We start from the raw sequence: 53,580 nt of genomic DNA on the forward strand, positions 1-53,580 counted from the left end.
CCGAGCAACGGCTGATCGCCATCGAGGACCTGGGTGAAGCCCGCCTGTCGGCGGGGCTCCACGAGGAACTCGTGGCGGACATGCGGGCGCTCGTGACCGTCCACCCGCTGCGGGAGCGGCTGCACGGGCAGCTCATGGTGGCGCTGTACCGGTCCGGGCGGCAGGGCGACGCGGTCGACGCCTACCACCAGGCGCGGACCGTCCTGGCGAACGAACTCGGCGTCGAGCCGCATCCGGAGTTACGCCGACTGCACGCGGCCATGCTGCGCGGTGAGGTCTAGGGCCGTGACGGGGACCTCGGCGATGCCGGTTTCGCGGGCCGCCCGCCGGGCCGCTCCCGGCGAGTCGCCGCGGCCGACGACCTCGCCCTCGTGCAGGGCGATCCAGGTCCCCTCGCCCTCGCCGTGCGCTGCCCGCAGTGCCGCCTCGAGCGGGGCGCGCACGGGAACGACGACGGGGGCGCGCCGGCGCCAGTACAGGTGCTGGGCGACGATGAGCAGCCCGAGCGGCGTGAGCAGCGGTATCCAGGTGATCGCGCCGGAGGCGAATCCGGCGAACACCGCCGCCATCAGGAGCACGTCGACCACGACCGCGCAGATCCCGGCGACCCGCCCGTACGACTTGAGCGCGACGAGGGGCCAGAGCGTCAGCATGAGCGTGTCGCCCAGCCCGATCATGATCGGCCCGGGGGCGTACCGGGCCGCCAGCATCGGGGCGAACGGGATGCCGTCGACCAGGTGCATGAAGTGCGCGGTCACCGAGGTGAGGCCGGTCGCCACCGTGTCGTACACCACCAGCGCGGCGGCCAGCCCGGCGACGAGGGACGGCTTCATCGCGGCCTGTACCCACATGTTGGTCACCCCGGCGGCCACGATGACGAGCGCGCCGTCGTTCACCACCATCAGTGCGGTGGACCAGCCGGCGAAGTACGCGACGACCTCGAAGGCGCATACCAGTGTCGCCGCGGCCGTCGCGGTCTGGCCGCCGATGACGGGGGCGAGTGTGACCTGCAACCCGACGAACACGATCAGCCCGAACACCGTGCAGACGACCGCGGCCGGCATGTTGAGGTACGCGAACGGCATGACGACGAGCAGCACCACCATGATCACGATGTCGGATCGCACGAACAGTCCCGCGGGCGGCCGTGGCATTCGCACCTTGGCCAGGTAGCCGACGGCCAGGCCGATGGTGACCAGCACGGTGGCGTCCAGGGCGAGGGCGCCCCACAGCTCGTGGTTCACACGCGTCTCCCGGCGGTGTGGAAGGTGTGCTCGCGCAGGTCGGCGCGGACGCGGCAGGGTGTGGGAAGGTCGGCCGGGTCCTCGACCAGGACCACCCCGGACAGCGGAAGCGCCAGGTCGGCCACCCGCCCCTCCAGCCGGGCCAGCAGCGTACGGGAGGCCCGCTCGGCGACCACGTGCAGCACGGTCCCGCCGGAGTCCTCCTTCAGCGCGTACCGCGTCGGCAGTGGCAGTGTGCGCTCCGCCTGCAGGAGTTCGAGCACGTCCCTGGTGGTCAGGTCCGAACCGGTCACGCGCCCGAGGGGCCGCGAGGTCGCGGGCACGGCCGCCATCTCACAGTCCAGCTTCTCCGCCTCGGGCAGCACGCGGACCAGGTCGCCGGTCACGTACCGCAGCAGCGTCGTGGTGTCCCGGTACGACAGGTACGGCGTGACGGTCAGGGAGCCGACGGCTCCGGGCGCGGCCGGTTCGAGGGTCGCCGGGTCCAGCACCTCGACGTATCCCAGGTCGACCGGCAGGTGCAGGTGGTCGTGCGCGCAGACCTGGCCGGCCACCGGGATGATCTCGGTCATCGAGTAGCCGTCGACGACGGGCGCGTCGAACAGCTCGCGTACCCGGTCCCGCAGCGCGTCAGTGAGGATCTCCCCGCCTACGTGGATCTCCTGGAGCCCGAAGTCGGCGGCGGTCCAGCCGTCCCGTTCGGCCTCCTGGACGAGCGCCGCCAGGTACGAGGGCGTCGTGTTGAGGTGAGTGATCTGCGGACGCTTGCCGGGCAGGTGCATGGGGGTGGCGAGCCGGTCGAGCGCGATCCGTGGGTCGACCGGCCCGATCGGCACATAGCCGGCGCCCGTCATCGGGACGGAGCGTTCCGCCACGTACTGGGCGATGGAGCGCGTCGTGATGCAGTTGGCCAAGACGTGTTCGGTACGCAGGCCCGTGACGAGCATGAACGCCAGCGCGCCGGTCGCCGCCGTGAGCTCCAGCTCGTACTGCGAGAACCACACCGTGGTGGGGATGCCCGTGGTGCCCGTCGTCTGCGCCGCCACGGCCGGCCGTGCCGCGTCCGACACGAACGCCGACGGCATGCTCCGCAGCGCGTTCTTCGGCGTCGGCGGGATGCTCGCGATCGTGTCCGGCGTCACGGACGCCGGGTCGACGCCGGTCCGCTCGAACAGGTCCCGGTAGTACGGCGTGTGCCGGGCGGCGTTGCGTACCGTGCGGCGCAGCCGCCGTAGGGTGAGGTTCGCCTGGACCTGCGGATCGGGCGCGGTGAGCATGTCACTGGCCCCGTCGCCGGCGGAGCCGAACTCCTGCAGCGTCGCGCGCATGTCATCGGCGAGGGCCAGGACGTCACCGACCCGGAACCGGCGGCCCGACAGCATCGACCAGGCGAAACCCAACTGCCGTATACCCGTGGTGAACACCGCTGCTCCAGGTCATGGCCGGGGGAGAATGGAGCCCTCTCCGAGAGCGGGCGAACGCTCCCGGAGAGAGCGACACACCAGGTCAGCCGGCGACGCTCGTGAACAGCACTGCCGACAGGGCACTGACCGTGTACTTCGCGTACGCACGCACCGTCTTGATCATGGGAACCCTCCTCTGCCCCGAGGTGGCCGGGGCGGCCGCCCTCGAGATCGACTGTGCGGTCAGGGGGCACATTAGGCCGTACATTTCACCTACATCCGGCGCACATCGGCAGGCGGCACCGGTGGCCTCCCGCGTTGACCGCGAGCCTGGACATCCGGGCCGCGATCGCCCCCGTACGGTCGCCCGGCCCGGCGCCGAAAAAACCGGCGGCGGGCCGCCAACCCTTTTCCCGGCCTGCCGCGTTTGATGGGCGTGAGTGACACGACGAAGGACCTCACCTACGCCGCCTTCGTGGAGGCGGCCTGGAGCCGTCACCTCGGGGTCGCCACGCTGCTGACCGGAAACCCGCACCAGGCCGAGGAACTCCTGCAGGACTGCCTGGTCAAGCTCTACGTCCGGTGGCGGCGCGTGGCCGCCGGAGACCCGGACGCGTACCTGCGGCGCATGCTGGTCAACGGGAACGTCAGCTGGTGGAGGCGGCGAAGGCGGGAGCTGCTCACCGCGCAGACACCGGACCGGATCGACCCGGCCTCCGCGCCGCGCGAACCGAACGAGGAACTGCGGCGCGCGCTCCTCGCCCTCTCACATCAGCAGCGGACGATCGTCGTCCTTCGCTACTTCGAGGACCTGACGGAGAAGTCGGTCGCGGCGGCCCTGGGCTGCACCGTCGGCACCGTCAAGAACCAGCACCACCGCGCCATCAGACGGCTGCGCGAACTGCTGCGCCACCTGGACCCCCGACAGAACACGGAGATCACACGATGACCATGGAACGAGAAGAACTCTCGACGGCCCTGCGCTCGCTGGCAGGACAGGACGGCGACTCGGCCGCGCCGGTCGCCGAACTGATCGAGCGCGGCCGCCGGGAGGAGCGAAAGCGCCGGGCGAGGATCGTCACCGCCGCGTCCGGTGTCGCGGCGGTAACGGCGATCACGGTCGGGATGGGCCTGTTGTCGAACGGCTCCTCTCCCGGCGACGGTTCGCACGGCACCGCCTCGTCCCAGCCGACCCTGCAGCTGGCAGCGGCCGCGGAGTCCACCTCGCGCACCAGTTACCAGGTGGCCATCACGTACACGGTCTCCCAGGCGAAGCGGAAGGACCGCCCCGAGCACTATCAGGGTGCCTTCGACCCGGTGGCCCACCGCGGATACCTGCGGATGAAGATCGCCCCGGCGCGCTCCATGGAATTCCGCTTCATCGGCGACGAGGCGTACGTGCAGCGCGGCGCCAAGTGGACGCGTCTGGACGCCGCCGGCGCCATCGTTGGCCCGCGCGGCGCTCTCCCCCTGACGGAGATCCTGACGTCAGGCCCGAAATCGCTGCTCAAGGCGCTGGACGCCGCCGGGAGCGTCACCCGGGCGGGCAACGGCCGGTACATGTTCGCGTACGTGGGCAAGAAGTCCGCCGGCGGTGAACCCGGCGGCAACAAGGTCACCGGCACCGTGGTGGTGGCCGGCCAGAAGGTCAAGCAGATCACGACGCAGACGACCCTGGTCGGCCCCGACCCGAAGATCGCCGACCGAGACCCGGTCACGCGCACCATGGTGATCGACTTCTCCGGCTACGGCAGCCCGGTGAACGTTCGGCATCCCTGACGCCGACCGCCAGGCCGCACCGGCCGATGCCGGTGCGGCCTCCCATTCGTCCAAGCCTGGTGTCTGGCCGTCCTGGCACGGTCCGGGGATGACGAAGAATGCACTTTCCGGCGTACGACCCCAGCCGATGGTCGCGGTCGCGGACGTCGAGCAGGCCGGTCGCTGGTACCAGGACGTCCTCGGCGCCACCAGCGGTCACGGTGGCCCGGAGTACGAGCAACTGCTGGTCGACGGGACGATGATCATGCAGCTGCACCGGCTCGAGGTCGGGCACCACCACGGGGCCATCGCGGACCCCGACCGGCCGCTCGGCAACGGTGTCGCCCTGTGGTTCGAGATCCCCGCCTTCGACGCCGCCGTGGAGCGCATCCGGCGGATGGACGCGCGCGTCGTCACCGACGTGCACCTCAACCCGAACGCCGGTCACCGCGAGATCTGGCTCCGCGACCTCGACGGCTACCTCGTCGTCATCGCCGAGCCGTGATCCGCCGAGGCGGTCAGGTCCTCGCCTCGGCGCCGCCCGCTCCGAGGCCGGCCGCGACCGTCCGGACGGCGTCGAGGAGGTCGCGGCCGGAGGGGACGTTCGCCGGGTCGGCCATCGCCTGGGCCGCCAGCCCGCTCAGCATGGCCTGGTAGAAGGCCCCGACGGTCAGTGCGGTCTCCTCGTCCCCTTCGTGGCCGAAGAGCCCGGCCAGCGCCAGGCGGGCGGGCCGGGTCGCGTCGGCGAAGCTCTCGCGCAGGGCCGGGTCGCGCTGGAGGTGGGCGAGCAGTTCGAACTGGACGGCCCACAGCGGACCGGTCGTGGCGAAGGACAGGACCACCTTGTCCCAGGTCGCCGCGAAGCGGGTGGCCGGATCGGCGTCGGAGGCGGCCTCCTTGGCGAGTCCCCTGCGGCTCAGCGGGTCACGGCGGTCTCTCGCTCGACGCGTGACAGCTTCTCGGGATTGCGGACGGCGTAGAGCCCGGTGATGAGGCCGTCGTCGACGCGCACCGCCATGACGGTGTCGATCTCGCCGTCGATCCGGATGATCAACGCCGGGTGGCCGTTGAGCCGGGTCGGCTGCAGCGACGCCACGGCGGAGATCCGGCCCAGCACGGGGGCCACCGTGTCGGCTCCCACGACAGGTGCCAGCGCGGCCTGCACGATCCCGCCACCGTCGGTCAGCAGGACGACGTCCGGCGCGAGGATGTCGAGCAGGCGCTGAAGATCGCCCGTTTCGACCGCCCGCTGGAAGGCCTCGAGCGCGTCTCGGGTCTCCGCCGGGGAGACGATCCCGCGTGGTCGGCGCGCTGCGACGTGTGTCCGGGCCCGGTGCGCGATCTGGCGGACCGCGGCCGGGGTTTTGTCGACGGCTTCGGCGATCTCGTCGTAGTCCAGGTCGAACACCTCGCGCAGGACGAACACCGCCCGCTCGGTCGGCGCGAGCGTCTCCAGTACCAGCAGCATCGCCATCGAGACGCTGTCGGCCAACTCCACGTCCTCGGCCACATCCGGCGCGGTCAGCAACGGCTCTGGCAGCCAGGGGCCGACGTAGGACTCCTTGCGGCGGCGGAGCGTACGCAGCCGGCCCAGCGCCTGACGGGTGGTGATCCGGACCAGGAACGAACGCGGATCCCGCACGGTGGCCAGATCGACGCCCGCCCACCGCATCCAGGTCTCCTGCAGGACGTCTTCGGCGTCGGCGGCCGAGCCGAGCATCTCGTACGCGACGGTGAACAGCAGGTTGCGGTGGGCGAGGAACCCCTCAGTGGCGGCGTCCATCCGGCCCCCCTGGTCCGGCGGCTCGACCGAACCGGTCGTTCGGTCCTCGCGCTCGCTCATATCGGCCTCCCGCCTGTTCACTGTCGACCGTGTCACACGCACAAGACGCCGGTCCCCGCCGCTTTGTGACACCCACGATCGGTGGCGCACGTCACACCGCCGCTTCTGTCACAGGAAGCGGGTCGCCGGCATCTCCATGGTCGTCAGGACGCCGCGCGAACGATCCACGCGGCACGCGACACAAGCGAGTGAGGACGAAGCCATGGCACCCCGGATGAACCTGAACGCCACCGAGCTCGGCGCCAAGCTTGGCAAGCGGTTCTACAACGTCAGTCTGGCGATCGAGCAGTCGTCGCTGCCCAAGACCACCCAGGACCTGGTGATGCTGCGCGCCAGCCAGATCAACGGCTGCGGCTTCTGCGTCGACTACCACACCAAGGACGCCGCGGCCGCCGGTGAGACCGCGGTCCGGCTCAACCTGGTCGCCGCCTGGCGCCATTCCACCGTGTTCACCGAGGCCGAGCGGGCCGCGCTGGCGCTCGCCGAGGAGGGTACCCGGCTCGCCGACGCCTACCCGGGCGTGTCCGACGAGACCTGGGCCCAGGTGCGCGAGCACTACGACGAGGATCAGATCATCGCGCTGGCCTACCTGGTCGCCATGATCAACGCGGCCAACCGGCTCGGCGTGATCGTGCACAACCAGGGCGGTTCCTACGAGCCCGGCATGTTCGCCAGTATGGCGAACTGATCAGCAGCCCGATCGCGGCCCGGCCCAGGATCACTCGATCCGGGCCGGGCAGGCGGCCATGGCAAGGACGCTGTCGGCGTCGCGTGCGCGCGGCCCGGCAGCCGGTAAGAGTGATCGGCGAGGAGGCCGGCATGTCGTACCCGAAGGAGCTCTTCCACGGGGACAAGGGCGAGGTCAACGGCAGGTTGTGGAAGGGCGGCTCCGCGCCCGACCTGAGGATCGGCGGGCGTTCGAACGTGCACTATCTGGCCACCGGCGAATCCACCGGCGGGCAGTACGGGCTCTACCGGTGGGACATGGGAGGCGAGCCCGGCCGCGGCGGCCCGGGGGCGCACTTCCACCGGACGATGTCGGAGTCGTTCTTCGTCCTGTCCGGCACGGTCGCGCTCTACGACGGCGAACACTGGGTCAACGCCACGCCGGGCGACTTCCTCTTCGTCCCGCCGGGCGGGATCCACGCGTTCGACAACCCGGAGGGGCCCGCCTCGATGCTGGTCCTGTTCGCCCCCGGGGCGCCACGCGAGGCCTACTTCGAGGAACTGGCGGAGATCGTGGCGAGCGGACGGCAGCTCAGCGAGGAGGAGTGGACCGACCTCTACCACCGCCACGACCAGTACATGGTCTGAGCAGGCAGCCGATACCGCCGTTCTCGTGCGGCTTGAGACATGATCACGTGCCGCCATATGGTCGACGACCGTGACAACCCCCTCCTCACTCGACACCACCCGCGACGCGTACGACGCCGTCGCCGTCCTGTACGCCGAGACCTTCCCGACCGCGATGGACGACCATCCGGTGGACCGCTCGCTGATCGCCGGCTTCGCTGAGATGGTGCGGACCGACGGAGCCGGACCGGTCGCGGACCTGGGGTGCGGCCACGGCCGCATGACCGCCTACCTGGCGTCGCTCGGTGTCACCGCCTCCGGCGTCGACCTGTCGCCGACGATGATCGAGCTGGCCCGTCAGGCGAACCCCGACCTGCGGTTCGAAGTGGGGTCGATGACCGCCCTGGACATCGCGGACGGCACGCTCGCCGGCGTGCTCGCCTGGTACTCCATCATCCACACGCCACCGGAGGAGCTGCCGGTGATCTTCGCGGAGCTCGGCCGAGTGCTGGCCCCGGGCGGTCACCTGCTCCTCGGCTTCTTCGCGGCCGACGCCGACTCGCCGCACCCGGCGGAGCCGTTCGACCACAAGGTGTCCCTCGCCTACCGGCTGTCCATCGACCACGTCGCGGACCTGGCGCGGAAGGCCGGGCTGGAGGAGGTCGCCCGGCTGCGCCGCGAGCCGGGCGGGAACGAGAGGAGGTTCCAACAGGGGCGCCTCCTCGTCCGCAAGCCGGCGGAGTCGTAGCCCCGACCACGGCACCCGGCGGGCATGGGTCAGCAGGGCGACGACGGCTGGATCGGGTGCCGGCGGAGGAGGTCGCGCGCCTGGGCCCGGGAGAGGTTGAAGCGCGTCCACGAGTCGCCGTGCCGCAGGGATCCCGCGAGGTGGCGCAGGACGCAGGAGCGCTGCGGCTCGGGGAGGCGGTCGAGGGCCGGGACCGCGTCGGCGGACAGGCCGGCCAGGTACGGCAGGTCGGCGCTGCCGGTGTGCCGGAAGCGGTCCACGTTGTGGGCGGCGATGAACCCGTCGGGGTTGACCAGCCCCAGGGCCAGCAGGCCGGCGGCGCCGCCGACGGCCACCGCGCGGGGCAGCCAGGCCGCCTTCAGCCGGATCCCCGCGACGGCGACCAGGACGATGACCAGGCCCATCCACAGCTCGAAGGCGTGCACCCACAACCGGAGCCTCGTCCAGCCGTACGCCTGCTCGTAGAGGAACAGCCGGCGCAGCGCGACGGCCACGACCACGAGGGTCAGCGCGCACAGCAGGCCGAGCAGCGTACGGATGGTGACCCGGTCGGCCCGGCGCGCCACCGGGGCGTACCGGACCGCGACGGCCACGACGACGAGGACGAGCCCGGTCACGACCAGCAGTTGCCAGAAGCCCTGCCGCGCGTACTCCGCGTACGACAGGCCGGTCGAGCGCAGCAGCCGGTCCCGGTCCGATGCCAGGAGCACGTCGGCCTGGACCGCGACGAAGCCGAGGAACAGCAGGTCCAGCGCGACGATCGGGATGGCCCACGGCGTGCGGCCGATGTGCGAGGCCGCGGGAGGCCGGGCGAAGCGCGGCGGTGCCACGGTCAGGAACGCCCCGGTCAGGACGACGACGACACCCACGGCGAACATGAGGATCCGTACGATCAGCGACCACGCCCCGACGTCGGGGAGCAGCCCGGCGACGGCCCGGCCGAACGCGGCGTCCGCCGTCACGAACAACCCGCCGAACACCACGAGGAGCACGGCGGCGAGGAGCAGCGAGCCGACCACCGCCCCGGACGGCCGGCGTCCGGACCTTGCGACCGAGGCCACGCCGTGGCCCGCCCACGGCATCGAACGCGGGGCGGCCGGCACGAACGCGAGTCCCCCGCCGACCAGGTCGATCCAGGACCGTCCTCCGGTCACGGCGTACGACCCGAGCGGCACGGCCAGGGCGATCGCCAGCGCGACGATCCACCCCGCGTCGACGAGCACGGGCAACGCCGACAGCGCCAGCGTCAGCACCGCGAACAGGATCGACGTACGGTTCCGGCGGGCGACCGGGGCCAGGGCGGCGATCGCGGCGACACCGGCGAGCGGCACGTTCAGCCCAGGACGCCCGGGGAACAGCGCGGCGGCGAGCGCCCCGGCCACCGCCGCGCGGATCAGCAGCCCGGGCGACGCGGGCTGCGCCGGCCGACACCACTCCTTGACCAGCAGCGGGTCCCTCCGTGGGATGCGCACCCCACCGGTCGGGACAGGACTCGTGGCAGGCCAGTCCGGTGCCGGCCGGGCCGATGCGGGCGCGGCCGAAGGCGAGGCTGGTGCCGCCGGGGCCGCTGCGGGCGCCGCCCAGGAGGATTGGCCGGGTTCGGGGGAGTTCGGACGAGGATGGGACGGAGGCTCGGTCATGACGATCCCTGAGGAGGTTGCGGAAGTACGACGCGGATGAGGCAGCCGTGCGGAGAGTCGGCGACGGCGATGTCGCCGTCGTGCAGGTCGACCACCCAGCGGGCGATGGCCAGCCCGAGGCCGGTGCCGCCGCCGGAGGTACCGACCTGTGAGGCGGAGCCTCGGGAGAAGCGTTCGAAGACCTGCGCGCGGTCGGCGGCCGGAATGCCCGGCCCCTCGTCCTGCACCTCGAGGCGGAGCGCCTGGCCTCGCATGGCCGCCGTCACGGTGACGGCGCCACCGAACGGGCTGTGCCGCGCCGCGTTGTCGAGCAGGTTGGCGACGACCTGGTGCAGCCGGTCCCGGTCGGCGCGGACGACCAGCCCCGGCTCGGTCCGCACCACGAACACCGGGCCCGGCCGACCCACCTTGACCTCCCTGACGGCGGCCTCCAGGAAGGGGCCCATCTCGAAGCTCGTCAGGTCCAGGGAGACCGCGCCCGCCTCGACCCGGGACAGGTCGAGCAACTGCGTGACCAGGCGGCCCAGGCGTTCGATCTGCGCCAGGGCGCCCTCGATCACCTCCGGCTCGGCCGGGGTGACCCCGTCAGCGACGTTCTCCAGGATCGCCCGCAGCGCGGCGATCGGTGTTCGCAGCTCATGCGACACGTTGGCGACGAAGTCGCGGCGCTGGCGGTCGACCTCGGCGAGGTCGACCGCCATCCGGTTGAAGGCCCTGCCGAGTTCGCCGACCTCGTCCCGGGACGTCACGCGGACCCGGCGGCGGTAGTCGCCGCGTGCCATGGCCCGGGCGACGGCCGTCATCTCGCGCAACGGCGCCGTCATGCCGTGCGCCAGGATCTGGGTGATCACAACGGAGATCAGCAGCGCCACCGGCAGTGTGATCCGGCCGCGGAAGCCCAGGCCGTACCCCCACACCATCGTCAGCCCGCCGACGCAGCAGTTGCAGACGGCCAGCACCCCGAGCTTGATCTTGATCGATCGCATCGGGTCGAGGGGGCGCGGCAGCGCCGTCCACAGCCTGTGCATGACGCTCACGAACCGACCTCCAACGCGTACCCGACGCTGTGGACGGTGCGGATGAGGTCCGCGCCGAGCTTGCGACGCAACGCCTTGATGTGGCTGTCCACCACGCGCGTCCCCGCCCCGTCGGCCCAGTCCCACACCTGCTCCAGCAGAACCGCCCGGGTCAGCACCGCGCCCGGCGTACGCGCGAGGCAGTCGAGCAGGTCGTACTCGGTGGGCGTCAGGTGCACGGGAACCCCGTCGACGGCGACCCTCCGGGCCGCCCGGTCGATCTCCAGCGGACCGAGTCGCAGCACGTCGCGGGCTGGAGCGGCGGCCAACTCGGCGGCGTGCTCGACCCGGCGCAGCAGGGCCCGGACGCGGGCCGTCAGCTCGCGCATGCTGAACGGCTTGGTCAGGTAGTCGTCGGCCCCCACCCCCAGCCCGACCAGCAGATCGGTCTCGTCGTCGCGCGCGGTCAGCATCAGTACGGGGACCGGCCGCTGCGCCTGGATGCGGCGGCAGACCTCAAGCCCGTCGAAGCCGGGCAGCATGAGGTCGAGGACGATCAGATCAGGCCGGTACTCCGTGAAGGCCGCCACGGCACCGGGCCCGTCGGCCACCGTTCGCGCCTCGAAGCCCTCGGCGGCCAGCCGGTCGGCGACCGCCTGCGCGATGGCGGGCTCATCCTCGACCACAAGGATCCGTTGCATGGCGGCGAGCCTAGGAGCCGCGCACGGAGATCCCACGGACGATATGTGGGGAATCTGTGAAGATCTCAGCCGCGGCTCATCGGCACCGCATGCGCGAGAACGAGCCGCCTACGCCCGAGCGTGTCCGTACTCGGCGACGAATGACGTGAGGTCGGGGACGCCGAAGGTCTCGCACATCGCCCGGAATCGCGTGACCTTGTCCGCGCCGAACCGCCGGACCCGGGTGGCGTAGGAGTCGGCCGTGACGAAGGTCGGCGGGTCGGTCTTGCTGTGGAACTTGTCGGCGTACATGACGAGCTCCTCCTCGGGTGTCTCCGCCACGTAGTCGGCGACCGGCAGGGGGAGTTCCTGGCGCCGGACGTCGTCGCGGGTGATGCCCATCCCGGTGTGGCAGGAGCAGAAGCGGCAGAGGACGTCGGGGAGCCCTTCGCCCTTCAGCAGTTCGTAGCCGAGGATCCCGTGCCGGATGTAGCCCGCCTCGTCGATGCGCCCGTCGCCGTCGTACAGGCGATAGACGCCGATGTCGTGCAGGCGGGCGCCGGCCCGTACGAGATCCGCGTCGACGTCCAGACCGCCGTCGGCCAGCAGTCGTTCCGCGATCCCGCAGACGATCTCACAGTGCGTGTGAACGAGGTCGAACGCCGCGGCGGTGGGCGCGTGCTTCTCGTGCAGCGCGCGGATCTCTTCGTCCGTCGGGAGCAGCATGCCGGGAGTCTAACGACGCCGCACTGTCCGCCCGTTTCCGCAGGCGGACGGGCTTCCTGGAGCAGGCGGTAGGACCGATGGTGAACCTGGTGCCACCCGAAGTCGGATGGCCGCATTACTGATCTCCGCTCCCGAAACGACGACGCTGATTCCGTGCCCGATCGAGCCGGGCACGGAAGGAGATCACCCCCATGGCCACCAGCGCGGCACCCGTCGAGCGGCACCTGACGGGCACCCCGTGGACGATCCGGCTCGGCCGGGCCGTCACGGAGCGGCCCGCGCTGGAGGTGTACGACGCGGAGACTCTCGTCGACGTCGTCGTACGGACGTCGGTGGCGCCGGAGATCCTGCGGGGCGCCCGGCGCGGCGTCTCCCACGGTCGCCCGTGCGCCGTCGCCTGGGGCCGGCTGCCGGCCGACGCGCCCCTCCCCGTGGTGCTCTTCACCGGCGGCCGATGGACCGGCCGGACGCACCGCGCCGAGGTGATCGCGATCGGCGGGTTCTGCTGGCTGGCCGTCGCGTACGGGCGGTTCACCAGCGTCGCGGTCGAACATCGCGGCACCCCGTACGGACGACTGCGCATCCGGAGCGGCCGCCGGCCGTGACGCTCGCCGCCGACGCGGAACGCGGCGGCGAGCGATCCCTTCCCCCTCCGGCCGACGCCGGCCGGAGTCCCATCGCGTCGAGATAGAAGGCACCAGGTCGTGAACACCTCCCTGATCCACTCCGGTACGAAACGGCACGTCACGATCGTGTCGGCGAGCGTCGGCGCCGGGCACGACGGCGCGGCGAGCGAGCTGGCCCGACGGCTCGGCGAAGCCGGGTTCTCCGTCGACCGCCACGACTTCGTCGACCTGTTCCCCGCCTCGCTCGGACGCCTCCTGCGGCAGTCGTACGCGCTGCAGCTGCGGGCCGCCCCGGAGAGCTGGGAGCGGTTGTTCACCGCGCTGGACCGGCGGCGGAACCTCGCGGCGGCGGTACGCGCCCTGAGCGGGCTGGCCGCCCGCCGTCTCGCCCGTACGGCGGCGGGCTCCGACGTCGTCGTCTCGACCTACCCCCTCGCCAGCCAGGCGCTGGGCCGCCTGCGGCGGCGGGGCGCGCTTCGGGTCCCGGTCGTCACGTACCTCACCGACATGTCCGTGCACCCCCTGTGGATAGCCGAAGGGGTCGACGCCCACCTGGCGCTGCACGCGACGACGGCGGCACAGGCGCGACGGCTCGGCGCGGCCGACGTCCGGGTGTGCGCGCCCGCCGTACGACCTGGGTTCCGGCCCGCCGCGTCCGTGCTCGAGCGGCAGGTGGCGCGGCTGCGCTTCGGCCTGCCGGACGCCGACCGCCTGGCCCTGGTGGTGGCGGGGTCGTGGGGGGCCGGCGACGTCGCGGCCACCGTGCGGGACGTGGCCGCGTCCGGGCTGGTCACGCCGGTCGTCGTGTGCGGACGCAACACGGCGCTGCGGGAGGAGCTCGCCCGCTCCGGCGTCGGCGTGCCCCTGGGCTGGGTCGAGGACATGCCGGCGTTGATGCGCGCCTGCGACGTCGTGGTCCAGAACGCCGGCGGCCTGTCCTCGCTCGAGGCGCTGGCGTCCGGCCTGCCCGTCATCAGCTACCGCTGCCTCCCGGGACACGGCCGGACGAACGCGGCCGCGCTGGAGGAGGCCGGCTGGGCGCCGTGGGCACGCCGGCCGGAGGAGCTGCCCGAGGCGTTGTTCGCGGCGCTGACCGGACCGCGCATGACGGAATCCCCCTGCGCCACCGACCCCGCGGCGATCGTCGCGGCCCTGGCGACCGGACGGATCGCCGCGTCGACCGGCCCGGACGCCGCCGCGACCGGACGGCCCGCGTCGAATGAGCTCGCCGAGATGACGGAGGCGACCCGATGAGCACCACACGCCCCGTCGCGACCGAACGACCCACGCCACAGCACCCCGCCGGGACAAGCGAGGCGACCCGTCCCACCCCGGCCGGACCACTCACGCCGCAGCACCCCGCCGAGATGACGGAGACGATCCGATGAGCACCACGCGCCTCGCCGCGACGGCGGCGGGTGTCCTCGCCGCCGCGCACGCCGTACCGGCCGTCACCTCGATCGGGCCGCTGCGCCGGCGGCTGTTCCCCGGGCTGTCCGGCGTCGGCGAGCCCGGTCATGTGGCGCTCACGTTCGACGACGGCCCGGACCCGCGTTCGACGCCGGCGTTCCTGGCCGCCTTGCGGGAGTACGAGGTCAAGGCCACCTTCTTCCTGCTCGGCCGGATGCTCGAGGCCGCCCCGGGCCTGGGGAAGGACCTCGCCGAGGCCGGGCACGAGATCGCCGTCCACGGGTGGGAGCACCGCTGCATGCTGCTGCGCGGGCCCGCGGCGACGTACGACGATCTGGCCAGGGCGATGGAGTGCATCGTCACGGTCACGGGGACGGTGCCGCGCTGGTACCGGCCGCCGTACGGGGTGCTGAGCTCTTCGGCGTTGCGGGCGGCGCGCCGGTTGGGCCTCACGCCGGTGCTGTGGACGAACTGGGGCCGGGACTGGACGCGCTCGGCCACCCCGGCCTCCGTCCTCGCGACGGTCACCCGCGACCTGGACGGCGGAGGGACCGTGCTCCTCCACGACTCCGACTGCACGTCGGCACCCGATTCGTGGAGGAACACGCTCGGCGCGCTGCCATCAATCCTGGACGAGATCACCGAGCGCGGCCTGTCGGTCGGCCCCCTACGCGATCACACCGTCGATCGATGAGGGCACCGGCCGCTTCCCCCGCCGCCGAGCGGGCGCCGGCCGTGGCCTGAGTTCCTCAGCCGCGGAGACACCGCGACTGGAAGAATCGCGCGACCGCGGAAACGTTCCGTCGCCGCACAACACATCGGGGTCACCGAAGCGTGTATCGCATGGAAACTCCAACGATGGAGGTGCGATGACCTTCGAGGAATTCGCGGTCGCGAAGCTGCCGGCGCTGCTGAGGTTCGCGGCGGTGCTGACCGGCGACCGTGCCCTCGCCGAAGACACTGTCCAGGAGGTGCTGATCCGCGCACACGGGCGTTGGAACAAGATCGGCGGCTTGGACCGGCCGGAACTTTACGTCCGCAAGATGGTGGTGAACGAGTTCCTGTCGTGGCGCCGCCGCTCCTGGCGCCTCGTCCCGGCCGGGCGCGGCACCGACATGGATGACCGCGCCAGCCCTGATCACGCCTCCGGCCTCGCGGAACGCGACGCTCTTCTCGCCGAGATCGGCAAGTTGCCGGGCGGCAGCGGGCGGTGCTCGCCCTCCGCTACTACGAGGGTCTCTCCGACGCCGAGATCGCCGAGGTGGTCGGCTGTAAGCCGGGCACCGTCCGCGGATACGCGTCTCGCGCGCTCGCCAGGCTTCGCGTGGAGCTGGAGACGAAGTCACAGCCGGGTTCCCGGGTTCATCGAAACGACATGCGGATCGAGGGAGCGGTCAAATGAGGACGGAAGACGATCTGCGTGCGGCACTCACCACCCTCGAGCGCCACGCGCCCGACCCCGACACGGTGCTGCGCGCCGTCCGCACGGCGGGTGAGCGCCGTCGCGGCCGGAGGCCCGCGCTGCGCTGGTGGCTGTCCGGCGTGACCACGGCCGGCGCGGTGGCCGCCGCGGCCGCCGTGTTCGCGATGAACGCGACCCCGGCAGGGCCCCCGCCGAGTGTGTTCCGCATGCCGGACGGCACCGAGGCCACGGCCGACGGCGACGTGGGTACGGCCAGGCAGATCCTGCTCGCGGCCGCCAAGACGGCCGCCAACTCGCCGCTGACGACCGGCCGTCACTGGAAAAAGTCCACGATCACCGGGAACTTCGTCCAGGTCGGTCCCTCCGACGGCCGGTACCTGATCATGGACCGGAGCCGCAACGAGACGTGGACCGCACGCTCGTCCGACGACCGCATGGTGTTCACGCAGCCGCTGGGGGCGCAGCTCGCCTCGACCAGGGACCGTGCGGCCTGGCGCCGTGACGGCTCCCCGACGGCGTGGGCGAGCGCCGGCGCGACCGGACTCGCGGGCCCACAGGGATTCACCGACGGCGGGAATCGGGTCACCACCGAGGCCGGCAAGCGGTCCATGCCGTTCGGCGAGAGTGGCCCCGGCGGCAAACCCTTCAGTGTGGGCGGCCGCAGCATGTCCGTCCAAGAGTTGCAGGCGCTCCCCACCGATCCGGCCCGCCTCGAGAAGCTGTTCCTCGATGCGCCGGAATACCAGCACAGGGAGGATGGTGACGCCGCGTCGTATCTCTTCCAGCGAGTCCCCGAGGTGCTCGCCATGCCGGTGACACGTCAGGTACGGTCGGCGCTCTACCGGATGCTCGCCGGCGTTTCCGGCGTACACAGCCTGGGACGGGTGCGGGACGTCGCCGGTCATGAAGGCATCGCGATCGCGGTGACCGGCGGGCACCGGCACTGCGGCGACCGGACGAAGGCGGATCCGGACGCTCGGCAGCCCTGGATCTACTCGTCGTGCACCGTCGAGCAGCGGCTCGTCATCAACCCGGCTACCGGTCTGCCGATCGCGCAGGAGCTGCGATACACGAAGCTGCCCGCCGGCTCCACGTGGTCGGCGCCGGGCGGACTGTTCTCCTACGAAATCTTCGAGTACGCCGGCTGGACCAACGCGAAGCCACCCGGATCCCAGGGCTGACGCGGCCGGTCGGTCGGCCCCGCCCTGATCACGGCGGGGCCGACCGTCGTCGTGGCCCCTCCGGCCTCCTACCTCGGGGCCCGGCTCAACGCTGAACAACTCCACGAGGCGCGTGGGGTCGCGACCTGACCACCGGCCGACCCCACACGACCACGTCCTCGCTACGCCGGCGTGAGGAGCGCCGCGACGGCGCGGGCGGTCTCGCCATGCTCGGCCAGCAGGGCGGTGACCTCGGGCCGGCCGGGCGAACTCGTCGCCGGTCGCCATCCGGCGTCGTGGCCGAGGAGCCCGGCCACGGCGTCGCACGCCGCCGGATGGCGGGCCACGAGCTCGGCGACGTCCCGCGCCGACGCGGGAACCGAAGCCGCCGTGTCGTACGGGCGCGGTGTCGCGGACCACGGAGGCACCCAGGCGTCGACGGCGGGCAACGTCGCGGGGAACGCGCGGCCCGCCTCCCGTACGAGCACCGGCACCAGTTCTGACGCCTGGGCCCGCAGTGTGGTGATCAGTTTGGGGAGCCAGGGGAGAAGCACCGGGTCCGGCAGCCGGGCGAACGCCTTGGACATCATCTCGACGACGACGGGCGCCAGGGACGGGGCGGGCTCGAGCGCCTGGACGAACCCGCTCAGGTAGAGCGGGATCGACGGGACGACGAGCGGGTTGGCCAGCAGCGCGTCGTACCGTGCGCGCAGCTCGGCGAGCGGCAGCACCCCGAGCTGCGTCTGCGCCGCCCACAGCAGCGCGACCTTGGCCGGCGCCTCCGGGTGCGACTGCTTGACGGCGAGTTCGAGCTGGGAGTGGTCACAGCCGAGCGACAGTGCGAGGCTCTCCATCCCGAACAGGAACCCGAGCATCGCCGCCACCTGGCGGACGCCGGTGTCCTCGTCCACGAAGGCGGTCGGCAGCAGCGTGCAGTAGTGCGCGTATCCGGCGGTGACGAAGCGTTCGCACCATTCCGGCAGCGCGGGCTCCGTGGCGCGGAAGTGGGCCAGCAGCCCGCGGATGCGGCGCAACACCTCCGGGGCGTCGTCCACCGTGCGCTCGCCGGCGAGGAGCTCGACCGCCCGATGCCCCAGGTCGTCGGCGACCCGCCGGCCGTTCAGGTGGAGGAGGGCGTCCTCCACGGCCGTCAGCGCGACCGCGGCCGTCGCCTTCGGGTCCGCGACGGCCCGGCGCAGCCGCTGTTCCAGCACCTGTTCGACGGTGACGCCCTCGTACCCGAGCTCGACGATCGACCGCTGGTTACGGCCGATCGCCAGGTCCCAGCTCTCCTGGATCGGGCGTTCGCCGAGCCGGCGCGCGCCCATGATGGGGCGTACCGCGCCCTCCGGCAGCAGGCGGCGCAGCACCCAGAGCAGGTCGGAGCATGGCCGCAGCTCCGGGTTCGCGTCGAGGTCGAGCAGGGCCCGCTGGATCGTGCGCTTGGCCAGGTCGAGCCCGAGCGGCTCAAGCCGGTCGAGCACGTCGCGGGCCAGCGGCGGAAGCGACTCGTAGCCGACCTGCCCGATCCGGTCGCCGCCGAGCAGGATCTCGCACAGGCGCCGTACGTCGCGGCGGCCCGGCACGACGTCCTTCTCGATGCAGGTGACCGCCGCGTCCTGGAAGTCGTACGGGGTCGGCCGTGCCCGCCCGCGCAGGCCCGCCAGCAGGATCGACGTCTCGAACACCGCGATGGCGTCGGCCGTGCTCGCGAGGTAGCCGTTGCGGCGGGCGAGGCGGACGATGTCGACGCACCAGCCGAGGAGCTCGTCCTCGTCGAGACCGTCCAGGGCGGGTGGCCGTTCCAGGAAGCCGGACAGCCGGTCGGCGACCGGCTCGGCCGCCGGGCGGGCACGGACGGCCTTCGGCGGCTTTGACTCGCCCTTCTGACCCTTGAGCCGGAACGGCGTGACGCCGCCGCGTTTGAGCGCCTTCGCCCAGGTCGCCGAGGCGACCGACACCGACCCGGGGGCCAGCCCGAACTGCGCCTCGATCGCGGAGTGGCTCGAGGGGATGAGGCCGTACTGCCAGCGGGTCGCCGAACGGGGGCTGATCTCGTACGGCGCCTCCGCGCGCAGTCCGAACTGCTCGACCCGGCTGGCCGCGTGGAAGGCGCCGCAGACGTACAGGCAGCGCTCCGGGTCGGCCCCCGACGCGGCGAGGTGCTCGCGCATCCGGGTCCACATGTAGCGCTCGCGGTCCTCGTCGCGGTCGTTCCGCGCGTCCTCGTCGGGGCGGAGCCTCCGGAAGAGGCTGCCGACCATGACCATGACCTGCCGGTACGTGTCGTAGTCGGCACCGGTCAGCGGCTGCTCGACGTACTGGTCCCACCACTCGGACCAGTGCCGCACCTTGCCGTGGTGCAGCAGGTACGCCTCGAGCTCGGCGAAGCGGGGACGCAGATCGCCGATCTCGATGCCGACGGCGTCGCCGTGCAGGGCCGCGTCCTCGTCGCTCGTGGGCTCCGCGGATGCGCGCGGCTCCCACTGGAACACGTGGTCGGTGGATCGGTCGACCAGGACGAGCTCGACGCCGGGAGTGTCGAGGGCGTACGCGATGGCCTGGTACTCGGCCGATGCCTCGGTGATCGGCGCCACGACGCTGAGCGGCGCCCAGGCCACCGGAAAGTCGTCGAGCTCGCTCGCGAACGACTGCAGCGCGACCGGCAGCCGGCAGTTGCGGAGCTCGTCGAGGAGCGGCCGCAGGTCCTCGCACAGCTCGAGGTAGATGACCGTGGGCCGCTTCTCGCGCAGCCTGCGTGCCATCGCCAGGGCCGAGGCGGGCGAGTGATGGCAGACCGGGAAGATCTCCAGCTCCTCGCGCAGCGCCCGGTCGACGTCGCCGACCATGCCGGCGAGGATGTCGGGGACCGCGCCCGCGCCGAACACTCCGGCCGCGTCGAGCAGCCGCTCCCGGAGCGCCCCGAACGGCCCGAGGTCACTCATGAGAGCGTGCCCAGGGCCTGCCGGCCGCCCTCGAGGAAGCCCTGCCAGGGCGCGCCGTCGTCCTGCTTGCTGCGCGGCTCGATCACCCCGTGCCAGAACTTGTTGAGGATCGCCAGGTCCTCCGGGCTGCGGCGGGCGAGCGAGCCGACCAGCGAGCTCGCGAGCGTCTCCGCGCGCAGCGAACGGTCGCCGAAGAACTGACTGTGCAGGATGGCGTCCTCCAGCACGCCGATCTGCTCGGCCGTGGACAGCGCCGACTCCAGCTTCTCGTCGTCGCTGGTGGCCGAGGCCGCCGCAGCGCGCAGGTCGGCGAAGCTCTGCAGCAGGATGTCCAGCAGCGCGGGCGGCACGTCCAGCTCGATCCGGTGCCGGCGCAGCAGCTCGGTCGTACGGAAGCGGACGATCTCCGCCTCGCTGCGCTTGCTCGTCACCACCGGGATGCGGACGAAGTTGAACCGCCGCTTGAGCGCGGACGACAGGTCGTTCACGCCCCGGTCGCGGCTGTTGGCCGTGGCGATGATCGAGAATCCCGGCTTGGCGAAGACGATGTTGTCGTCGTCGAGCTCGGGGATCGAGACGTACTTCTCGGACAGGATGGAGATCAGCGCGTCCTGCACGTCGCTCGTCGACCGCGTCAGCTCCTCGAACCGCCCGATCACCCCCTGCTCCATCGCCGTCATGATCGGCGACGGGATCATGGACTGGCGGGACTGGCCCTTGGCGATCACCATCGAGACGTTCCACGAGTACTTGATGTGGTCCTCGGTGGTGCCGGCCGTCCCCTGCACGACCAGCGTCGAGTTACGGCAGATCGCCGCCGACAGGAGCTCGGCGAGCCAGCTCTTGCCGGTGCCGGGATCGCCGATCAGCAGCAGGCCGCGGTCGGAGGCGAGGGTCACGATGCTCCGCTCGACGAAGCTCCGGTCACCGAACCACTTCTGCGGAATCTCCCGGTCGAGCCCGTCGGACGGCTCGGAGCCCAGGACGAACAGCCGGACCATGCGCGGGCTCAGCCGCCAGGAGAACGGCTTGGGCCCGTCGTCGACGGACTCCAGCCAGTCGAGCTCCTCGGCGTACTTGACCTCGGCCGGGGCGCGCAGCATCTCATCGGTCATCGTTCGTACTCCTAGTCCAGGAAGTTCTTCAGTTCGAAGACGAGCTTGCGGATGTGTCCCGCGATGACGGGCGTGCCGAGAGACTTGAAGCGCTGGCGGAACCAGGGGTTCACACTCTCGTGCCCGGAGCTGTTCACCGAGCCGACCGGGATGAACTTCACCCCGGAGCGGTGCACCGCCTGGATGCCGTCGAACAGCGGCTGCGACCGGTCGAACTCGTAGAAGTCGGAGATCCACACCATCACGGTGTTGCGCGGATCGGTGATCTTCGGGCGGGCCATGGCCATGGCGACGGGCCCGTCGTTGCCGCCGCCGAGCTTCGTCCGCAGCAGCACCTCGAACGGGTCGTGCACCCAGGGCGTCAGGTCGAGCGCCCGCGTGTCGTACGCGATCAGGTGGACGTCGACCTTGGGCAGGCCCGCGAAGATCGACGCCAGGATCGTGCAGTTCACCATCGAGTCGACCATCGACCCGGACTGGTCGACGACCACGATCATGCGGGCGGGCGTGGTGCGCTTGGCCGTCTGCCGGTAGAAGAGCCGGTCGACGTACAGCCGCTCCTCGTCGGGGTCCCAGTTGGTGAGGTTCTTCCAGATGGTTCGGTCGAGGTCGAGGTTGCGGAAGACCCGCTTCGGCGGCACCGACCGGTCGATCGTGCCCGCGCTGGTCTGCTGGACCTGGGTGCGCAGCACCTCGGCGACCTCGTCGACGTAGCGGCGGATCAGCGCCTTGGCGTTGGCCAGCGCCACGCCCGAGAGGTTCGCCTTGTCGCGCAGCAGCTGCTCGATGAGGGACATGCTCGGCGTCAGCTGGCGGGCCAGCGCCGGATCGGCCAGCACCTCGCGCAGCCGCATCCGGCTGACGAGGTCGCCCTCGATCCCCGACAGCACACCGGACAGCTCCCCCGCGCCCTCGCCCCCACACGCCCGCTTGAGCCATCCGGCATCCCGCTGCCAGTCGGCCAGCTGCGTCGCGGTCACACTGCCGGATCCGGTCGCCATGACGTTGAGCAGCAGCTTGGAGACGAGCGCGGCCCGGCGTACCCGCTGATCGTCGTCTCCGGGAGCCATCAGGCCCTCGAGCTCGCCGGCCAGGTCGGGGAAGCGCTGGACGAGGTTGTCCACCGACACCGAAGGGTCGAGCAGCGCGGACGGCAGCCCGATGTCGTCGACGATCGCCACGCTCGCGGCCTCCAGCGCGGGCTGCTCCTCGTGGTCGAACATCCGGGCCAGGAGCCGCCAGTAGAGGACCTGCCGCCGGTTCTCGTCCGCGGTTTCAGCGGTGTGCTCGCTCATTTCCGCAGCAGCCTTCCCGCGCGTTCCCGCAGTACGGCGACCGCGTCGCCGGCCTTCGCCTCGGCCTTGACGACCTTCGGATCGGTCGGGCCGAGCGCCCAGTCGCCGGTGTGCGCCTCCACGGCCTTGCGCTTCACCGTCGCCTGCACCGCGAGCGGCTGCAGCAGCCACCGGCCACCGTCCCAGCGGAGCAGGCCGATGCACGCCGACGACGCGGCCACCAGCTCCGGTGTCACCGGGCCGCAGCCCGGCAGCCGGTCCAGGTCGACGGTCAGGGCCTTCCCGTCCAGGTCGAGCGTGTCGCCGTCCACGGTGTACCCCTCCAGCAGGACGGGCTCGGCGATGCGGACGGGGTGCCGGTCGAGAGGAGGCGCGGCCGGCGCGAGCGCGTCCGCGAGCCTGAGCCGGGCCGTCGCGAACGGCTCGGCCGGCTCCCCGAGTGTGGCCTGGCCGTCCCGCCACAGCAGGTCGCCGCCCGGCGTGACGGGCAGGTCCGCGAGCTCCACACTCCGGCGCTCGGCCAGCGCCTTCAACAGCACCGGATGCCCGTCCAACAGCCGCCACAACGTCGGGCCGACGATCGTGTCGACCTTCGCCGCGGCGACGCTCGCCCGTACGAGCCGGGGCTCGGAGCCGTCGGCGGGCTCGAGGATCGCGTGCACCTGGATCTGAACGACGGTGCCGTGCTCATGGACGTCGACCCCGAGCGGCAGGAACCGTCCCGATACCACGCCGACGGCCTCTGCCGCGCTCTGGGCGCCGGGCTGCGCGAGCAGCAGGGCGCGCGCCCACAGGTCGGCCCAGCGCCGGGCGGGCACCCGGTCCATGGTCGCGACCGGGCACGAGGCGCGCAGCTCCGCGGCCAGCCCGTCGAGCAGGACCGCGAGCCGCGCCGGCCGGGCTCGGCGAGCAGCGCGGAGATGGCCTGGTCGGAGGCCGACACCAAGTCGTGGTCGACTCCCCGCCACCCGGCGATGGCCAGCTCCTGCAGCCAGGACCGGGCGGCCCCGAGCGGCCCGTCGGCCGCCGACGCGGACGACGTCCCGTCCCACGACTCTCTCGTACGGCCGAGCGCGGAGTCGAGACGGTCGAGTTGTGCGTCGTGCACCGCCCCGACCAGCGCCGTACGGGCGCCGGCGAGCACCGCCAACCGCTCATCTCCGATCGAACCCGCCGCGACCTTCTCCACGGCCTCGCCCACCGCCGGCCCGAGCGGAGTCTCGGCCAGTGCCCCGGCCACGGCCGCGAGATGCCCGGCGTGCCGCTCATCCAGCCGGGCGAATCCGTACACGAGAGCCGCGTCGAATCCGGCCACCAGATCCAGGGTCTCCTCGACCCCCGGCACCGCGCCGTCGAGCAGGGCCGCCAGCTGCACACCGAGCATCAGCGCACCGCCCCCATCGCCGGGAACCAGTGCAGCTCGTCGATGGGCTCCGTGGTGTCCGGGAGCTCCAGGTAGGCCAGGTGCCGCAGGAAGCGGCTGAACACCACGGCGGCCGGCGCGGGCTCCGGCGAACCGTCCAGCGCACTGATCAGATCCTCGCCCTCGCCCACGTCCACCCGCAGGTACCGGGCGACGCGGTCCAGGCCGTACTGCAGCACCGCCTCGTCGACGAGCGCCCGCAGGTGCTTGCACGGCGCGCCGTGCAGCCCGCCACAGGGCCGGTTGTTGTTCGTGCCACAGCTGTAGCCGTGGGCGCGCGCGGCGATCGACGAGACGTAGACGCGGGCGATGTCCGACCCGCTGGACACGACGCCCTGCAGCCGCCCGTCCGCGAGCTCGACGAACGGTACCTTCGCCAGCTTCCGCGGCCGGACCGGCGGGACGACCCGTACGACGCTCCGCCGCTCCCACTCTTCCTCGGTCATCGCCGGCGCCCTTCCACCCGCGCCCGGCACGGCCGATCGCAGACCGGCGACCCGTCCCAGAACAGGCCCGGGGACTGCGTCACCGCCCAACCCGTACGCGCGCCTTCGCGCCGGCCGGAGACAGGGTTCGACATGGGGGAAGCCTCTCTTCTCGGGGACCCGCGAGGAGAGCATGGCCGACCCCGCCGACATTTCCCGGCACCCCGACGGCGGGGGCCGAAAGTGTCGGTGGCAGGTGCGATGATCATGCCCATGGTGGCCGGTGAGGCGTGTCCTGCGGGTGGTGAACCGTACGGGGAGCGGGCGCGTCGACGATGGCCGGCCACGCCGAGCACTGGTGAGATCCGTTATGTCGGGACAGACCGATGGTCGTCCCCAGGCCGCATCAGATCGGGACCACGATGAGCGTCGTATCTCCGAGGCGTACGCGGTCGCCCTTCTCCAGCCGGACGGTCGCCCGCAGCCGGCCGTTGACGCGGACACCCCTCAGGGAGCCCATGTCCTCGACCCGCCAGCCGGTCTCGTCAGGAGCGACCAAGGCATGCACCGGGCTGGCGTCCTCGTCGTAGAGCACCAAGTCACAGTCGGAACGCGTGCCGATGACGAAGCGGTCGTAGAAGACGGACGTGACCCCGGCGAGTCGTACGGCTATGGCGGGCATCTGCCCATTCAACACAGGGCGCCACACTAGGTTGATCGCAACATTCCCGCCCTCTGGGAGGAACTCGGCATCATGGCGTCCATCCGCCACGAAATCGTGATCGACGCATCGCCTGACCACATCTGGGACGTGGTGCGGGACGTCGGCGCGGTGCACGAGCGCCTCCTGCCGGGCCGGGTGGCCGACACTCGACTCGAAGGTGATCAGCGCTTCCTCACCTTCCCGGACGGGCACGTGATCCGTGAGCTGATCGTCGCCATCGACGACGACGCCCGCCGCCTGGCCTACTCGGTCGTCGAAGGCGCGCGGCCGGCGACCGAGCACCACCACGCCTCATTCGAAGTCCGCGCCGAGGGCGACCGGGCAGGCCGGCTGATCTGGACCACCGACGTGCTGCCGCATGCGCTCGCGGCCGAGATCCGGATCCGGGTCGAACGCGGCGCGGTCGAGATGAAGCAGGCGATCGAAGCGACAGCACCGGCCGTCGCCGACCTGGCCTGAACGCACAGCGGCGCACCGTCGGATGTGCGCGGTATGGTCCGCGCATCTCGACGAGGAGGATCGATGGCGACCGAGTGGAGTCTGACGATCGACTGCGCGCAGCCGGCGAAGTTGGCGGAGTTCTGGGCGCTGGCCTTGGGATACGTGCAGGCTCCGCCGCCGGTCGGATTCGGGAGCTGGGAGGAGTGGTTGACGCGTCACGGCGTTCCGGAGGAGGAGTGGGATCAGGGCGCATCACTGTCCGACCCGGACGGCGTGCGCCCGAGACTGTCATTCCTGCAGGTGCCGGAGTCGAAGGTGGCGAAGAACCGGGTCCACCTGGATGTTCAGGTCGGCGGGGGGCGCAACACGCCGTGGGAGGTGCGATGGCCTCGCGTGCTCGAGGCGGTCGATCGACTGACCGCCGCCGGTGCGACCGTGATACGCGAATACTAACTGCAGGGTAAACCCGACCACATGCTGATGGCCGACCCTGAAGGAAACGAGTTCTGCGTGGTTTGAGGCCCAAATCGTGACCGTAGAGTGAACGTCGATAACATCAAGAAACCGACTGACGGTCTAGAAGTTATAAACCGACTATCGGTTTGTCGACGGGAGTGTGCGTGGATCGACGCGTTGACCGCGGGCAGGCGACCCGGCAGCACCTGATCGAGGTGGCCACGGAGTTGTTCGCCGACCGCGGCTATGAAGGCACTTCGATCGAGGCCGTCCTAGAGCGGGCCGGGATGAGCCGCGGATCGCTGTACCACCACTTCCCGGGCAAGGATCGCCTGTTCGAGGCGGTGGTGGAGGCGGTCCATACGCGGGTCGGTGAAGCCACGCTCGCCGCCGCCACGGCGAGCGGGGCGACCGAGGCTTACGGCCTGCTCAAGGCCGCTGAGCTGGCCTGGATCCGGCTCGCCGGCGACGCGGTCGTGCGCCGAATACTGCTGATCGACGCACCGACCGTACTGGGCTGGCGTCGCTGGCGTGCCATCGAAGAGCAGTACGGCCTGGGCATGCTCAAAACCGTCCTACAGCAGGCCGCCGACGCCGGTCGCGTGCCGGCGCAGCTCGTTGAACCGTTCGCGCACATCCTGCTGGCCGTCGGCAACGAGATGGCATTGGTCATCGCCCTGGCCGACGACGTCGCGGCCGCCCAGACCACTGCCGAGGCCGCCGTCGAGGAGTTCCTCAACCGCATGCTGCAGCCGACCGAATCCGAGAACACCAAAACCTAGACAGGACCCCAGCGTCACCGACTGAACCTTCGGCACCGCCACCACCCACCAAGGCCCCTGTCCAGCACGGCGTTGGGCTTCGCTCTCAGACCCGCTTACGGCTGGAAGTACTCCGACATCATGCGGGTGACCCATTCCGGCTGTTCGATGTCCACCGGCCGGAACTCCGCCATCGTCGGCTTCAGGTCGATGACCGGGGTGCCCGAGACCTCGTCGAGGCCCACCACCGTCAATTCGCGGCCGTCCACGGCCGCCCCCGCCGGGATAATCAGGCTTCCACCTCAACCATCCACCCAGATCGGCCCCGCGGCTTGACGGCCGTCCCGGAGCCGAAGCGCCCCGCCGGAGGCGAGAGCGGTGCGACGATGAGGGCTCGCCTGTGAGTTGCCCGAGGAGTGCCATGTCGGTGAAGAGCCGTGGGCGTCGTCCGGTTCCGCTGTGGGTCCGGGTCTGTGTCTATCTGGCTTTCGGGTTGGGGCTGTCGCCGTTGGTGCTCTCGACGTGGGAGGGCCGGCCATGGGATACGGAGCTTAGGCAGGCCATCATCCCGACGCTGTTCGTGGGCGGCTGTGCCGAGCTGTTTCGCTGGTTGAACCGCGAGCGCGCCTGAGGTTCGGGGGCGTCGTCGGCACGGCCGAAGGGACCGGCGCCCCCGCCTGTAGGGCGTGCCGGAGCGGGCGGCCTTGCGGCGGCGCTTGCGCCGCCGCCTTGATACCCAGATCGCGGCGAACCTGCCGGACGATGACGACGATGGCGCGGCCGTTGCGCTGGTCCCGGTGGCCTAATTGCACGTCAATTGCACGACACCCCCGTCCCTTGATCGGGACAGGGGTGTTTTGGCTGGTGGAGCCACGGGGATTCGAACCCCGGACTTCCTGCTTGCAAATCATGCCGATCTTGGCCCATATGGCCGATGACCTGCGCAAGCATGTATCCGCCAGTGCCCCCTCTTGACCCTTGATCACCGTGGCTAATGGCACGCTAATGGCACGCCGCTCGACCCGGCCAGCCTTGACTGAGCTGCCTCATCCTCATCACTTCGATCACGGTGAAGGTGATCGAGCAGCGCTCAACGTCGGCCCGTCTGCATGCAGTCGTGATCATCCGGCGACGTCTGCCCCTGTTGCTGTCAGTCTGGGAAGTCGCCTCGGAGCCCCTGTGGATGACTTCCTTCCCGAAGTGATCACTTCACACAGATGGTGGAAATCGCTTCCCGGCGTTGAGCTGGGGTTATTCGACTCCGCGAGATTTCCCACAGAGAAATCCACACGCGATCCACACGAATTATGCACAGGGCTAACGGCATGTATGCACAGGCCGTCCACAGATGCGTCCACAGAGTTTTTTGCGCTCCGCCTGCGCACGGTCCACGATTGCTCTCAATGGTCACGCCATCGCAGAAATGCGATGGCCCCCCGGTGCAAGCGGGAGGCCATCTACTCCGTACGCCAGATGGAAGGACGCACGTGTACACCACTGTAATCGCCCGGACTGCGGGCACTGCACCCCCGGCGCTCGTCGCAGCGATCATGCTGCTCATGATCTTGATCGTGCTGGGCGTGGCCTATCCCGCCGTGTGGTCGCGGAAGGCCAGTCGCCGTAAGGCCGCTCAGGAAGTGCTCAGACAGCTACTGCGCCGCAAGTAGGCACCCGAACAGGCAAGGGGCGTTCTCCCTGCGAGAACGCCCCTTTTCCTCATCCTCAGCAGATCGCCCCCGCCGGGTCATCCCCTCTGCCGCCGCTCCCACCCGTCAGGGAAGCGGGCCAGGCCCTCCGGGTCGAGGTGGAGCGCCCCACGGGGTTCTGGCTCGATTTTCGTGAGTGAACGGCTCCGGACCAGGCGAACCCGTCCGCTCACCGCCCCGCCTCCCACGGCCCTTTGCTCTGCTTACCCTGAGTACACATCTGGCACGGTCCACCGCCTACTCGGCGTAAGCAGAGCAAAGGCCTTCGGGAACACATGCAGCCTTGCCCGGGGTCTGGGCGACCGTTACCGCGACCACCACGAAATGTGAGTCAAAACCCCCACGGACGAACGACCTCGGCCCGGAGGGCCTGGTCTGCTGGGCTTCGCCTGGAGCGTCGGCAGAGGGGATGACCCGGCTTCCACCCCAGCCACCAACTACCGGTGCGGCGTGCGGCCCAACGTCATCCCCGAGCCTGAGCGCCCCCGCCGGAGGCATTCTCCACAGCGCCCCGTGACCCGGTGAGCGGGGCTGCCGTCTGATGGCCGTAGGCCACCCGTAGGGCGAGCGAAGCGAGTCTGCCGGCGGCCCTGCGCCCGTCCTGCGAGAATGATCCGGGCTGGAGGACCGGCCTGTCTCTCTTCACGAATTGGGGTCTGGTCGGGATCGGGATCCGGCTTCGCAGGCGCGGCGGGCGTACTCCCAGACACGCTCGAACTCGGCTTCGGTCGAGGGCTGGGGATCGTCATGGTCGCCGCTGGCGAAGCTCCATTCGTCGGCCCCCCCCGTAAGTCTCGTGGTACTGATCGATGGTTTCGGTGCGGAGGGCGTCCTCCCACTCTTGAAGCGAACACGCGATATTCGCTTCGCGGTGCGGTCCCTCCAACTCGACTTGGCGCTGTACGAAGCCCTCGTCATCGACCTCGAAGTAGCGCCAGACGTCCTCATCGGCCCAATGATCACGGAACCACTGCGTCATACCGGCATCATGCCTGTAGGGACTGGGTTCAGGTGCCGATGGGGCGTGGGCCCGATGCTGGCGAATCCGCGGTTGGTGTCTTCGTCCAGTGGGCCGCCCGATCGGCACGGCCGGAGGGACCGGCGCCCACGCCGCACGCCCGTAGGGCGTGCCGGAGCGGGCGGCCTGCGGCGGCGCTTGCGCCGCCGCCTTGATGCGCGGACCGTGCGCGTGCGGGAGCAGCTCATCGAGTTGGACAACGGGCAGATGGTTCTCGGGCCGCCCAAGTCCCGTGCGGGTAAGCGGGTCGTGAGCTTCCCGGCCGTCATCGTCCCCACGCTGACCGAGCATTTGGACACCTACATTGATGACGACCCGGATGCGTTCGTCTTCCTCGGGGCCAAGGGCGCATTCCTGCGGGGCAGCGGTTTCCGCCGTGCCGCGAACTGGTACCGGACGCTCGATGAGATGGGGCTGTCCAATCTGCATTTCCACGACCTTCGCCACACCGGCAACACCCTCGCCGCGCAGAGTGGCGCGAGCCTGGCAGACCTCAAGGCACGGATGGGCCAAGACAGTGACCGCGCCGCGCTGATCTACCAGCACGCGACACGGGACGCGGACCACCGGATCGCCGAAGCGCTCGACGCACGGATCAAGGCGGAGCTTCCGGACGATGGCGACGACGGCCCGGCTGGCGTGCTGGTCCCGGTGCCCTAATGGCACGCTAATGGCACGACACCCCCGTCCCATGATCGGGACGGGGGTGTTTTGGCTGGTGGAGCCACGGGGATTCGAACCCCGGACTTCCTGCTTGCAAACAAAGTTAGACGTGTCCCTCACCAGCGTTCCATGCGCTGTTGACTGCTCCGACAGTCCCCCGCCGAGCGGGAGTGTCCGCTGTCGTTCGTCGCGGTTGTCACGCAGTTAGTCACCCGATGCCCAGTACGCCCCCGGCTCGGGCTGGAACACAGGGGCGGCTCCCCCTATGTTCCAGCTCCTCGGCGCGCTGGAGGGATACGAGAGGCATGATGTCCCCCACCGTGTCCCCCTGGTTTTCGCAGGTCACAGCCGGTTGGGGGACACGGGGGACACGGGGGACACCATGGAGTTGGCTGCCAGCATTTACGCACCCTTCGTCCCGAACGCATCCTGAGCCTCGCCTGGGCTGCGCGCACAGGCTGTGACCAGCGCCGGGCATCCCAGCGGCGTTCGCGGGATTCGTGGTGGACCGCAGCCGTAGGCGGCCTCTTAGGCGGCCCGCCTACCTGCTGGTGAGTGCCCGGCCAAGCCCCGATTCCACCCGAACCCGTAGGCGAGATGCCTTGGTCGTCTGATCCAAGTCGAAGGGTAACGTCTAATGTCAACACGGTGTGAGTAAATTATCTCGACAAAATAAGTAGATCTCGCACTGGTGGGGTGGTCGCCAGGATGCAAAGAAAGTATTACCCATCGCGCGAGTTTTTGTCACATCCGGAAGGGTATGGGTGGATTAATTAATTACGGAGGCTTCAATGAGTGATAACGGAACCGTGTATCACTACACAGATGCACACGCTTTGATCAAGATAGTCAAGTCAAAGCAGCTTTGGGCTAGTGATATTCAGTTTATGAATGATGCAATGGAGATTGTCCACGGCGCAAACGAGGTAATGAGAAGGGTGCGCAATGCTCCCCAAAATAAGAATAAGGGCAAGTTTGTAGAGATGCTTGAATCTGAGCTCGATATTAGTAGGAAGCCGGAAAGAACCAGGAAGACATTCCATCTGTATGCGGCATGTTTTTGTCGGGAAGGCGATGTACTTAGCCAGTGGCGCGCCTATGGGCGAGAAGGGGGTTATGCCATAGGATTCGCGAGGCCCGGGTTGCAGAAATGTCTGGAGAAGTGGCTAGATGAAAATAAAATCCCCAAACAATGCATGAGGCAAAATCTGTTTGGCGACGTCTCTTATGGCCCTTATTCCGATTTGTCTTATGACCCAAAGGAGCCTGAGCTAGATAAACTTGTAAGTGATATATCGGGCGAGCTTGATGGAGTTGGCGACTCGAATGTCATGCACAAAGTTTTCGGAAGTGTTCTACTTGCGGCCGCCATGATAAAAAATCCAAAATTTGACGAAGAGAAGGAGTTGCGCTTGTTGTTGCCTAGCTCTGGACTTCCAGAGGAATTGGACTTTCGAGTTGGTTCGATCGGAATTGTTCCCTATAGTGTAGTTGAGTTTAAGCCGAAAGACGTAGTTGAGATAGTTGCAGGACCGGGACATAATTCACTTGAACGAGCTCATAGCGTTGGGCATCTTATTCAGCATTGCGACTGGAAGCATGATATCGATATACATGGCTCTGAAGCGCCAGTTCGACTGTAGCAATGCCAAGTTGCGTGGCGACATTTAGGTATTGCGCAATATCATCGACCGTGCCGCTCGTCGCGGATCCGTGAATCCCCGCACCTTTCGTACCTGCCGACCAGCTTTCAGGACTGGCCTGGCTGCCGCCGGAGCGCTACTCGTCGCTGGCGGTCTGGTCGACGACGTAGACGCCCTTGCCGCGCACGGTCTTGACGAGTCCGCGTTCGACGAGCAGCGCGACGGCTGATCGTACGGTCGGCCGTGCCACGCCGAATTCCTCGCACAGTGCGGCCTCGGACGGTATCCGGCGGCGCGGCAGGTAGGTGCCATCGGCGATCCTGGCCATGAGTACGGCAGCGATCTGCTCGTACAGCGGCTCAGGTCCGTCGAGGTCAATGCTCATATCTCGACCGTAGTTGACCTGCGATGATGCCTTTCGTCACCTGACGTCAGCTGACAACACATGACAGGTTGCCGTACGGTCAGCGTATGGGCCATGACACAGAGCTGATCGACATGCGGGAGAAGTGGTCGGGAGCCTGGCGCATCTGGCGCGCCCGGCGGGCCGGGGACGTCGGCGACGAGCGCAGCGGCGAATACGTCGCCTCTCGGATGGAGCCGGACGCCGGGGTCGACCAGACCGTGATGAACCCCTCCCTGGCCGACCTGGACGCCCTCCTCGAAGCCCAGGCCGAGGCCGTACAGACCGGGCGGCAGCCCTACGAGATCCACGCGAAGTGGGCCGACCAATGGTGAGCCCGGACCTCCCTGGCCCGCGTCAGCATGAACGCGGGCCAGAGTACGAACGCGCTCTGGTCGAGCTGCGCGAGGTGCTAGAGATGCCCATCGTGGGCCATCCGCGTCGGGAACAGGAGTTGGCCGAGCTGCGGCGGCTGATCAGCAAGTACGTCGACGAGGCGCGGGGGTTCCTCGCCGACCTGGAAGACCGATAGGCCCGGGGAGACCGAGAGACACTTGGTGGCTCGGCGGCTAGGAGTGAGACAGCGGCGCTACGGCGCGCGTGCTCCACTCGTACATGCGCTGATCGCGATTGAGCGCGATCAATGATGCTTCTCGGACTGTCACCTGCACAGGTTCGGGGTTAACCGACTCGACCGCCGCCACATATGGTGCCGCCGTCCGATCTTCCTCGAAGTAGCCGAGGCTCACGTGGGGACGAAACTTATCCGCCGCTTCTGGGATATTGGCGGACCCCCACACCGATCCGATTGCCTGGCGGATGGCCCTCCGAGTCCCGATGACGCTCGCCTCTTCTAGGGGTGGAAGCACGATCGCTTCGTCCGCGACGAAGGCTTTTTGGAACGTGAGGTTCAACGGTTCGATCTCGGCGAGGTGGTGACGCGCCGAATCCAGGATCTGATCCAGGTCTTCGGAGGAAACCTCATCCACGAATCCGATGCCTTGCATCGTGAGATGGAGCCATTGCGGCGGGATGAAGCGCACCCCGCCGATGCCCGCTAGCGCCTGCTGGTATGCAGCGACCAGCCGATGTAGCTCGCTAGCGCCATCGAACGTGAGATGCCATGCGAAGAACTGACGGCAGGCGCGCCAGCCGGGCCGCCACCACCAGTGGTCATGGACTCGGTCCGCGTGCGTGCCGGGAGGAAGATCAGCAAAGGACACGGGTCACCTCATACATCAGAGCGTGCTTCCGGCTGTTTGGCATCTTGCTCCACGTCGTATTCATCGACGAACATGATCCGGTCGGCGGGCCAGGTCGATTCTGAGACTTCCAGAACCTGTCCGTCTCCGGCGCTAGCGACGTGAACCACGTTGAGTACCGGGCTGTTTGCCGGGATTTCCAACGTCTCGCTTTCCTGGAGCGATGCGGGACGTACAATCCACTGATCCCTAGCATGGGCGTATTGCTTACCCGAGAGATCCTCAACGCAGAGAAAGAGGGCTTTAGGTACTACCGTTGGCTCCCCGAGGAAAGTGTCCCTTGCGAACCTAGCGGGAAGATAGCTCGCGCCGATCTCCTCCGGCCGACCGGTCTTTTTGTCGAACAGGACCCTTTGTCGAATTACGACTTCGGATCCTCGGGGAATCATCATCAGCTCGGCTATGTGATCCGGTGCCGGAGAACACCCTGCGAAGGTGATCTCGTGGCGTAGATCGGTGGTAAGCAGCTTCTGATCTTTGCGGGCGCGGCCGTAACGATCTCGCGATCGGCGCTGCCGTCGCCGTTGCTCCTTGACGAACGTGCCGATGCCCTGGCGAGACTCCACAAGACCCTCGGCGCGCAACACGCCCATCGCCTGACGGATCGTCGGAAGACTGACATGGAAGCGCTCCGCGAGATCGGTCTCGGCCTGAACCCGATCGCCTGGTGCGAGTGTCCCGTCTTGGATCTCGCGTCGTAGAGCGTTCGCGACGCGGTGGTACTTCGGCTCCGCCATCCTGCACCTTCTCGTCTCGCCGACCAGGACTCAAGAGTACCTGTCCTCATGAGGACTTGACGGGCTCTTCGTTGCTGTGGTTGCCTTCGGTCATCAGGTCCTAATGAGGACTTGAGGACAAGGGTGGTTGGCAGGCTGCTCGTGTCCGTGGACAAGGAAGGCCCCGGCGGTGGCAGCCGCCGAGGCCAAGCATCCAGAGCTGAGGAGTCTCGATGCACGACCAGCGTACTCGTGCGCCCGGATTCGGTCCGGGCATCACGGACGAGCACGACGCAGAACCGTCCGCCGCTGAGCTGGCGGAGATCGAATGCGAGTGGCCGCTGATCGCGGCCGAGCTTGACCTGCTCGATGCAGAGATCACGGCACTGTCCGCCGAGGGCCACGCGAGCAAGCTTGACCGTCGTCGGGTACGGCGGGCCGAACGGCGCGTACTGGAGGTCAGCCGCGAGCTGGCCGCCGAGGGCGTCTCGATCACGCCCGGCGAGGCGGTGGCGTGATGACCTCCCCGGCCCGAAGTGCTTACCCCGTCCCTGTCGCCGATCTCATCCCCCAGGCCCGCAAGCTCGCGGCCGAGTTGGGTGCGGTTCCGTCGCGGAACCGGCTCATGAGTGAGTTCCGGATCGGTGCGACCAAGGCCCGCACGGTCCTGGCGGAGCTGACCGCTGAGCCCGCGCCGGAACCGGCCGAGCCGGTCTTGCGGGCCGTCCCGGACCCTGCACCCGAGGACCAGTCCTCGGAGCCTGCCGACGAGACGCCCGCCGCTGCGGACACCGCGCCGGTCGAGGAGTCTGCGCAGGACACCACGCCCGTAGACCCGGAGACGGCACCGGCCGCCGCCCCGGTTGAGACGGCGTCTCGGACGCTGGCCCGCTGGCCGCTGGTGCTGCTGGCGATCCCGGCGTTCGTCGCGGTGTGGTCCGGTTGGGTCGGTCTCGGTGAGCTCACCGGGTTCGGTGTGGTCCACCCGCTGCCCGGCATCGCGGACCACTTCTCCATCAATTCGGCGATCACGCTGCCGATCGGTGTGGAGACCTACGCCGCCTACGCCCTGCGGGCGTGGCTGTCGGGCTATCTCCCGGTTCGGGCGCGTCGGTTCGCCAAGTGGTCCGCGATCGGATCACTGACCCTCGGCGCCCTCGGACAGGTCGCCTACCACCTGCTTTCGGCTGCTCACGTCACCCGCGCGCCGTGGCAGATCACCACGATCGTGGCGTGTCTGCCCGTCGCGGTGCTCGGCATGGGCGCGGCCCTGGCTCACCTCATCCACGACACGCACCCGGAGGCGTGACGATGACCGAGAACACCATCCCGGAACCGATCGACCTCAACGCCCGCCGCGCCCAGCGCACCCCCGCCGAGGGCACGTCGCCCGTGCCGGCCGAATCGCCCGCGCACGTCTCAACGCCCGATCTGCCGGAGCGGCCCGCCGCGTCCTCCGATGTCGCCTATGAGATTGAGCTGGATGAGCCGCCGGTGCTGGAGGGCGTGCCGGTGCCGGTGGACGCCCCGCCCGTGCCGGAGGGTGAGCGGCAGCCGATCATTCCCGTGCACCTGCTGCCGGGCAACCTCGGCGGCACCGTCAAGCGCACGCTCGGCGGCTGGTCCTACCACGCCCGATTCCACGCCGTCCGTGTCCCCGTCTACGGGTTCAAGGTGAGCGTGTTCGCGGCCCGTGGCCTGTTCCGCCTGGTCGGGCAGCAGGTCTCGTGGTGGTGGGTCCGCAACCAGTTCACGCTTCTCCAGCACGCGGCCGACTCCAAGGACACCCGTGAGTGGGCGCGGTTGCACCGGGAGATCAAGAACACGCGTACCTGGCGTGGGATCGTGCTGGCCGGTGAGGTGCTGGCCGTCGGCATCGGCGGACCGGTCGCTTGGAACACCGCGCCGGGCTGGTGTCTGCTGGCGCTCCCCGCTGGTGCGCTGGCGCTGGCGCGGTACGGCCGTCCGATGGGCCGCACCATCATTGGCACCGCCGTGGTCGCGCCTCGGTTCCGCAAGCTCAACAGCGACATCGTGCTGCGCGCCTACTACGCGGCGGGTCTGGGCCGTCCGGACAAGCAGGACCAGGAAGTGCACTTCGGTTCGCCGATGGCCCGTGACGCCCGCAACACCGGCTCTCAGGTCGTGGTGGATCTGCCGTACGGCAAGGGCTGGTCCGACGTCATGAACGCCAAAGAGAAGATCGCCTCTGGCCTGGACGTGCACGTCAATCAGGTGTTCTTGACCCCGGACAAGTCCTCGACCCGGCGTCACACGCTGTTCGTCGCCGACCGTGACCCCCTCGCCGTGCCGGTCGGTAAGACGGACATGCTGGACTGCAAGCCGCGCAACATTTGGCGGGCCGCGCGGTTCGGCAAGGACGAACGCGGCCGGTTGGTCGAGATCGCGCTCATGTGGATCTCGGTCCTGATCGGCGCGCAGCCTCGTAAGGGCAAGACGTTCGCCGCGCGGCTGCTGGCCCTGTACGCGGCCCTGGACCCGTACGTGAAACTCATCGTGGTGGACGGGAAGAACTCCCCGGACTGGTCGAAGTTCCGTCTCGTGGCGCACCGCACGGTGTTCGGCACGCACCCGAGCCCGAACGACGACGACCCGATCACGCACCTGCTCGAAGCGCTCGATGAGATCCTTGAGCACATCGAACGGGTCAACCAGGTGCTCGCCAAGCTGCCCGCCGACGTCTGCCCCGAGGGCAAGCTCACCGAGGAGCTTGCGCGTGACCCGCGCTACCCGGATCTGCGGGTGCTGATGCTGGTCATGGAGGAGTTCCAGGTCTACTTCGAGACCGAGGACCAGAACCTCAACAAGGAGATCGCCGCCAAGCTGTCCCGGATTCAGGCCGTCGGCCCCTCGGCGGGCGTCGTCATCCTGTCCAGCTCGCAGAAGCCGTCGGGTGTCGGTGCCGGGGATGTGGGGCGGCTGTTCAACCGCTACCGCGACAACCACGCCGTACGGTTCGCGCTCAAGTGCGGCAACCGGCTCGTGTCTGAGGCCGTCCTCGGCGGTGACGCCTACGCCGAGGGCTTCGACGCCTCCTCCCTGCCCGTGGGAGATGAGTACCGGGGTGTCGGCTACCTGTACGGCATGACGGACGAGACGCCCACCGTCCGGACGTTCCTGGCCGACCACACCGACGCCGAGAAGATCCTCACCGCCGCCCGCGCACACCGCGAGCGCCTCGGGACGCTGACCGGCATGGCGGCCGGTGAGGAGATGAAGCGCGCCACCCGCGACGTGCTGACCGACGTTCGCGCGGTCATGGACGCCGAGACCGGCTTGCAGTGGCCGACCATCGCCGCCCGGCTCGCCGAGCGGATGCCGGAGCACTACGCCGACATCACCGCCGATGCGATCTCCGCTCAGTGCCGGGCACTCGGGGTGCCGAGCGTCGGCATCAAGCGGGACGGCCAGGTCCTCAAGGGCGCCAAGACCGACGCGGTCGACAAAGCCATCGCCCGCCGGAAGGTGAACGGAGCGTAGCCGAACCGCGGGGCGGGTGAGGTAGCGCCCGCCCCGCTACCGGTAGCGGCTGCGCTACCCGCCCCCGCTACCTCCAGCAAAGCACCTGATCAGGCCGTATCCCCGCAGGTAGCGGGTAGCGGCCCTACCTCTCCACGCCCAAGAACCGCCCCTGGAGGCACCAGCATGCTTTCCCTGGCCGCTACCGCAACCCCGGTGACCGCTACTCATGGTCATCACCTGCCGGGCCTCGGCGTCCTGATCCTGCTCGGGCTGATCTGGGCCGTCGGCTACCTGTTCCTGTGCTGGATCTGGCCGTTCGTCAACTGCCGCCGCTGCACCGGCTCCGGCAAACGCCGCGCGGTCATCGGCCGAGGCTTCCGCCACTGCCCCCGCTGCGACGGCACCGGCTACCAACTCCGCCCCGGCCGCCACGTCCTCAACCACCTGCGCTCAATCCACAAGGCGGGCAAGTGAACCGCGCCGACGGGAGCACACCCGCCATGTCCGACGCCCACGCCCTCGCGTTCATCCACGACTGGAACCAAACCGCCTACGCCCGCCGCGACGGCAACGCCGACCACCCGCAGGAAACCCGCCCGACGTTGCCCACACCGCTCCCAAAGCACGACAGCACCGTTCACCGGCCGACCGCCGAGGACATGCTGTCGCACGCTCTGAGGGCCGCTGAGCGGGGTTGGCCGGTGTTCCCCGTCCGTCCTGGCGAGAAGCGTCCGGCGTTCCCGGATCACACCGCCGCGCGCTGCACCGGCCGTGACCCGCGCTGCGCCAATGGGCACCAGGGATGGGAGCCGCGCGCCACCACCGGCACCGGGCGCATCCGGCGCGGCTGGGCCGCCGTGCCGTACAACATCGGCCTCGCGTGCGGTCCTGCCGGGCTGGTCGTGGTCGATCTCGACGTGCCCAAGCCCGGTGAGGAGACCCCGCCGGCCGAATGGCGGGCCGAGGGTGTGCACACCGGAGCCGAGGTGCTGGCCGTCCTCGCCGCGCGGGCCGGTGAGCCGATCGGACCGCTGTATGACACGTACACGGTCGTCACAGGTCGCGGCGGCCGTCACCTGTACTTCACCGCTCCCGAGGGCACCCGGCTCGGCAACACCCAAGGGGATCTCGGGTGGCTGATCGACACCCGCGCGCACGGCGGCTACGTCCTCGCTGCGGGCTCGGTCGTGGACGGCCGACCGTACGTGCTGGAAAGCGACCGGCCGCCCGCACCGCTGCCCGCCTGGCTGTTCCAGCGTCTCTCCCGGCCCGCGCCACCACCGGTCGGCCCGGTGACCATCGCCCCCGGCACCGGCCGCCGCTCCGCCTACCTGCGCGCCGCACTGGCCCGCGAGGTCGAGCGCGTCACCGGCGCGGCCGAGGGATGCCGCAACGCCGCTCTCTACACCGCCGCCGTCGCCCTCGGCCAGCTCGTCGCCGGAGGCGCGCTCAGCGCCGCCGAGGTCGAAACCCTGCTGGAACAGGCAGCAGCGGCCCACGTCACCGCCCGCGCCTACACGCCCGCCGAGGCCCGCAACACCATCGCCTCCGGTCTACGCGCCGGAGCCAAGCGCCCCCGGACGCTCGCCGCATGACCACCCGCCACCACGCCGACCAGGAGGCCGCTATGCCCGCCACCAACCCGACCGAAGCGCCGCTTCTGCGGCCCGTCCACGACGACGACTCAGCCGCCGTGCCTGCTCGTCTGCGGACGCACTGGACCGCCGATGAGCTGATGGCGATGGAGTTCGTGCCGCCCGTGTGGGCCGTGCCCGGCATCATCTGCGAGGGCGTGAACCTGCTGTGCGGCCCGCCGAAGGTCGGCAAGTCCTGGGCCTCCCTCGGCCTCGGCCTGGCCGTCGCCGCCGGAGGCCAAGCCTTCGACGCCATCCATGTCGACGGCGGCCCGGTCCTGTACCTGGCGCTGGAGGACACCCCACGCCGGTTGCAGTCCCGCATGGGCAAGATCCTCGGCGGCCAACCCGCGCCCTCCGCGCTCACCCTCGCCACCGCATGCCCGCAGATCGGGCAAGGCGGGGATGAAGCGATCGCCGGATGGCTGGACCGCAACCGTGACGCGCGCATGGTCGTCATCGACGTGTTCGCCAAGATCCGAGGCGCGGCCCCCCTCGGCGCCTCGGCCTACGAAGCCGACTACGCCGCCGTCGGCGCGATCAAACGCCTCGCCGACGCCTACGCCGTGCCGTTCGTCCTGGTCCACCACGTCCGCAAGGCAGCCTCAGAAGACTTCCTCGCCGAGGTGTCCGGCACCAACGGCATCGCCGGAGCCGCTGACGCCACGCTCGTCCTCAAACGCGCCCGAGGCCAAGCCGACGGCGTCCTGCACGTCACCGGCCGCGACGTCGACGAGAACGAATACGCCCTCTCGTTCAACCCCGCATCCGGCGTCTGGACCCTGCTCGACGGCCCCGCCGACGAACACCAGACCACCGACACCCGCGCCGCCATCCTGCGCCACCTACGCGCCAACCCCGCAAGCGGACCCCGCGCCATCGCCCAAGCCACCGGCCTCGGCGAATCGAACGTCAAGAAGACCTGTCGACGCATGGCCGACGAAGGACTCCTGGCCACCGACGCGGCAAGCCGCTACAGCCTTCCCGACCAACCACTCCCCGAGATGTCCCCCGCGTCCCCCATGTCCCCCTACCACCCGTGACCTGCACAAACCAGGGGGACACGGAGGGGGACACGGTGTCCCCCTCGATAGGCGGGGGAGTGCCTGGTGTCCCCCGTGTCCCCCATGTCCCCCAACCGTCTGTGACCTGCGGAAACCAGGGGGACATCGCGCCATCCACTGTCCCTCTTTCAGGAGGAACCCGAGTGACCCTCACGGCCGTGGACAGCGTCAAGTTCGGCGATATCCAGCTCTTCCGAGTCGCCGAGGCCATGCGCGTGCTGAGCATGAGCAAAACCGTGATCTACGAGCAAATCCGTAGCGGACGCCTGCGGTCCGTCAAGCAAGGCAGAAGCAGGCTCATCCCGGAATCCGCGATCCGCGAATACATCGCTCTACTCGAAAAGGAAGCAGAGGGGGCAGCGGCTTAATGGCCAAGCGACGCAGCAGAGGAGACGGCGGCCTCCACTGGGATGACAAGCGGCAACGCTGGATCGCCTCCGTCACGGTTGGCTACACCCCGGCGGGGAAACGCATCGTCCGCAAAGCGAGCGGAAAGACCAAGACGGAAGCCAAGAACAAGCTCAAAGAAATTCTCCGTGACCATGACGACGGATTCGCCGTCGCATCGCATGACTACACGGTGGCGGATGCTGTCCACTACTGGCTAGATAACGGACTCAAAGGTCGCGACACGAGCACCATCGAACTATACAGAGGCTTCGCGGAAACGCACGTCATCCCGTCGCTTGGGGCGCGCAAGCTCCGTGATCTGTCCGTAGAGGACGTGGATGGATGGCTGTCAAGCAGGGCAGACGTGCTCAGCACGCGGTCCCTCAAGCTCATTCACAGCGTCCTTAATCGGTCCGTGAAGAACGCCATGCGGCGTGACAAGGTGAAGCGCAACGTCGTGGACCTCTGCGACGTCCCGGAAGGGCGCCGCCGGCCGACCCTCCAAAGCGCTCACGCTCAGCCAGGCCGAAGCGGTCCTGAGGGCTGCTCAAGAGGCTCCCGTCCGCATGCATGCGTACATCGTGCTCTCTCTGCTCACCGGAGTCCGCACGGAGGAACTGCGGGAACTCTCGTGGTCGCACGTGGTGGCCTTCGACAAGACCAGGCAAGCGTGGATTCCCGTGGTTGAGTCCGGTTGGGATCACGAGCAGTTCGCCATCTACGTATGGCGCTCCGTCCGCAGAAAGGGCGATACCAAGACCGCTAAGTCCCGCCGCTCCCTTCGACTCGCCGACCGCTGCGTGGAAGTCCTCGCCGCGCTGACAGCGGAACAGGACCGCGACAGGGAAGACGGCGCCAAGGACGGCAGGGGTCTGGTGTTCCGCACCTGGAGCGGCACGCCGCTCAGCGCGGGAAACGTTCGGCGCGACTTCCGGAAGGTGCTCACCAGGGCGTGCCTGGTGGCGGAGGACTGGACGCCCAGGGAGCTTCGGCACAGCTTCGTGTCACTGTTGTCGGCCCACGACATCCCGATCGAGGACATCTCTCAACTGGTCGGGCACACCAACACCGTGGTCACCGAGACCGTCTACCGGAAGCAGCTCCGCCCCGTCATCCAGGAGGGAGCCACCGCCATGAACGACATCTTCCCCGCCCGACTGACGGAGGCTTAGTCACCCAGTTAGACACTCACGCCCCGTCTCGGCGACGCGAGACGGGGCGTTTTGGCTGGTGGAGCCACGGGGATTCGAACCCCGGACTTCCTGCTTGCAAACAAAGTTAGACGTGTCCCTCACCAGCGTTCCATGCGCTGTTGACTGCTCCGACAGTCCCCCGCCGAGCGGGAGTGTCCGCTGTCGTTCGTCGCGGTTGTCACGCAGTTAGTCACCCGATGCCCAGTACGCCCCCGGCTCGGGCTGGAACACAGGGGCGGCTCCCCCTATGTTCCAGCTCCTCGGCGCGCTGGAGGGATACGAGAGGCATGATGTCCCCCACCGTGTCCCCCTGGTTTTCGCAGGTCACAGCCGGTTGGGGGACACGGGGGACACGGGGGACACCATGGAGTTGGCTGCCAGCATTTACGCACCCTTCGTCCCGAACGCATCCTGAGCCTCGCCTGGGCTGCGCGCACAGGCTGTGACCAGCGCCGGGCATCCCAGCGGCGTTCGCGGGATTCGTGGTGGACCGCAGCCGTAGGCGGCCTCTTAGGCGGCCCGCCTACCTGCTGGTGAGTGCCCGGCCAAGCCCCGATTCCACCCGAACCCGTAGGCGAGATGCCTTGGTCGTCTGATCCAAGTCGAAGGGTAACGTCTAATGTCAACACGGTGTGAGTAAATTATCTCGACAAAATAAGTAGATCTCGCACTGGTGGGGTGGTCGCCAGGATGCAAAGAAAGTATTACCCATCGCGCGAGTTTTTGTCACATCCGGAAGGGTATGGGTGGATTAATTAATTACGGAGGCTTCAATGAGTGATAACGGAACCGTGTATCACTACACAGATGCACACGCTTTGATCAAGATAGTCAAGTCAAAGCAGCTTTGGGCTAGTGATATTCAGTTTATGAATGATGCAATGGAGATTGTCCACGGCGCAAACGAGGTAATGAGAAGGGTGCGCAATGCTCCCCAAAATAAGAATAAGGGCAAGTTTGTAGAGATGCTTGAATCTGAGCTCGATATTAGTAGGAAGCCGGAAAGAACCAGGAAGACATTCCATCTGTATGCGGCATGTTTTTGTCGGGAAGGCGATGTACTTAGCCAGTGGCGCGCCTATGGGCGAGAAGGGGGTTATGCCATAGGATTCGCGAGGCCCGGGTTGCAGAAATGTCTGGAGAAGTGGCTAGATGAAAATAAAATCCCCAAACAATGCATGAGGCAAAATCTGTTTGGCGACGTCTCTTATGGCCCTTATTCCGATTTGTCTTATGACCCAAAGGAGCCTGAGCTAGATAAACTTGTAAGTGATATATCGGGCGAGCTTGATGGAGTTGGCGACTCGAATGTCATGCACAAAGTTTTCGGAAGTGTTCTACTTGCGGCCGCCATGATAAAAAATCCAAAATTTGACGAAGAGAAGGAGTTGCGCTTGTTGTTGCCTAGCTCTGGACTTCCAGAGGAATTGGACTTTCGAGTTGGTTCGATCGGAATTGTTCCCTATAGTGTAGTTGAGTTTAAGCCGAAAGACGTAGTTGAGATAGTTGCAGGACCGGGACATAATTCACTTGAACGAGCTCATAGCGTTGGGCATCTTATTCAGCATTGCGACTGGAAGCATGATATCGATATACATGGCTCTGAAGCGCCAGTTCGACTGTAGCAATGCCAAGTTGCGTGGCGACATTTAGGTATTGCGCAATATCATCGACCGTGCCGCTCGTCGCGGATCCGTGAATCCCCGCACCTTTCGTACCTGCCGACCAGCTTTCAGGACTGGCCTGGCTGCCGCCGGAGCGCTACTCGTCGCTGGCGGTCTGGTCGACGACGTAGACGCCCTTGCCGCGCACGGTCTTGACGAGTCCGCGTTCGACGAGCAGCGCGACGGCTGATCGTACGGTCGGCCGTGCCACGCCGAATTCCTCGCACAGTGCGGCCTCGGACGGTATCCGGCGGCGCGGCAGGTAGGTGCCATCGGCGATCCTGGCCATGAGTACGGCAGCGATCTGCTCGTACAGCGGCTCAGGTCCGTCGAGGTCAATGCTCATATCTCGACCGTAGTTGACCTGCGATGATGCCTTTCGTCACCTGACGTCAGCTGACAACACATGACAGGTTGCCGTACGGTCAGCGTATGGGCCATGACACAGAGCTGATCGACATGCGGGAGAAGTGGTCGGGAGCCTGGCGCATCTGGCGCGCCCGGCGGGCCGGGGACGTCGGCGACGAGCGCAGCGGCGAATACGTCGCCTCTCGGATGGAGCCGGACGCCGGGGTCGACCAGACCGTGATGAACCCCTCCCTGGCCGACCTGGACGCCCTCCTCGAAGCCCAGGCCGAGGCCGTACAGACCGGGCGGCAGCCCTACGAGATCCACGCGAAGTGGGCCGACCAATGGTGAGCCCGGACCTCCCTGGCCCGCGTCAGCATGAACGCGGGCCAGAGTACGAACGCGCTCTGGTCGAGCTGCGCGAGGTGCTAGAGATGCCCATCGTGGGCCATCCGCGTCGGGAACAGGAGTTGGCCGAGCTGCGGCGGCTGATCAGCAAGTACGTCGACGAGGCGCGGGGGTTCCTCGCCGACCTGGAAGACCGATAGGCCCGGGGAGACCGAGAGACACTTGGTGGCTCGGCGGCTAGGAGTGAGACAGCGGCGCTACGGCGCGCGTGCTCCACTCGTACATGCGCTGATCGCGATTGAGCGCGATCAATGATGCTTCTCGGACTGTCACCTGCACAGGTTCGGGGTTAACCGACTCGACCGCCGCCACATATGGTGCCGCCGTCCGATCTTCCTCGAAGTAGCCGAGGCTCACGTGGGGACGAAACTTATCCGCCGCTTCTGGGATATTGGCGGACCCCCACACCGATCCGATTGCCTGGCGGATGGCCCTCCGAGTCCCGATGACGCTCGCCTCTTCTAGGGGTGGAAGCACGATCGCTTCGTCCGCGACGAAGGCTTTTTGGAACGTGAGGTTCAACGGTTCGATCTCGGCGAGGTGGTGACGCGCCGAATCCAGGATCTGATCCAGGTCTTCGGAGGAAACCTCATCCACGAATCCGATGCCTTGCATCGTGAGATGGAGCCATTGCGGCGGGATGAAGCGCACCCCGCCGATGCCCGCTAGCGCCTGCTGGTATGCAGCGACCAGCCGATGTAGCTCGCTAGCGCCATCGAACGTGAGATGCCATGCGAAGAACTGACGGCCGGCGCGCCAGCCGGGCCGCCACCACCAGTGGTCATGGACTCGGTCCGCGTGCGTGCCGGGAGGAAGATCAGCAAAGGACACGGGTCACCTCATACATCAGAGCGTGCTTCCGGCTGTTTGGCATCTTGCTCCACGTCGTATTCATCGACGAACATGATCCGGTCGGCGGGCCAGGTCGATTCTGAGACTTCCAGAACCTGTCCGTCTCCGGCGCTAGCGACGTGAACCACGTTGAGTACCGGGCTGTTTGCCGGGATTTCCAACGTCTCGCTTTCCTGGAGCGATGCGGGACGTACAATCCACTGATCCCTAGCATGGGCGTATTGCTTACCCGAGAGATCCTCAACGCAGAGAAAGAGGGCTTTAGGTACTACCGTTGGCTCCCCGAGGAAAGTGTCCCTTGCGAACCTAGCGGGAAGATAGCTCGCGCCGATCTCCTCCGGCCGACCGGTCTTTTTGTCGAACAGGACCCTTTGTCGAATTACGACTTCGGATCCTCGGGGAATCATCATCAGCTCGGCTATGTGATCCGGTGCCGGAGAACACCCTGCGAAGGTGATCTCGTGGCGTAGATCGGTGGTAAGCAGCTTCTGATCTTTGCGGGCGCGGCCGTAACGATCTCGCGATCGGCGCTGCCGTCGCCGTTGCTCCTTGACGAACGTGCCGATGCCCTGGCGAGACTCCACAAGACCCTCGGCGCGCAACACGCCCATCGCCTGACGGATCGTCGGAAGACTGACATGGAAGCGCTCCGCGAGATCGGTCTCGGCCTGAACCCGATCGCCTGGTGCGAGTGTCCCGTCTTGGATCTCGCGTCGTAGAGCGTTCGCGACGCGGTGGTACTTCGGCTCCGCCATCCTGCACCTTCTCGTCTCGCCGACCAGGACTCAAGAGTACCTGTCCTCATGAGGACTTGACGGGCTCTTCGTTGCTGTGGTTGCCTTCGGTCATCAGGTCCCTAATGAGGACTTGAGGACAAGGGTGGTTGGCAGGCTGCTCGTGTCCGTGGACAAGGAAGGCCCCGGCGGTGGCAGCCGCCGAGGCCAAGCATCCAGAGCTGAGGAGTCTCGATGCACGACCAGCGTACTCGTGCGCCCGGATTCGGTCCGGGCATCACGGACGAGCACGACGCAGAACCGTCCGCCGCTGAGCTGGCGGAGATCGAATGCGAGTGGCCGCTGATCGCGGCCGAGCTTGACCTGCTCGATGCAGAGATCACGGCACTGTCCGCCGAGGGCCACGCGAGCAAGCTTGACCGTCGTCGGGTACGGCGGGCCGAACGGCGCGTACTGGAGGTCAGCCGCGAGCTGGCCGCCGAGGGCGTCTCGATCACGCCCGGCGAGGCGGTGGCGTGATGACCTCCCCGGCCCGAAGTGCTTACCCCGTCCCTGTCGCCGATCTCATCCCCCAGGCCCGCAAGCTCGCGGCCGAGTTGGGTGCGGTTCCGTCGCGGAACCGGCTCATGAGTGAGTTCCGGATCGGTGCGACCAAGGCCCGCACGGTCCTGGCGGAGCTGACCGCTGAGCCCGCGCCGGAACCGGCCGAGCCGGTCTTGCGGGCCGTCCCGGACCCTGCACCCGAGGACCAGTCCTCGGAGCCTGCCGACGAGACGCCCGCCGCTGCGGACACCGCGCCGGTCGAGGAGTCTGCGCAGGACACCACGCCCGTAGACCCGGAGACGGCACCGGCCGCCGCCCCGGTTGAGACGGCGTCTCGGACGCTGGCCCGCTGGCCGCTGGTGCTGCTGGCGATCCCGGCGTTCGTCGCGGTGTGGTCCGGTTGGGTCGGTCTCGGTGAGCTCACCGGGTTCGGTGTGGTCCACCCGCTGCCCGGCATCGCGGACCACTTCTCCATCAATTCGGCGATCACGCTGCCGATCGGTGTGGAGACCTACGCCGCCTACGCCCTGCGGGCGTGGCTGTCGGGCTATCTCCCGGTTCGGGCGCGTCGGTTCGCCAAGTGGTCCGCGATCGGATCACTGACCCTCGGCGCCCTCGGACAGGTCGCCTACCACCTGCTTTCGGCTGCTCACGTCACCCGCGCGCCGTGGCAGATCACCACGATCGTGGCGTGTCTGCCCGTCGCGGTGCTCGGCATGGGCGCGGCCCTGGCTCACCTCATCCACGACACGCACCCGGAGGCGTGACGATGACCGAGAACACCATCCCGGAACCGATCGACCTCAACGCCCGCCGCGCCCAGCGCACCCCCGCCGAGGGCACGTCGCCCGTGCCGGCCGAATCGCCCGCGCACGTCTCAACGCCCGATCTGCCGGAGCGGCCCGCCGCGTCCTCCGATGTCGCCTATGAGATTGAGCTGGATGAGCCGCCGGTGCTGGAGGGCGTGCCGGTGCCGGTGGACGCCCCGCCCGTGCCGGAGGGTGAGCGGCAGCCGATCATTCCCGTGCACCTGCTGCCGGGCAACCTCGGCGGCACCGTCAAGCGCACGCTCGGCGGCTGGTCCTACCACGCCCGATTCCACGCCGTCCGTGTCCCCGTCTACGGGTTCAAGGTGAGCGTGTTCGCGGCCCGTGGCCTGTTCCGCCTGGTCGGGCAGCAGGTCTCGTGGTGGTGGGTCCGCAACCAGTTCACGCTTCTCCAGCACGCGGCCGACTCCAAGGACACCCGTGAGTGGGCGCGGTTGCACCGGGAGATCAAGAACACGCGTACCTGGCGTGGGATCGTGCTGGCCGGTGAGGTGCTGGCCGTCGGCATCGGCGGACCGGTCGCTTGGAACACCGCGCCGGGCTGGTGTCTGCTGGCGCTCCCCGCTGGTGCGCTGGCGCTGGCGCGGTACGGCCGTCCGATGGGCCGCACCATCATTGGCACCGCCGTGGTCGCGCCTCGGTTCCGCAAGCTCAACAGCGACATCGTGCTGCGCGCCTACTACGCGGCGGGTCTGGGCCGTCCGGACAAGCAGGACCAGGAAGTGCACTTCGGTTCGCCGATGGCCCGTGACGCCCGCAACACCGGCTCTCAGGTCGTGGTGGATCTGCCGTACGGCAAGGGCTGGTCCGACGTCATGAACGCCAAAGAGAAGATCGCCTCTGGCCTGGACGTGCACGTCAATCAGGTGTTCTTGACCCCGGACAAGTCCTCGACCCGGCGTCACACGCTGTTCGTCGCCGACCGTGACCCCCTCGCCGTGCCGGTCGGTAAGACGGACATGCTGGACTGCAAGCCGCGCAACATTTGGCGGGCCGCGCGGTTCGGCAAGGACGAACGCGGCCGGTTGGTCGAGATCGCGCTCATGTGGATCTCGGTCCTGATCGGCGCGCAGCCTCGTAAGGGCAAGACGTTCGCCGCGCGGCTGCTGGCCCTGTACGCGGCCCTGGACCCGTACGTGAAACTCATCGTGGTGGACGGGAAGAACTCCCCGGACTGGTCGAAGTTCCGTCTCGTGGCGCACCGCACGGTGTTCGGCACGCACCCGAGCCCGAACGACGACGACCCGATCACGCACCTGCTCGAAGCGCTCGATGAGATCCTTGAGCACATCGAACGGGTCAACCAGGTGCTCGCCAAGCTGCCCGCCGACGTCTGCCCCGAGGGCAAGCTCACCGAGGAGCTTGCGCGTGACCCGCGCTACCCGGATCTGCGGGTGCTGATGCTGGTCATGGAGGAGTTCCAGGTCTACTTCGAGACCGAGGACCAGAACCTCAACAAGGAGATCGCCGCCAAGCTGTCCCGGATTCAGGCCGTCGGCCCCTCGGCGGGCGTCGTCATCCTGTCCAGCTCGCAGAAGCCGTCGGGTGTCGGTGCCGGGGATGTGGGGCGGCTGTTCAACCGCTACCGCGACAACCACGCCGTACGGTTCGCGCTCAAGTGCGGCAACCGGCTCGTGTCTGAGGCCGTCCTCGGCGGTGACGCCTACGCCGAGGGCTTCGACGCCTCCTCCCTGCCCGTGGGAGATGAGTACCGGGGTGTCGGCTACCTGTACGGCATGACGGACGAGACGCCCACCGTCCGGACGTTCCTGGCCGACCACACCGACGCCGAGAAGATCCTCACCGCCGCCCGCGCACACCGCGAGCGCCTCGGGACGCTGACCGGCATGGCGGCCGGTGAGGAGATGAAGCGCGCCACCCGCGACGTGCTGACCGACGTTCGCGCGGTCATGGACGCCGAGACCGGCTTGCAGTGGCCGACCATCGCCGCCCGGCTCGCCGAGCGGATGCCGGAGCACTACGCCGACATCACCGCCGATGCGATCTCCGCTCAGTGCCGGGCACTCGGGGTGCCGAGCGTCGGCATCAAGCGGGACGGCCAGGTCCTCAAGGGCGCCAAGACCGACGCGGTCGACAAAGCCATCGCCCGCCGGAAGGTGAACGGAGCGTAGCCGAACCGCGGGGCGGGTGAGGTAGCGCCCGCCCCGCTACCGGTAGCGGCTGCGCTACCCGCCCCCGCTACCTCCAGCAAAGCACCTGATCAGGCCGTATCCCCGCAGGTAGCGGGTAGCGGCCCTACCTCTCCACGCCCAAGAACCGCCCCTGGAGGCACCAGCATGCTTTCCCTGGCCGCTACCGCAACCCCGGTGACCGCTACTCATGGTCATCACCTGCCGGGCCTCGGCGTCCTGATCCTGCTCGGGCTGATCTGGGCCGTCGGCTACCTGTTCCTGTGCTGGATCTGGCCGTTCGTCAACTGCCGCCGCTGCACCGGCTCCGGCAAACGCCGCGCGGTCATCGGCCGAGGCTTCCGCCACTGCCCCCGCTGCGACGGCACCGGCTACCAACTCCGCCCCGGCCGCCACGTCCTCAACCACCTGCGCTCAATCCACAAGGCGGGCAAGTGAACCGCGCCGACGGGAGCACACCCGCCATGTCCGACGCCCACGCCCTCGCGTTCATCCACGACTGGAACCAAACCGCCTACGCCCGCCGCGACGGCAACGCCGACCACCCGCAGGAAACCCGCCCGACGTTGCCCACACCGCTCCCAAAGCACGACAGCACCGTTCACCGGCCGACCGCCGAGGACATGCTGTCGCACGCTCTGAGGGCCGCTGAGCGGGGTTGGCCGGTGTTCCCCGTCCGTCCTGGCGAGAAGCGTCCGGCGTTCCCGGATCACACCGCCGCGCGCTGCACCGGCCGTGACCCGCGCTGCGCCAATGGGCACCAGGGATGGGAGCCGCGCGCCACCACCGGCACCGGGCGCATCCGGCGCGGCTGGGCCGCCGTGCCGTACAACATCGGCCTCGCGTGCGGTCCTGCCGGGCTGGTCGTGGTCGATCTCGACGTGCCCAAGCCCGGTGAGGAGACCCCGCCGGCCGAATGGCGGGCCGAGGGTGTGCACACCGGAGCCGAGGTGCTGGCCGTCCTCGCCGCGCGGGCCGGTGAGCCGATCGGACCGCTGTATGACACGTACACGGTCGTCACAGGTCGCGGCGGCCGTCACCTGTACTTCACCGCTCCCGAGGGCACCCGGCTCGGCAACACCCAAGGGGATCTCGGGTGGCTGATCGACACCCGCGCGCACGGCGGCTACGTCCTCGCTGCGGGCTCGGTCGTGGACGGCCGACCGTACGTGCTGGAAAGCGACCGGCCGCCCGCACCGCTGCCCGCCTGGCTGTTCCAGCGTCTCTCCCGGCCCGCGCCACCACCGGTCGGCCCGGTGACCATCGCCCCCGGCACCGGCCGCCGCTCCGCCTACCTGCGCGCCGCACTGGCCCGCGAGGTCGAGCGCGTCACCGGCGCGGCCGAGGGATGCCGCAACGCCGCTCTCTACACCGCCGCCGTCGCCCTCGGCCAGCTCGTCGCCGGAGGCGCGCTCAGCGCCGCCGAGGTCGAAACCCTGCTGGAACAGGCAGCAGCGGCCCACGTCACCGCCCGCGCCTACACGCCCGCCGAGGCCCGCAACACCATCGCCTCCGGTCTACGCGCCGGAGCCAAGCGCCCCCGGACGCTCGCCGCATGACCACCCGCCACCACGCCGACCAGGAGGCCGCTATGCCCGCCACCAACCCGACCGAAGCGCCGCTTCTGCGGCCCGTCCACGACGACGACTCAGCCGCCGTGCCTGCTCGTCTGCGGACGCACTGGACCGCCGATGAGCTGATGGCGATGGAGTTCGTGCCGCCCGTGTGGGCCGTGCCCGGCATCATCTGCGAGGGCGTGAACCTGCTGTGCGGCCCGCCGAAGGTCGGCAAGTCCTGGGCCTCCCTCGGCCTCGGCCTGGCCGTCGCCGCCGGAGGCCAAGCCTTCGACGCCATCCATGTCGACGGCGGCCCGGTCCTGTACCTGGCGCTGGAGGACACCCCACGCCGGTTGCAGTCCCGCATGGGCAAGATCCTCGGCGGCCAACCCGCGCCCTCCGCGCTCACCCTCGCCACCGCATGCCCGCAGATCGGGCAAGGCGGGGATGAAGCGATCGCCGGATGGCTGGACCGCAACCGTGACGCGCGCATGGTCGTCATCGACGTGTTCGCCAAGATCCGAGGCGCGGCCCCCCTCGGCGCCTCGGCCTACGAAGCCGACTACGCCGCCGTCGGCGCGATCAAACGCCTCGCCGACGCCTACGCCGTGCCGTTCGTCCTGGTCCACCACGTCCGCAAGGCAGCCTCAGAAGACTTCCTCGCCGAGGTGTCCGGCACCAACGGCATCGCCGGAGCCGCTGACGCCACGCTCGTCCTCAAACGCGCCCGAGGCCAAGCCGACGGCGTCCTGCACGTCACCGGCCGCGACGTCGACGAGAACGAATACGCCCTCTCGTTCAACCCCGCATCCGGCGTCTGGACCCTGCTCGACGGCCCCGCCGACGAACACCAGACCACCGACACCCGCGCCGCCATCCTGCGCCACCTACGCGCCAACCCCGCAAGCGGACCCCGCGCCATCGCCCAAGCCACCGGCCTCGGCGAATCGAACGTCAAGAAGACCTGTCGACGCATGGCCGACGAAGGACTCCTGGCCACCGACGCGGCAAGCCGCTACAGCCTTCCCGACCAACCACTCCCCGAGATGTCCCCCGCGTCCCCCATGTCCCCCTACCACCCGTGACCTGCACAAACCAGGGGGACACGGAGGGGGACACGGTGTCCCCCTCGATAGGCGGGGGAGTGCCTGGTGTCCCCCGTGTCCCCCATGTCCCCCAACCGTCTGTGACCTGCGGAAACCAGGGGGACATCGCGCCATCCACTGTCCCTCTTTCAGGAGGAACCCGAGTGACCCTCACGGCCGTGGACAGCGTCAAGTTCGGCGATATCCAGCTCTTCCGAGTCGCCGAGGCCATGCGCGTGCTGAGCATGAGCAAAACCGTGATCTACGAGCAAATCCGTAGCGGACGCCTGCGGTCCGTCAAGCAAGGCAGAAGCAGGCTCATCCCGGAATCCGCGATCCGCGAATACATCGCTCTACTCGAAAAGGAAGCAGAGGGGGCAGCGGCTTAATGGCCAAGCGACGCAGCAGAGGAGACGGCGGCCTCCACTGGGATGACAAGCGGCAACGCTGGATCGCCTCCGTCACGGTTGGCTACACCCCGGCGGGGAAACGCATCGTCCGCAAAGCGAGCGGAAAGACCAAGACGGAAGCCAAGAACAAGCTCAAAGAAATTCTCCGTGACCATGACGACGGATTCGCCGTCGCATCGCATGACTACACGGTGGCGGATGCTGTCCACTACTGGCTAGATAACGGACTCAAAGGTCGCGACACGAGCACCATCGAACTATACAGAGGCTTCGCGGAAACGCACGTCATCCCGTCGCTTGGGGCGCGCAAGCTCCGTGATCTGTCCGTAGAGGACGTGGATGGATGGCTGTCAAGCAGGGCAGACGTGCTCAGCACGCGGTCCCTCAAGCTCATTCACAGCGTCCTTAATCGGTCCGTGAAGAACGCCATGCGGCGTGACAAGGTGAAGCGCAACGTCGTGGACCTCTGCGACGTCCCGGAAGGGCGCGCCGGCCGACCCTCCAAAGCGCTCACGCTCAGCCAGGCCGAAGCGGTCCTGAGGGCTGCTCAAGAGGCTCCCGTCCGCATGCATGCGTACATCGTGCTCTCTCTGCTCACCGGAGTCCGCACGGAGGAACTGCGGGAACTCTCGTGGTCGCACGTGGTGGCCTTCGACAAGACCAGGCAAGCGTGGATTCCCGTGGTTGAGTCCGGTTGGGATCACGAGCAGTTCGCCATCTACGTATGGCGCTCCGTCCGCAGAAAGGGCGATACCAAGACCGCTAAGTCCCGCCGCTCCCTTCGACTCGCCGACCGCTGCGTGGAAGTCCTCGCCGCGCTGACAGCGGAACAGGACCGCGACAGGGAAGACGGCGCCAAGGACGGCAGGGGTCTGGTGTTCCGCACCTGGAGCGGCACGCCGCTCAGCGCGGGAAACGTTCGGCGCGACTTCCGGAAGGTGCTCACCAGGGCGTGCCTGGTGGCGGAGGACTGGACGCCCAGGGAGCTTCGGCACAGCTTCGTGTCACTGTTGTCGGCCCACGACATCCCGATCGAGGACATCTCTCAACTGGTCGGGCACACCAACACCGTGGTCACCGAGACCGTCTACCGGAAGCAGCTCCGCCCCGTCATCCAGGAGGGAGCCACCGCCATGAACGACATCTTCCCCGCCCGACTGACGGAGGCTTAGTCACCCAGTTAGACACTCACGCCCCGTCTCGGCGACGCGAGACGGGGCGTTTTGGCTGGTGGAGCCACGGGGATTCGAACCCCGGACTTCCTGCTTGCAAA

At 68.7% G+C, this 53,580-nt stretch carries 60 protein-coding genes and 2 pseudogenes (1 of these 62 cut by a window edge); 40 read left to right on the forward strand and 22 right to left on the reverse strand.

Features of this window, described 5'->3' with window-relative positions:
* Nucleotides 1-281 carry the 3' portion of an AfsR/SARP family transcriptional regulator gene (locus ACYVF7_RS59130; RefSeq protein WP_460357597.1) on the forward strand. 484 nt of this gene lie to the left of the window's left edge, so 281 of the gene's 765 nt are visible here — the last part of the coding sequence; its start codon lies beyond the left edge, outside the window; its stop codon occupies nt 279-281.
* Here the strand turns inward: ACYVF7_RS59130 and ACYVF7_RS59135 are convergent.
* Both ACYVF7_RS59135 and ACYVF7_RS59140 read right to left on the reverse strand, forming a co-directional pair.
* Complete coding sequence (locus ACYVF7_RS59135) at nt 240-1,244, reverse strand: hypothetical protein (protein WP_460357599.1); 1,005 nt, start codon at nt 1,242-1,244, stop codon at nt 240-242. The genes ACYVF7_RS59130 and ACYVF7_RS59135 overlap by 42 nt on opposite strands.
* A complete protein-coding gene (locus tag ACYVF7_RS59140) occupies nt 1,241-2,668 on the reverse strand; it encodes a phenylacetate--CoA ligase family protein (protein WP_460357600.1) in 1,428 nt (475 codons plus the stop codon). Before ACYVF7_RS59140 ends, ACYVF7_RS59135 begins: the two co-directional genes overlap by 4 nt.
* Nucleotides 2,669-3,083: 415 nt before the next feature.
* Between ACYVF7_RS59140 and ACYVF7_RS59145 the strand changes: the two genes are divergently transcribed.
* The 3 genes from ACYVF7_RS59145 to ACYVF7_RS59155 all read left to right on the forward strand — a co-directional run bounded on the left by ACYVF7_RS59145 (nt 3,084) and on the right by ACYVF7_RS59155 (nt 4,910).
* The gene (locus tag ACYVF7_RS59145; protein WP_460357602.1) at nt 3,084-3,596 is read left to right on the forward strand and encodes a SigE family RNA polymerase sigma factor; all 513 of its coding nucleotides are present in this window, start codon (nt 3,084-3,086) and stop codon (nt 3,594-3,596) included.
* Complete coding sequence (locus tag ACYVF7_RS59150) at nt 3,593-4,426, forward strand: hypothetical protein (RefSeq protein ID WP_460357605.1); 834 nt, start codon at nt 3,593-3,595, stop codon at nt 4,424-4,426. The genes ACYVF7_RS59145 and ACYVF7_RS59150 overlap by 4 nt, the downstream gene beginning before the upstream one ends.
* A gap of 88 nt (nt 4,427-4,514) precedes the next feature.
* A complete protein-coding gene (locus ACYVF7_RS59155; protein ID WP_460357607.1) occupies nt 4,515-4,910 on the forward strand; it encodes a VOC family protein in 396 nt (131 codons plus the stop codon).
* Between the two features lie 13 nt (nt 4,911-4,923).
* Here the strand turns inward: ACYVF7_RS59155 and ACYVF7_RS59160 are convergent, their stop codons facing one another.
* Complete coding sequence (locus ACYVF7_RS59160; protein WP_460357610.1) at nt 4,924-5,247, reverse strand: TetR family transcriptional regulator C-terminal domain-containing protein; 324 nt, start codon at nt 5,245-5,247, stop codon at nt 4,924-4,926.
* Nucleotides 5,248-5,321: 74 nt separating this feature from the next.
* Nucleotides 5,322-6,248, reverse strand: coding sequence for an RNA polymerase sigma-70 factor (locus ACYVF7_RS59165; protein ID WP_460357614.1), 927 nt, complete (start codon nt 6,246-6,248; stop codon nt 5,322-5,324).
* A 202-nt stretch (nt 6,249-6,450) separates the two neighbouring features.
* Here ACYVF7_RS59165 and ACYVF7_RS59170 point away from each other — a divergent pair, with 202 nt between their 5' ends.
* The 3 genes from ACYVF7_RS59170 to ACYVF7_RS59180 all read left to right on the forward strand — a co-directional run bounded on the left by ACYVF7_RS59170 (nt 6,451) and on the right by ACYVF7_RS59180 (nt 8,289).
* A complete protein-coding gene (locus tag ACYVF7_RS59170; RefSeq protein ID WP_460357617.1) occupies nt 6,451-6,936 on the forward strand; it encodes a carboxymuconolactone decarboxylase family protein in 486 nt (161 codons plus the stop codon).
* 131 nt (nt 6,937-7,067) lie between these two features.
* Complete coding sequence (locus tag ACYVF7_RS59175) at nt 7,068-7,562, forward strand: cupin domain-containing protein (RefSeq protein WP_460357620.1); 495 nt, start codon at nt 7,068-7,070, stop codon at nt 7,560-7,562.
* 70 nt (nt 7,563-7,632) lie between these two features.
* The gene (locus tag ACYVF7_RS59180) at nt 7,633-8,289 is read left to right on the forward strand and encodes a class I SAM-dependent DNA methyltransferase (protein WP_460357622.1); all 657 of its coding nucleotides are present in this window, start codon (nt 7,633-7,635) and stop codon (nt 8,287-8,289) included.
* Between the two features lie 29 nt (nt 8,290-8,318).
* Here ACYVF7_RS59180 and ACYVF7_RS59185 read toward each other — a convergent pair whose 3' ends face one another.
* The 4 genes from ACYVF7_RS59185 to ACYVF7_RS59200 form a co-directional block, all read right to left on the reverse strand.
* A complete protein-coding gene (locus ACYVF7_RS59185; RefSeq protein ID WP_460357625.1) occupies nt 8,319-9,761 on the reverse strand; it encodes a DUF4153 domain-containing protein in 1,443 nt (480 codons plus the stop codon).
* A 164-nt stretch (nt 9,762-9,925) separates the two neighbouring features.
* The gene (locus tag ACYVF7_RS59190; RefSeq protein ID WP_460358618.1) at nt 9,926-10,957 is read right to left on the reverse strand and encodes a HAMP domain-containing sensor histidine kinase; all 1,032 of its coding nucleotides are present in this window, start codon (nt 10,955-10,957) and stop codon (nt 9,926-9,928) included.
* Nucleotides 10,958-10,962: 5 nt separating this feature from the next.
* Nucleotides 10,963-11,646, reverse strand: coding sequence for a response regulator transcription factor (locus ACYVF7_RS59195; protein WP_460357628.1), 684 nt, complete (start codon nt 11,644-11,646; stop codon nt 10,963-10,965).
* Between the two features lie 108 nt (nt 11,647-11,754).
* A complete protein-coding gene (locus tag ACYVF7_RS59200; protein ID WP_460357631.1) occupies nt 11,755-12,351 on the reverse strand; it encodes an HD domain-containing protein in 597 nt (198 codons plus the stop codon).
* 191 nt (nt 12,352-12,542) lie between these two features.
* Between ACYVF7_RS59200 and ACYVF7_RS59205 the strand changes: the two genes are divergently transcribed.
* The 6 genes and pseudogenes from ACYVF7_RS59205 to ACYVF7_RS59230 all read left to right on the forward strand — a co-directional run bounded on the left by ACYVF7_RS59205 (nt 12,543) and on the right by ACYVF7_RS59230 (nt 16,991).
* Complete coding sequence (locus ACYVF7_RS59205; RefSeq protein WP_460357634.1) at nt 12,543-12,956, forward strand: hypothetical protein; 414 nt, start codon at nt 12,543-12,545, stop codon at nt 12,954-12,956.
* 99 nt (nt 12,957-13,055) lie between these two features.
* The gene (locus ACYVF7_RS59210; RefSeq protein WP_460357636.1) at nt 13,056-14,231 is read left to right on the forward strand and encodes an MGDG synthase family glycosyltransferase; all 1,176 of its coding nucleotides are present in this window, start codon (nt 13,056-13,058) and stop codon (nt 14,229-14,231) included.
* Nucleotides 14,232-14,361: 130 nt separating this feature from the next.
* On the forward strand, nt 14,362-15,081 hold the full coding sequence (locus tag ACYVF7_RS59215; RefSeq protein ID WP_460357638.1) for a polysaccharide deacetylase family protein: 720 nt from the start codon (nt 14,362-14,364) through the stop codon (nt 15,079-15,081).
* 175 nt (nt 15,082-15,256) lie between these two features.
* Nucleotides 15,257-15,463, forward strand: a pseudogene (locus tag ACYVF7_RS59220) (sigma factor); the annotation flags it as partial.
* 131 nt (nt 15,464-15,594) lie between these two features.
* Nucleotides 15,595-15,789 (forward strand): annotated as a pseudogene (locus ACYVF7_RS59225) (sigma factor-like helix-turn-helix DNA-binding protein); the annotation flags it as partial.
* Nucleotides 15,786-16,991 carry a CU044_5270 family protein gene (locus ACYVF7_RS59230; protein ID WP_460357640.1) on the forward strand — a complete coding sequence of 402 codons (1,206 nt, stop codon included), beginning with the start codon at nt 15,786-15,788 and terminating at the stop codon, nt 16,989-16,991. The pseudogene ACYVF7_RS59225 and the gene ACYVF7_RS59230, both read left to right, overlap by 4 nt.
* 161 nt (nt 16,992-17,152) lie before the next feature.
* Here the strand turns inward: ACYVF7_RS59230 and ACYVF7_RS59235 are convergent, their stop codons facing one another.
* The 4 genes from ACYVF7_RS59235 to ACYVF7_RS59250 are packed head-to-tail and all read right to left on the reverse strand — an operon-like array spanning nt 17,153 to nt 23,293.
* The gene (locus tag ACYVF7_RS59235) at nt 17,153-19,915 is read right to left on the reverse strand and encodes a DUF5682 family protein (RefSeq protein WP_460357643.1); all 2,763 of its coding nucleotides are present in this window, start codon (nt 19,913-19,915) and stop codon (nt 17,153-17,155) included.
* The gene (locus ACYVF7_RS59240; protein ID WP_460357645.1) at nt 19,912-21,030 is read right to left on the reverse strand and encodes an ATP-binding protein; all 1,119 of its coding nucleotides are present in this window, start codon (nt 21,028-21,030) and stop codon (nt 19,912-19,914) included. Before ACYVF7_RS59240 ends, ACYVF7_RS59235 begins: the two co-directional genes overlap by 4 nt.
* An 11-nt stretch (nt 21,031-21,041) precedes the next feature.
* Complete coding sequence (locus ACYVF7_RS59245; RefSeq protein WP_460357648.1) at nt 21,042-22,325, reverse strand: vWA domain-containing protein; 1,284 nt, start codon at nt 22,323-22,325, stop codon at nt 21,042-21,044.
* Nucleotides 22,322-23,293, reverse strand: a complete 972-nt coding sequence (locus ACYVF7_RS59250; protein ID WP_460357650.1) for a hypothetical protein — start codon at nt 23,291-23,293, stop codon at nt 22,322-22,324. Before ACYVF7_RS59250 ends, ACYVF7_RS59245 begins: the two co-directional genes overlap by 4 nt.
* Here ACYVF7_RS59250 and ACYVF7_RS59255 point away from each other — a divergent pair.
* On the forward strand, nt 23,275-23,784 hold the full coding sequence (locus ACYVF7_RS59255; protein WP_460357653.1) for a hypothetical protein: 510 nt from the start codon (nt 23,275-23,277) through the stop codon (nt 23,782-23,784). The two genes, ACYVF7_RS59250 and ACYVF7_RS59255, sit on opposite strands and share 19 nt — an antisense overlap.
* On the opposite strand, the gene ACYVF7_RS59260 is transcribed toward ACYVF7_RS59255, so the two are convergent.
* Together ACYVF7_RS59260 and ACYVF7_RS59265 are read right to left on the reverse strand one after the other, a co-directional pair.
* The gene (locus ACYVF7_RS59260) at nt 23,709-24,194 is read right to left on the reverse strand and encodes a hypothetical protein (protein WP_460357656.1); all 486 of its coding nucleotides are present in this window, start codon (nt 24,192-24,194) and stop codon (nt 23,709-23,711) included. The two genes, ACYVF7_RS59255 and ACYVF7_RS59260, sit on opposite strands and share 76 nt — an antisense overlap.
* 385 nt (nt 24,195-24,579) lie before the next feature.
* On the reverse strand, nt 24,580-24,855 hold the full coding sequence (locus tag ACYVF7_RS59265) for an FHA domain-containing protein (RefSeq protein ID WP_460357658.1): 276 nt from the start codon (nt 24,853-24,855) through the stop codon (nt 24,580-24,582).
* A 72-nt stretch (nt 24,856-24,927) separates the two neighbouring features.
* On the opposite strand from ACYVF7_RS59265, the gene ACYVF7_RS59270 reads away from it, so the two are divergent.
* The 3 genes from ACYVF7_RS59270 to ACYVF7_RS59280 all read left to right on the forward strand — a co-directional run bounded on the left by ACYVF7_RS59270 (nt 24,928) and on the right by ACYVF7_RS59280 (nt 26,576).
* On the forward strand, nt 24,928-25,356 hold the full coding sequence (locus ACYVF7_RS59270; RefSeq protein WP_460357661.1) for an SRPBCC family protein: 429 nt from the start codon (nt 24,928-24,930) through the stop codon (nt 25,354-25,356).
* Nucleotides 25,357-25,419: 63 nt separating this feature from the next.
* Nucleotides 25,420-25,791 carry a VOC family protein gene (locus tag ACYVF7_RS59275; RefSeq protein ID WP_460357663.1) on the forward strand — a complete coding sequence of 124 codons (372 nt, stop codon included), beginning with the start codon at nt 25,420-25,422 and terminating at the stop codon, nt 25,789-25,791.
* 218 nt (nt 25,792-26,009) lie between these two features.
* Complete coding sequence (locus ACYVF7_RS59280) at nt 26,010-26,576, forward strand: TetR family transcriptional regulator (RefSeq protein WP_460357665.1); 567 nt, start codon at nt 26,010-26,012, stop codon at nt 26,574-26,576.
* Nucleotides 26,577-26,671: 95 nt separating this feature from the next.
* Here the strand turns inward: ACYVF7_RS59280 and ACYVF7_RS59285 are convergent, their stop codons facing one another.
* Nucleotides 26,672-26,824: a hypothetical protein gene (locus tag ACYVF7_RS59285; RefSeq protein ID WP_460357667.1), complete on the reverse strand. Its 153-nt coding sequence runs from the start codon at nt 26,822-26,824 to the stop codon at nt 26,672-26,674.
* Nucleotides 26,825-26,976: 152 nt separating this feature from the next.
* On the opposite strand from ACYVF7_RS59285, the gene ACYVF7_RS59290 reads away from it, so the two are divergent.
* The gene (locus ACYVF7_RS59290) at nt 26,977-27,186 is read left to right on the forward strand and encodes a hypothetical protein (RefSeq protein WP_460357670.1); all 210 of its coding nucleotides are present in this window, start codon (nt 26,977-26,979) and stop codon (nt 27,184-27,186) included.
* A gap of 856 nt (nt 27,187-28,042) precedes the next feature.
* On the forward strand, nt 28,043-28,222 hold the full coding sequence (locus ACYVF7_RS59295) for a hypothetical protein (protein WP_460357673.1): 180 nt from the start codon (nt 28,043-28,045) through the stop codon (nt 28,220-28,222).
* Nucleotides 28,223-29,006: 784 nt separating this feature from the next.
* Here ACYVF7_RS59295 and ACYVF7_RS59300 read toward each other — a convergent pair.
* A complete protein-coding gene (locus ACYVF7_RS59300; RefSeq protein ID WP_460357676.1) occupies nt 29,007-29,240 on the reverse strand; it encodes a hypothetical protein in 234 nt (77 codons plus the stop codon).
* Between the two features lie 210 nt (nt 29,241-29,450).
* On the opposite strand from ACYVF7_RS59300, the gene ACYVF7_RS59305 reads away from it, so the two are divergent.
* Together ACYVF7_RS59305 and ACYVF7_RS59310 are read left to right on the forward strand one after the other, a co-directional pair.
* Nucleotides 29,451-29,939, forward strand: a complete 489-nt coding sequence (locus tag ACYVF7_RS59305; protein ID WP_460357678.1) for a tyrosine-type recombinase/integrase — start codon at nt 29,451-29,453, stop codon at nt 29,937-29,939.
* Between the two features lie 794 nt (nt 29,940-30,733).
* Complete coding sequence (locus ACYVF7_RS59310; protein ID WP_460357681.1) at nt 30,734-31,585, forward strand: DUF2971 domain-containing protein; 852 nt, start codon at nt 30,734-30,736, stop codon at nt 31,583-31,585.
* A 136-nt stretch (nt 31,586-31,721) separates the two neighbouring features.
* Here the strand turns inward: ACYVF7_RS59310 and ACYVF7_RS59315 are convergent, their stop codons facing one another.
* Nucleotides 31,722-31,970, reverse strand: a complete 249-nt coding sequence (locus tag ACYVF7_RS59315) for a GntR family transcriptional regulator (RefSeq protein ID WP_460357683.1) — start codon at nt 31,968-31,970, stop codon at nt 31,722-31,724.
* Between the two features lie 86 nt (nt 31,971-32,056).
* On the opposite strand from ACYVF7_RS59315, the gene ACYVF7_RS59320 reads away from it, so the two are divergent.
* Nucleotides 32,057-32,323: a hypothetical protein gene (locus tag ACYVF7_RS59320; protein ID WP_460357686.1), complete on the forward strand. Its 267-nt coding sequence runs from the start codon at nt 32,057-32,059 to the stop codon at nt 32,321-32,323.
* A 234-nt stretch (nt 32,324-32,557) separates the two neighbouring features.
* Here the strand turns inward: ACYVF7_RS59320 and ACYVF7_RS59325 are convergent, their stop codons facing one another.
* Together ACYVF7_RS59325 and ACYVF7_RS59330 are read right to left on the reverse strand one after the other, a co-directional pair.
* Nucleotides 32,558-33,211: a 2'-5' RNA ligase family protein gene (locus ACYVF7_RS59325; protein WP_460357689.1), complete on the reverse strand. Its 654-nt coding sequence runs from the start codon at nt 33,209-33,211 to the stop codon at nt 32,558-32,560.
* A gap of 8 nt (nt 33,212-33,219) precedes the next feature.
* Nucleotides 33,220-33,987, reverse strand: a complete 768-nt coding sequence (locus ACYVF7_RS59330) for a GntR family transcriptional regulator (RefSeq protein ID WP_460357692.1) — start codon at nt 33,985-33,987, stop codon at nt 33,220-33,222.
* A 212-nt stretch (nt 33,988-34,199) separates the two neighbouring features.
* Here ACYVF7_RS59330 and ACYVF7_RS59335 point away from each other — a divergent pair, with 212 nt between their 5' ends.
* From ACYVF7_RS59335 to ACYVF7_RS59375, 9 genes are all read left to right on the forward strand, one after another.
* A complete protein-coding gene (locus ACYVF7_RS59335; RefSeq protein WP_460357695.1) occupies nt 34,200-34,484 on the forward strand; it encodes a DUF6284 family protein in 285 nt (94 codons plus the stop codon).
* Between the two features lie 107 nt (nt 34,485-34,591).
* Entirely contained in the window at nt 34,592-35,275 is a 684-nt protein-coding gene (locus ACYVF7_RS59340) for a hypothetical protein (RefSeq protein WP_460357698.1), read from the forward strand.
* A 2-nt stretch (nt 35,276-35,277) separates the two neighbouring features.
* Nucleotides 35,278-37,467 carry a hypothetical protein gene (locus ACYVF7_RS59345; RefSeq protein WP_460357701.1) on the forward strand — a complete coding sequence of 730 codons (2,190 nt, stop codon included), beginning with the start codon at nt 35,278-35,280 and terminating at the stop codon, nt 37,465-37,467.
* A gap of 195 nt (nt 37,468-37,662) precedes the next feature.
* The gene (locus ACYVF7_RS59350) at nt 37,663-37,923 is read left to right on the forward strand and encodes an RING finger protein (protein ID WP_460357704.1); all 261 of its coding nucleotides are present in this window, start codon (nt 37,663-37,665) and stop codon (nt 37,921-37,923) included.
* Nucleotides 37,920-39,044, forward strand: a complete 1,125-nt coding sequence (locus tag ACYVF7_RS59355; RefSeq protein WP_460357707.1) for a bifunctional DNA primase/polymerase — start codon at nt 37,920-37,922, stop codon at nt 39,042-39,044. The genes ACYVF7_RS59350 and ACYVF7_RS59355 overlap by 4 nt, the downstream gene beginning before the upstream one ends.
* On the forward strand, nt 39,041-40,126 hold the full coding sequence (locus ACYVF7_RS59360; protein WP_460357710.1) for an AAA family ATPase: 1,086 nt from the start codon (nt 39,041-39,043) through the stop codon (nt 40,124-40,126). The genes ACYVF7_RS59355 and ACYVF7_RS59360 overlap by 4 nt, the downstream gene beginning before the upstream one ends.
* A 179-nt stretch (nt 40,127-40,305) precedes the next feature.
* On the forward strand, nt 40,306-40,515 hold the full coding sequence (locus ACYVF7_RS59365; RefSeq protein WP_460357713.1) for a helix-turn-helix domain-containing protein: 210 nt from the start codon (nt 40,306-40,308) through the stop codon (nt 40,513-40,515).
* Nucleotides 40,516-41,103: 588 nt separating this feature from the next.
* Nucleotides 41,104-41,709, forward strand: coding sequence for a tyrosine-type recombinase/integrase (locus tag ACYVF7_RS59370; protein ID WP_460357716.1), 606 nt, complete (start codon nt 41,104-41,106; stop codon nt 41,707-41,709).
* 794 nt (nt 41,710-42,503) lie between these two features.
* Nucleotides 42,504-43,355 carry a DUF2971 domain-containing protein gene (locus ACYVF7_RS59375; protein WP_460357681.1) on the forward strand — a complete coding sequence of 284 codons (852 nt, stop codon included), beginning with the start codon at nt 42,504-42,506 and terminating at the stop codon, nt 43,353-43,355.
* 136 nt (nt 43,356-43,491) lie between these two features.
* On the opposite strand, the gene ACYVF7_RS59380 is transcribed toward ACYVF7_RS59375, so the two are convergent.
* Nucleotides 43,492-43,740: a GntR family transcriptional regulator gene (locus ACYVF7_RS59380; RefSeq protein WP_460357683.1), complete on the reverse strand. Its 249-nt coding sequence runs from the start codon at nt 43,738-43,740 to the stop codon at nt 43,492-43,494.
* A gap of 86 nt (nt 43,741-43,826) precedes the next feature.
* Between ACYVF7_RS59380 and ACYVF7_RS59385 the strand changes: the two genes are divergently transcribed.
* Entirely contained in the window at nt 43,827-44,093 is a 267-nt protein-coding gene (locus ACYVF7_RS59385) for a hypothetical protein (RefSeq protein WP_460357686.1), read from the forward strand.
* Between the two features lie 234 nt (nt 44,094-44,327).
* Here ACYVF7_RS59385 and ACYVF7_RS59390 read toward each other — a convergent pair whose 3' ends face one another.
* A complete protein-coding gene (locus tag ACYVF7_RS59390) occupies nt 44,328-44,981 on the reverse strand; it encodes a 2'-5' RNA ligase family protein (protein ID WP_460357718.1) in 654 nt (217 codons plus the stop codon).
* A gap of 8 nt (nt 44,982-44,989) precedes the next feature.
* On the reverse strand, nt 44,990-45,757 hold the full coding sequence (locus ACYVF7_RS59395) for a GntR family transcriptional regulator (protein WP_460357692.1): 768 nt from the start codon (nt 45,755-45,757) through the stop codon (nt 44,990-44,992).
* A gap of 213 nt (nt 45,758-45,970) precedes the next feature.
* Between ACYVF7_RS59395 and ACYVF7_RS59400 the strand changes: the two genes are divergently transcribed.
* From ACYVF7_RS59400 to ACYVF7_RS59435, 8 genes are all read left to right on the forward strand, one after another.
* The gene (locus ACYVF7_RS59400; protein ID WP_460357695.1) at nt 45,971-46,255 is read left to right on the forward strand and encodes a DUF6284 family protein; all 285 of its coding nucleotides are present in this window, start codon (nt 45,971-45,973) and stop codon (nt 46,253-46,255) included.
* Between the two features lie 107 nt (nt 46,256-46,362).
* Entirely contained in the window at nt 46,363-47,046 is a 684-nt protein-coding gene (locus ACYVF7_RS59405; RefSeq protein ID WP_460357698.1) for a hypothetical protein, read from the forward strand.
* A 2-nt stretch (nt 47,047-47,048) separates the two neighbouring features.
* Nucleotides 47,049-49,238 carry a hypothetical protein gene (locus ACYVF7_RS59410; protein ID WP_460357701.1) on the forward strand — a complete coding sequence of 730 codons (2,190 nt, stop codon included), beginning with the start codon at nt 47,049-47,051 and terminating at the stop codon, nt 49,236-49,238.
* Between the two features lie 195 nt (nt 49,239-49,433).
* On the forward strand, nt 49,434-49,694 hold the full coding sequence (locus tag ACYVF7_RS59415) for an RING finger protein (protein WP_460357704.1): 261 nt from the start codon (nt 49,434-49,436) through the stop codon (nt 49,692-49,694).
* Nucleotides 49,691-50,815, forward strand: coding sequence for a bifunctional DNA primase/polymerase (locus ACYVF7_RS59420; protein ID WP_460357707.1), 1,125 nt, complete (start codon nt 49,691-49,693; stop codon nt 50,813-50,815). Before ACYVF7_RS59415 ends, ACYVF7_RS59420 begins: the two co-directional genes overlap by 4 nt.
* Nucleotides 50,812-51,897 (forward strand): AAA family ATPase, encoded by a 1,086-nt coding sequence (locus tag ACYVF7_RS59425; protein ID WP_460357710.1) that lies wholly within the window; start codon nt 50,812-50,814, stop codon nt 51,895-51,897. The genes ACYVF7_RS59420 and ACYVF7_RS59425 overlap by 4 nt, the downstream gene beginning before the upstream one ends.
* Nucleotides 51,898-52,076: 179 nt before the next feature.
* Entirely contained in the window at nt 52,077-52,286 is a 210-nt protein-coding gene (locus ACYVF7_RS59430; RefSeq protein WP_460357713.1) for a helix-turn-helix domain-containing protein, read from the forward strand.
* On the forward strand, nt 52,286-53,479 hold the full coding sequence (locus ACYVF7_RS59435; RefSeq protein WP_460357721.1) for a site-specific integrase: 1,194 nt from the start codon (nt 52,286-52,288) through the stop codon (nt 53,477-53,479). Before ACYVF7_RS59430 ends, ACYVF7_RS59435 begins: the two co-directional genes overlap by 1 nt.
* Nucleotides 53,480-53,580: the final 101 nt, after the last annotated feature.

The sequence above is a fragment of the Actinoallomurus acanthiterrae genome (genome assembly GCF_054775715.1).

Bases quoted from the DNA above. Each gene is read 5' to 3' on its own strand.
- ACYVF7_RS59150 (WP_460357605.1), top strand. From the start codon at position 3,593: ATGACCATGGAACGAGAAGAACTCTCGACGGCCCTGCGCTCGCTGGCA.
- ACYVF7_RS59155 (WP_460357607.1), top strand. From the start codon at position 4,515: ATGACGAAGAATGCACTTTCCGGCGTACGACCCCAGCCGATGGTCGCG.
- ACYVF7_RS59165 (WP_460357614.1), bottom strand. From the start codon at position 6,248: ATGAGCGAGCGCGAGGACCGAACGACCGGTTCGGTCGAGCCGCCGGAC.
- ACYVF7_RS59170 (WP_460357617.1), top strand. From the start codon at position 6,451: ATGGCACCCCGGATGAACCTGAACGCCACCGAGCTCGGCGCCAAGCTT.
- ACYVF7_RS59175 (WP_460357620.1), top strand. From the start codon at position 7,068: ATGTCGTACCCGAAGGAGCTCTTCCACGGGGACAAGGGCGAGGTCAAC.
- ACYVF7_RS59190 (WP_460358618.1), bottom strand. From the start codon at position 10,957: ATGCACAGGCTGTGGACGGCGCTGCCGCGCCCCCTCGACCCGATGCGA.
- ACYVF7_RS59195 (WP_460357628.1), bottom strand. From the start codon at position 11,646: ATGCAACGGATCCTTGTGGTCGAGGATGAGCCCGCCATCGCGCAGGCG.
- ACYVF7_RS59200 (WP_460357631.1), bottom strand. From the start codon at position 12,351: ATGCTGCTCCCGACGGACGAAGAGATCCGCGCGCTGCACGAGAAGCAC.
- ACYVF7_RS59205 (WP_460357634.1), top strand. From the start codon at position 12,543: ATGGCCACCAGCGCGGCACCCGTCGAGCGGCACCTGACGGGCACCCCG.
- ACYVF7_RS59215 (WP_460357638.1), top strand. From the start codon at position 14,362: ATGAGCACCACGCGCCTCGCCGCGACGGCGGCGGGTGTCCTCGCCGCC.
- ACYVF7_RS59230 (WP_460357640.1), top strand. From the start codon at position 15,786: ATGAGGACGGAAGACGATCTGCGTGCGGCACTCACCACCCTCGAGCGC.
- ACYVF7_RS59235 (WP_460357643.1), bottom strand. From the start codon at position 19,915: ATGAGTGACCTCGGGCCGTTCGGGGCGCTCCGGGAGCGGCTGCTCGAC.
- ACYVF7_RS59240 (WP_460357645.1), bottom strand. From the start codon at position 21,030: ATGACCGATGAGATGCTGCGCGCCCCGGCCGAGGTCAAGTACGCCGAG.
- ACYVF7_RS59245 (WP_460357648.1), bottom strand. From the start codon at position 22,325: ATGAGCGAGCACACCGCTGAAACCGCGGACGAGAACCGGCGGCAGGTC.
- ACYVF7_RS59260 (WP_460357656.1), bottom strand. From the start codon at position 24,194: ATGACCGAGGAAGAGTGGGAGCGGCGGAGCGTCGTACGGGTCGTCCCG.
- ACYVF7_RS59265 (WP_460357658.1), bottom strand. From the start codon at position 24,855: ATGCCCGCCATAGCCGTACGACTCGCCGGGGTCACGTCCGTCTTCTAC.
- ACYVF7_RS59270 (WP_460357661.1), top strand. From the start codon at position 24,928: ATGGCGTCCATCCGCCACGAAATCGTGATCGACGCATCGCCTGACCAC.
- ACYVF7_RS59275 (WP_460357663.1), top strand. From the start codon at position 25,420: ATGGCGACCGAGTGGAGTCTGACGATCGACTGCGCGCAGCCGGCGAAG.
- ACYVF7_RS59290 (WP_460357670.1), top strand. From the start codon at position 26,977: ATGTCGGTGAAGAGCCGTGGGCGTCGTCCGGTTCCGCTGTGGGTCCGG.
- ACYVF7_RS59300 (WP_460357676.1), bottom strand. From the start codon at position 29,240: ATGACGCAGTGGTTCCGTGATCATTGGGCCGATGAGGACGTCTGGCGC.
- ACYVF7_RS59310 (WP_460357681.1), top strand. From the start codon at position 30,734: ATGAGTGATAACGGAACCGTGTATCACTACACAGATGCACACGCTTTG.
- ACYVF7_RS59315 (WP_460357683.1), bottom strand. From the start codon at position 31,970: ATGAGCATTGACCTCGACGGACCTGAGCCGCTGTACGAGCAGATCGCT.
- ACYVF7_RS59320 (WP_460357686.1), top strand. From the start codon at position 32,057: ATGGGCCATGACACAGAGCTGATCGACATGCGGGAGAAGTGGTCGGGA.
- ACYVF7_RS59330 (WP_460357692.1), bottom strand. From the start codon at position 33,987: ATGGCGGAGCCGAAGTACCACCGCGTCGCGAACGCTCTACGACGCGAG.
- ACYVF7_RS59335 (WP_460357695.1), top strand. From the start codon at position 34,200: ATGCACGACCAGCGTACTCGTGCGCCCGGATTCGGTCCGGGCATCACG.
- ACYVF7_RS59340 (WP_460357698.1), top strand. From the start codon at position 34,592: ATGAGTGAGTTCCGGATCGGTGCGACCAAGGCCCGCACGGTCCTGGCG.
- ACYVF7_RS59345 (WP_460357701.1), top strand. From the start codon at position 35,278: ATGACCGAGAACACCATCCCGGAACCGATCGACCTCAACGCCCGCCGC.
- ACYVF7_RS59360 (WP_460357710.1), top strand. From the start codon at position 39,041: ATGACCACCCGCCACCACGCCGACCAGGAGGCCGCTATGCCCGCCACC.
- ACYVF7_RS59370 (WP_460357716.1), top strand. From the start codon at position 41,104: ATGCATGCGTACATCGTGCTCTCTCTGCTCACCGGAGTCCGCACGGAG.
- ACYVF7_RS59375 (WP_460357681.1), top strand. From the start codon at position 42,504: ATGAGTGATAACGGAACCGTGTATCACTACACAGATGCACACGCTTTG.
- ACYVF7_RS59380 (WP_460357683.1), bottom strand. From the start codon at position 43,740: ATGAGCATTGACCTCGACGGACCTGAGCCGCTGTACGAGCAGATCGCT.
- ACYVF7_RS59385 (WP_460357686.1), top strand. From the start codon at position 43,827: ATGGGCCATGACACAGAGCTGATCGACATGCGGGAGAAGTGGTCGGGA.
- ACYVF7_RS59395 (WP_460357692.1), bottom strand. From the start codon at position 45,757: ATGGCGGAGCCGAAGTACCACCGCGTCGCGAACGCTCTACGACGCGAG.
- ACYVF7_RS59400 (WP_460357695.1), top strand. From the start codon at position 45,971: ATGCACGACCAGCGTACTCGTGCGCCCGGATTCGGTCCGGGCATCACG.
- ACYVF7_RS59405 (WP_460357698.1), top strand. From the start codon at position 46,363: ATGAGTGAGTTCCGGATCGGTGCGACCAAGGCCCGCACGGTCCTGGCG.
- ACYVF7_RS59410 (WP_460357701.1), top strand. From the start codon at position 47,049: ATGACCGAGAACACCATCCCGGAACCGATCGACCTCAACGCCCGCCGC.
- ACYVF7_RS59425 (WP_460357710.1), top strand. From the start codon at position 50,812: ATGACCACCCGCCACCACGCCGACCAGGAGGCCGCTATGCCCGCCACC.
- ACYVF7_RS59435 (WP_460357721.1), top strand. From the start codon at position 52,286: ATGGCCAAGCGACGCAGCAGAGGAGACGGCGGCCTCCACTGGGATGAC.